31 protein-coding genes (2 of these 31 running past the window's edge) are annotated in these 57,671 nt (G+C 76.4%); 23 read left to right on the forward strand and 8 right to left on the reverse strand.

Annotated features, from left to right (window positions below; all coding sequences use genetic code 11):
- A protein-coding gene (locus tag ACF1AK_RS17310) for an alpha/beta hydrolase family protein (protein WP_391499602.1) crosses the window boundary here: on the reverse strand, positions 1 to 345 show its beginning. Its footprint begins 873 nt before the window's first position; only the first 345 of its 1,218 coding nucleotides appear in the window; its start codon is at positions 343 to 345; its stop codon lies beyond the left edge, outside the window.
- A gap of 131 nt (positions 346 to 476) precedes the next feature.
- Here ACF1AK_RS17310 and ACF1AK_RS17315 point away from each other — a divergent pair, with 131 nt between their 5' ends.
- The 6 genes from ACF1AK_RS17315 (at position 477) to ACF1AK_RS17340 (ending at position 7,859) form a co-directional block, all read left to right on the forward strand.
- Positions 477 to 1,727: a sensor histidine kinase gene (locus ACF1AK_RS17315; protein WP_391499603.1), complete on the forward strand. Its 1,251-nt coding sequence runs from the start codon at positions 477 to 479 to the stop codon at positions 1,725 to 1,727.
- The gene (locus ACF1AK_RS17320; protein WP_391499604.1) at positions 1,724 to 2,395 is read left to right on the forward strand and encodes a response regulator; all 672 of its coding nucleotides are present in this window, start codon (positions 1,724 to 1,726) and stop codon (positions 2,393 to 2,395) included. The genes ACF1AK_RS17315 and ACF1AK_RS17320 overlap by 4 nt, the downstream gene beginning before the upstream one ends.
- Before the next feature lie 97 nt (positions 2,396 to 2,492).
- A complete protein-coding gene (locus ACF1AK_RS17325) occupies positions 2,493 to 2,795 on the forward strand; it encodes a cupin domain-containing protein (RefSeq protein WP_391499605.1) in 303 nt (100 codons plus the stop codon).
- 187 nt (positions 2,796 to 2,982) lie between these two features.
- Complete coding sequence (locus ACF1AK_RS17330; protein ID WP_391499606.1) at positions 2,983 to 5,730, forward strand: AAA family ATPase; 2,748 nt, start codon at positions 2,983 to 2,985, stop codon at positions 5,728 to 5,730.
- A gap of 108 nt (positions 5,731 to 5,838) precedes the next feature.
- On the forward strand, positions 5,839 to 6,816 hold the full coding sequence (locus tag ACF1AK_RS17335; protein WP_391499607.1) for a helix-turn-helix domain-containing protein: 978 nt from the start codon (positions 5,839 to 5,841) through the stop codon (positions 6,814 to 6,816).
- A gap of 38 nt (positions 6,817 to 6,854) precedes the next feature.
- A complete protein-coding gene (locus ACF1AK_RS17340; RefSeq protein WP_391499608.1) occupies positions 6,855 to 7,859 on the forward strand; it encodes an alpha/beta hydrolase in 1,005 nt (334 codons plus the stop codon).
- A gap of 63 nt (positions 7,860 to 7,922) precedes the next feature.
- Here ACF1AK_RS17340 and ACF1AK_RS17345 read toward each other — a convergent pair whose 3' ends face one another.
- The 7 genes from ACF1AK_RS17345 to ACF1AK_RS17375 form a co-directional block, all read right to left on the reverse strand.
- Entirely contained in the window at positions 7,923 to 8,651 is a 729-nt protein-coding gene (locus tag ACF1AK_RS17345) for a YoaK family protein (protein ID WP_391499609.1), read from the reverse strand.
- Positions 8,632 to 9,156, reverse strand: a complete 525-nt coding sequence (locus ACF1AK_RS17350) for a DoxX family protein (RefSeq protein WP_391499610.1) — start codon at positions 9,154 to 9,156, stop codon at positions 8,632 to 8,634. Before ACF1AK_RS17350 ends, ACF1AK_RS17345 begins: the two co-directional genes overlap by 20 nt.
- Before the next feature lie 99 nt (positions 9,157 to 9,255).
- Complete coding sequence (locus ACF1AK_RS17355; protein WP_391499611.1) at positions 9,256 to 11,133, reverse strand: amidohydrolase; 1,878 nt, start codon at positions 11,131 to 11,133, stop codon at positions 9,256 to 9,258.
- 313 nt (positions 11,134 to 11,446) lie between these two features.
- The gene (locus ACF1AK_RS17360; protein ID WP_391499612.1) at positions 11,447 to 13,459 is read right to left on the reverse strand and encodes an FAD/NAD(P)-binding protein; all 2,013 of its coding nucleotides are present in this window, start codon (positions 13,457 to 13,459) and stop codon (positions 11,447 to 11,449) included.
- Between the two features lie 165 nt (positions 13,460 to 13,624).
- On the reverse strand, positions 13,625 to 14,596 hold the full coding sequence (locus ACF1AK_RS17365; RefSeq protein WP_380287535.1) for a quinone oxidoreductase family protein: 972 nt from the start codon (positions 14,594 to 14,596) through the stop codon (positions 13,625 to 13,627).
- Positions 14,593 to 15,615, reverse strand: a complete 1,023-nt coding sequence (locus ACF1AK_RS17370) for a DMT family transporter (RefSeq protein ID WP_391499613.1) — start codon at positions 15,613 to 15,615, stop codon at positions 14,593 to 14,595. Before ACF1AK_RS17370 ends, ACF1AK_RS17365 begins: the two co-directional genes overlap by 4 nt.
- A 7-nt stretch (positions 15,616 to 15,622) precedes the next feature.
- A complete protein-coding gene (locus ACF1AK_RS17375) occupies positions 15,623 to 16,486 on the reverse strand; it encodes an S-adenosyl-l-methionine hydroxide adenosyltransferase family protein (RefSeq protein WP_391499614.1) in 864 nt (287 codons plus the stop codon).
- An 809-nt stretch (positions 16,487 to 17,295) separates the two neighbouring features.
- Between ACF1AK_RS17375 and ACF1AK_RS17380 the strand changes: the two genes are divergently transcribed.
- From ACF1AK_RS17380 to ACF1AK_RS17460, 17 genes are all read left to right on the forward strand, one after another.
- Entirely contained in the window at positions 17,296 to 23,391 is a 6,096-nt protein-coding gene (locus ACF1AK_RS17380; RefSeq protein ID WP_391499615.1) for a tetratricopeptide repeat protein, read from the forward strand.
- 4 nt (positions 23,392 to 23,395) lie between these two features.
- On the forward strand, positions 23,396 to 24,673 hold the full coding sequence (locus ACF1AK_RS17385; protein ID WP_391499616.1) for a hypothetical protein: 1,278 nt from the start codon (positions 23,396 to 23,398) through the stop codon (positions 24,671 to 24,673).
- Positions 24,670 to 25,713, forward strand: a complete 1,044-nt coding sequence (locus ACF1AK_RS17390) for a hypothetical protein (RefSeq protein ID WP_391499617.1) — start codon at positions 24,670 to 24,672, stop codon at positions 25,711 to 25,713. The genes ACF1AK_RS17385 and ACF1AK_RS17390 overlap by 4 nt, the downstream gene beginning before the upstream one ends.
- 190 nt (positions 25,714 to 25,903) lie before the next feature.
- A complete protein-coding gene (locus ACF1AK_RS17395) occupies positions 25,904 to 27,547 on the forward strand; it encodes an alkaline phosphatase D family protein (protein ID WP_391499618.1) in 1,644 nt (547 codons plus the stop codon).
- Positions 27,548 to 27,877: 330 nt separating this feature from the next.
- A complete protein-coding gene (locus ACF1AK_RS17400) occupies positions 27,878 to 29,137 on the forward strand; it encodes a helix-turn-helix domain-containing protein (protein ID WP_391499619.1) in 1,260 nt (419 codons plus the stop codon).
- A gap of 222 nt (positions 29,138 to 29,359) precedes the next feature.
- Positions 29,360 to 29,779: a cobalamin B12-binding domain-containing protein gene (locus ACF1AK_RS17405; protein WP_391499776.1), complete on the forward strand. Its 420-nt coding sequence runs from the start codon at positions 29,360 to 29,362 to the stop codon at positions 29,777 to 29,779.
- The gene (locus ACF1AK_RS17410; protein ID WP_391499620.1) at positions 29,776 to 31,263 is read left to right on the forward strand and encodes a methylaspartate mutase; all 1,488 of its coding nucleotides are present in this window, start codon (positions 29,776 to 29,778) and stop codon (positions 31,261 to 31,263) included. Before ACF1AK_RS17405 ends, ACF1AK_RS17410 begins: the two co-directional genes overlap by 4 nt.
- Complete coding sequence (locus ACF1AK_RS17415; RefSeq protein WP_391499621.1) at positions 31,260 to 32,270, forward strand: asparagine synthetase A; 1,011 nt, start codon at positions 31,260 to 31,262, stop codon at positions 32,268 to 32,270. The genes ACF1AK_RS17410 and ACF1AK_RS17415 overlap by 4 nt, the downstream gene beginning before the upstream one ends.
- On the forward strand, positions 32,267 to 33,538 hold the full coding sequence (locus ACF1AK_RS17420) for a glutamate synthase-related protein (protein ID WP_391499622.1): 1,272 nt from the start codon (positions 32,267 to 32,269) through the stop codon (positions 33,536 to 33,538). The genes ACF1AK_RS17415 and ACF1AK_RS17420 overlap by 4 nt, the downstream gene beginning before the upstream one ends.
- Positions 33,539 to 33,754: 216 nt before the next feature.
- Entirely contained in the window at positions 33,755 to 38,455 is a 4,701-nt protein-coding gene (locus ACF1AK_RS17425; RefSeq protein ID WP_391499623.1) for an amino acid adenylation domain-containing protein, read from the forward strand.
- Between the two features lie 44 nt (positions 38,456 to 38,499).
- Entirely contained in the window at positions 38,500 to 42,966 is a 4,467-nt protein-coding gene (locus tag ACF1AK_RS17430) for an amino acid adenylation domain-containing protein (RefSeq protein ID WP_391499624.1), read from the forward strand.
- Between the two features lie 66 nt (positions 42,967 to 43,032).
- The gene (locus ACF1AK_RS17435) at positions 43,033 to 44,841 is read left to right on the forward strand and encodes a non-ribosomal peptide synthetase (protein ID WP_391499625.1); all 1,809 of its coding nucleotides are present in this window, start codon (positions 43,033 to 43,035) and stop codon (positions 44,839 to 44,841) included.
- A gap of 695 nt (positions 44,842 to 45,536) precedes the next feature.
- Positions 45,537 to 46,526: a thioesterase II family protein gene (locus ACF1AK_RS17440; RefSeq protein WP_391499626.1), complete on the forward strand. Its 990-nt coding sequence runs from the start codon at positions 45,537 to 45,539 to the stop codon at positions 46,524 to 46,526.
- Complete coding sequence (locus ACF1AK_RS17445) at positions 46,520 to 47,704, forward strand: cytochrome P450 (protein WP_391499627.1); 1,185 nt, start codon at positions 46,520 to 46,522, stop codon at positions 47,702 to 47,704. The genes ACF1AK_RS17440 and ACF1AK_RS17445 overlap by 7 nt, the downstream gene beginning before the upstream one ends.
- 214 nt (positions 47,705 to 47,918) lie before the next feature.
- Positions 47,919 to 48,131, forward strand: a complete 213-nt coding sequence (locus ACF1AK_RS17450; protein ID WP_030311462.1) for an MbtH family protein — start codon at positions 47,919 to 47,921, stop codon at positions 48,129 to 48,131.
- Positions 48,132 to 48,139: 8 nt separating this feature from the next.
- Positions 48,140 to 49,138 (forward strand): TauD/TfdA family dioxygenase, encoded by a 999-nt coding sequence (locus ACF1AK_RS17455; protein WP_391499628.1) that lies wholly within the window; start codon positions 48,140 to 48,142, stop codon positions 49,136 to 49,138.
- A gap of 42 nt (positions 49,139 to 49,180) precedes the next feature.
- On the forward strand, positions 49,181 to 57,671 hold the 5' portion of the coding sequence (locus ACF1AK_RS17460; protein ID WP_391499629.1) for an amino acid adenylation domain-containing protein. It continues 4,922 nt past the right edge of the window; only the first 8,491 of its 13,413 coding nucleotides appear in the window; the start codon lies at positions 49,181 to 49,183; the stop codon falls past the right edge of the window.

Below are 57,671 nucleotides of genomic sequence, written 5' to 3' on the forward strand. Positions count from 1 at the left end.
ACCGAGGTAGTCGGCCTCCAGATGGGCCTGTTCGGCCGGCCCCGTCCACGGCGCGAGCCGGTGGGCCGGACCGCCGCAGGCGGCGGCCGGGTACCAGAGCTGCGCCATCAGTTCGCGCGGACGCGGGGTGGGCGCCCAGCGGTCGGGGCGCTGCGGGTCGACGAGGTGGAGGGTGGTGGTGCCGACCGGCAACGGGCCGGTCGGCGCGGGGAGGGTGAGCGGGACCGGGGCGGTGCTGGGCGCGGTGGCGGCCGCCGCGGTCGCGGGGGTGCCCGCGGCGAGGGCGCCGGTGGCGAGCAGCACGGCGAGCGCGGCCGCGGCCGGTCGGTAACGGTGGTGCGGCATAGGGGAGTTCCTTCGAGCCGAGTGGTCGTCTTCCGCCCACCGTGGCGCCCGGCCCGGGCCCGGCGCGTCCCGCCGCGGGCGTACGACCGTGGTCGGATGCCGGCCCGCCCGCCCGTGGCTAGCCTGGCCGGGTGCAGAACGATCAGTGCCTCGCGCCCGCCCCGTGGACCTCGCGGCTGGCGCCGGTGCACCGGGCGTGGACGGACCCGCTCACCGCGCTGGCCGGCACGGCCGTGACCGCCGCCCGGGTGCTCGGCGCCGCCCGCGACTTCGATCCGCACGGGCGCGGCAACCCGCCGCCGGACGGCCCCGCCGCGGTGGCCGTCGCGCTGCTCGCCACCGGGCTGCTCGGCCTGGCCCTGGCCGCCCGGCGGCGGCACCCGGCCGGGGCGTGCGGGCTCGCCGCGCTCGCCTGGGCGGGCGCGGTGGCGGGCTGCCGGCAGCCGGCGATCGGGCTGGTCGTCGGGTTCTGGGCGGTGGCGGCCGGGGCGCTGGTGGCGTACACGGCGGCGGCCCGCGGCCGGCGGACCGCCCGGGTGGCGCTCGGCGCGGCCGTCCTCGGGTGGGCGCTCACCCTGGCCGCGCCCGGCGAGGTGGCCGGCAACCTGCCGCTCGCGGTGATCGGGCAGACGGCCGGCTGGGTGGCGGGGGACGCGGTGCGCCGCCATCGCGCGCACACCGCCGCGCTCGCCGCCCGGGCAGCGGCCCTGGAGCGCGCCGCCCGTTCGGAGGAACGGCTGCGCCTGGCACGGGAGTTGCACGATGTGGTGGCGCACAGCCTGGGTGTGGTGAGCGTCCAGGCGGGCTTCGGGCGGTACGCGCTGGAGTGCGCCGCGCAGCAGGACGGCCCGGCCGGCGCCGCGCTCGCGGCGATCCGGGCGGTGAGCGCGGAGGCGCTGGGCGAGACCCGGGCGCTGCTGGCCGTGCTGCGCGAGGACACCGGGCCGGGGGCGCCGCCCGCCCCCGTGCCCGGTCTGACGGCGGCGGACCTGACGCGGCTGGCGGACCGGACGGGCGCCGCGGGCGTCGCCGTGCGGCTGCGGATCCGCGGCCGGGAACGCGCACTGCCGCCCGGCGTCGGCCTGTCCGGCTACCGGGTCGTGCAGGAGGCGCTCGCCAACGTGGTCCGCCACTCGGGTGCGGCCCACGCCCGGGTGGAAGTGGAGTACCGGGACGGCGGGTTGTGGCTGGAGGTCACGGACGACGGCCCCGCCGACGGCCGCCCCCGCGCCGCCCCGACGCCCTCCGGCGGCACCGGCCTGGCCGGGATGCGCGAGCGCGTCGCCCCGTACGGCGGCTGGTGCGAGGCCGGCCCGACGCCGGCCGGCGGGTTCCGCGTCACGGCGGTCCTGCCGCTGGACGGCGCGGCGGTCCGCTCGTGACGATCCGCGTGGTGGTCGCCGACGACCAGGCCCTGGTGCGGGCCGGGTTCGCCGGGATCCTGCGCCTGGCGCCCGGCTTCGCGGTGGCGGGCGAGGCGGCCGACGGGGCCCAGGCCGTCGAACTCGCCCGGCGGGAGCGGCCGGACGTCGTCCTGATGGACATCCGGATGCCGGGCCTGGACGGCATCGAGGCCACCCGCCGGATCACCGCCGGAGCGTCCGGCAGCCGGGTGCTGATCCTCAGCACCTTCGAACTCGACGACTACGTGCGCGGAGCACTGCGCGCCGGGGCCGGCGGCTTCCTGCTCAAGGACGCGGAACCGGCCGAACTCCTCGCCGCCACCCGGGCGGTGGCCGCCGGAGAGGCGGCGCTCGCACCCAGCATCACCCGCCGGCTGATCGCCGGACTGCTCGCCGGCGCACCGGCCGCCACCCCGGCGGACCCGGCACGCACCCGGGCCCGCGAGGCCGTCGCCGCCCTCACCGCGCGGGAGCGCGAGGTCCTCGCCCTGGTCGGCGACGGCCTCACCAATCCGGAGATCGCCGCCGTCCTGCGCATCACCGAGGGGACCGCCAAGACCCACATCGGCCGCCTGCTCCACAAGCTCGCCGCCCGCGACCGCGTCCGCCTCGCCATCCTCGCCCACCACGCGGGTCTCTCCCGCTGACCGCCGCCGCGAGATTTTGCCGAACGGTCGACCAACCGGCCCGCGGGTCCGGGTAACGTCCGGCTCCGTCCCCGTCGAAACCGCCGAGAGGTGTGCCGTGAACCCGGTCGATCTGTACGAGGCGGCGTCCGCACTGCCGACGCCGTGGAACTCCCGTTCGCTGGGGCGGGTGGGGACGGCCGTCGTGAAGGTCCTGCGGATGGACGGGCGGCCGCTGCCGGCCGAGGTGCACGAGACGGCGGAGCTGCTGCTCGTCCTCGACGGGAAGCTCGAACTGCTCGTCGAGGGAGCCGAGGTGACACTCGGTCCGGGGGAGCTCCACCGGGTGGCCGCGGGGGCCCGGCACGCCGTGCGGCCGGGCAGCACGGGGACGCTGGTCGTGGTGGAGGCGGCCGGCTGAGCCGGGGCCGGTCGCGCCCGGGGGAGGGGGGAGATCCGGCCCCGCCGACCGGTGCGGGAGACCGCCGGCGGACGGTCCGCCGGCCCGCCCCGGCGCCCGGAGCAGCGGCAACGGGCGGAGGGGGCCGCGGCAGGGGATAACCTTGGGTGCCCCGGAGGCGGGCCGACCGACCCAAGAGGAAAGCAGCGTGGCGCACGACAGGCAGGACCCGGCCCTGATCGGACGGCAGCGCGAGACCGGCCTGCTGGCCACCGCCCTGGACCGGGCCGGGAGCCGCGCGGGCGGTGCCACGGTGCTGCTGCGCGGCGACGCGGGCGTCGGCAAGAGCACCCTGCTCGCCTGGACCGGACGCGCCGCGCGCGAACGCGGCTTCACCGTGCTGCGCGCCACCGGCACGGAGGCCGAGACCGACCTCGCCTTCGGCGCCCTGCACCAGGCCTTCTGGTCGCTGCTCCAGCGCTCCGACGCGCTCTCCGCCCACCAGCGGGACGCCCTGGAGAGCGCGTTCGGCGCCCGCTCCGGCACCCCGAGCGGTTTCGCCGTCGGCGCCGCCGCCCTCGCCCTGCTCGACGACGCGGTCCGCACCGCCCCGGTCCTGCTGGTCCTGGACGACCTGCACTGGATCGACTCCTCCAGCGCCACCGTCTTCGGCTTCCTGCACCGGCGCTGCGCCGAACTGCCGCTGGTGATCCTCGGCGCCACCCGCCCGGACGGCCAGGCCGCCCAGGCCTGGGCCGCCGAGCCCGTCGACGTCCGGGCGCTGCCCCGGGCGGACGCCGCCGCGCTGCTCGGCAGCCGCTACCCCGAACTGGCCGGCGGCACCCGCGACCGGGTGCTCGCCGAGGCGGACGGCAACCCGCTGGCCCTGGTGGAGCTGCCCCGCCAGCTCGCCGCCGCCCAGCAGCGCGGGGTCGCCCCGCTGCCCGAGCGCCTGCCGCTGGGGCGCCGGCTGGAGCGGTTGTTCGCCGAGCGGCTGGACGCGATGACCCCGGAGGTCGGCCGGCTGCTGCTGCTCGGCGCCCTGGCCAGCGGCCCGGACCTCAGCAGCGGCAGCTGGCTGCGCGCCCTCCCCGACGGCACCGTGGGGCAGGCCCTGGAACGGATCGAGGCGGACGGCCTGGCCCGGCTCGACGCCACCGGGCAGCTGGTGTTCCGCCACCCCCTGGCCCGCACCGCCGTGGTCGCCGCGGCCTCCGACGCCGCCCGCCGCGAGGCCCACCGGGTGCTGGCCGGCGCCCTCGCGCCGGGCGACCCCCGGCGGCTGGCCCACGAGGCCGCCGCCGCGGTGCTGCCCGACGGCGGTCTCGCGCACCGCCTGGAGGCGGCCGGCCTCGACCTCGCCCGGCGCGGCGGCCACGCCGAGGGCGCGCTGCTGGTCGAACGCGCCGCCGTGCTCAGCCCCGACTCCTGCGACCGCGTCCGCCGGCTCACCCGGGCCGCCGTGATGGCCGCCCACGGCGGGCAGCTGCGCCACACCGCCGCCCTGGTGGAGGAGCTCAAGACCGCGACCGTCCCGCCGGACGTCGCTCCGCTGTTCGCCTATGCGGTGGTCTACGCCGACCAGAGCCACCACGTCGACTTCGCGTCCTCGGCCGCCCTGCTGCCGGGCGCCCTCGACACCCTGACCGCCCCGGACGCCGACACCTCCGGCGGGCTGACCGAACAGGTCTTCTTCAAACTGCTGCTGGCCGCCACCTACACCGACGACCCCTGGGCCTGGCAGGCCCTGCACCGGCACCGCGACGCCGTCTCCGAAGTGGGCCGGCTCTGCCTGCGGGCCTGGACCGAGCCGGGCCCGGGCATCGCCGACGAGCTGCGCGCGGTGGCCGCCGACCTGACCGAGGAGCAGGAGGCCGGCGCGGCCTGGCTGCTGCTCTGGACCAGCTCCGCCCTCGACTGCCCCGAGATCGACCTGTGGCGGCGCTTCACCGGGCTGCACGGCTACGCCAGCGAGGGATCGGTCGCGAAGGCCAAGTGCCACCAGGACTTCCTGCTCGGCGACTGGGACCGCGCCGAGGACTGCCTGCGCGAGGCGGAGATCGCCGACGAGCTCGGCTACCGCACCAACGCCCTGCTGTTCCGCCAGTACCACGCCGCCTTCCTGGCCGGCCGCGGCGACGAGGCCGGGCTGGAGGCGGTCGACCGGGCCGTGCGGCCCACCGCCACCCGCGCCGGGATGCGCTCCGTGCTCGACCGGCTGACCCATCTGCGCGGGCTGGCCGCCCTGGCCCACCAGCGCCACGAGGAGGCGTACACGCACTTCTGCGAGCTCCTCCCGCCGGGCCGCCTGCCCGGCGGCCGGCCCTGGCACCACGCGCTGGTCTTCGACCTGGTCACCGCCGCCGTGCACACCGGCCGCCGCGACGAGGCGGCGGCCCACCTCGCGGCCGCCCGGGCGGCCCGCTCCGCCGGCCTCTCCGGCCGGCACGCCTTCCTGGTCGCGGCCGCCGCCGCGGTGGCCGCCGAGGACGACGACGCCGAGGACGCCTACCGCGCCGCGTACGAGCTGCCCGGCGCCGAGCGGTGGGCCTTCGACCTCGCCCGGCTGCGGCTCGCCCACGGCTCCTGGCTGCGCCGCCGCCACCGCCCGGGCGCCCGCGAGGCGCTGCGGGTGGCCCACCACGTCTTCCGCCGGCTGCAGGCCGGACCCTGGGCGGCCCGGTGCGAGGCGGAGCTGCGCGCCGCGGGCGACCAGGTGGTCCCGCCGCAGCGCGGCCCGTCCGCCGCGCCGCCCGCCCCGGCCCTGCTGACCGGCCAGGAGCTGCGGATCGCCCGGCTCGCCGCGACCGGCCTCACCAACAAGGAGATCGGCCGGCGGCTGCAGCTGTCGCCGCGCACGGTGGCCGCGCACCTCTACAAGATCTTCCCCAAGCTCGGCATCACCTCCCGGGCCGCCCTCGCCCACGCCCTCGCCCAGAGCGCCGGACCGCGCTGACCCGACCGCCGCCCGGGCCGCCGTCCAGGACGGCAGTCAGATGACCTAACCCGCCGCCTGCCCCTTCGGTCAGGCTGATCGGGCAGGGATTCGAGGAAGGGCGGTCAGATGGGCGTACGGGTGACGACCGCGGTGGTTCCGGACGGCGAGAAGGCGGCGTACCTGGGCGGAGCGGTGTCGCGGACACTGGTGCCGGTGGAGCTGCGCCCGCTCACCGGCCGGCCGTTCGACGGGCAGCTGGTCTCGCACCGGCTCGGCTACGTGCGGGTCTCCACGCTGGAGGCCGACGCCGCCCGGTTCTCCCGCACGGCGGCGCTGATCGCCCGGGCCCCGCGCGGTGAACCGCAGGTCGGGGTCGGTCTGCAGGTGGCGGGCCGGGCCGTGCTGGAGCAGGACGGGCGCCGGGCGGAGGTGGCGGCCGGCGGGCTCGTGCTGTACGACACCGCGCGCCCGTACGCCGTCGACTACCCCGAGCGCTTCCGCACCCACCTGTTCCACCTGCCGCGCCGGCTGCTGGGCGTGCCGGAGCGCGACCTGCGGCGGGCCTCGGCGACGGCCGTCGGCCCCGCGGACGGGTGCGGGCCGGTGCTGCTGTCCTTCCTCGGCGGCCTCGCCGCCTCGGCGGACTCCTACCCCGCGCAGGTCGGCGACCGGCTGGCCGGCAGCGTCGCCGACCTGCTCAGCGCGCTGGTCGCCCAGCTCACCCTGGCCCGGACGGCGGACGGGCCGGACACCCCGAACGCGCACCTGGTCCGCCGGATCCGGGAGCACATCGAACGGCACCTGGGCGATCCGGCGCTCGCGCCCGAGCCGATCGCGAAGGCCCACCACATCTCGGTGCGCTACCTTCACCGGTTGTTCGAGGGCGAGGGGGTGACGGTGAGCAGGCTGATCCAGCAGCGCCGTCTGGAGGCGTGCGCCCGGGAGCTGACCCGGCGCGGCCCCACGGCGCCGACGGTCTCGGCCGTCGCCCAGCGCTGGGGGTTCGTCAACCCGGCACACTTCAGCCGGGCCTTCCGCGCCGCCTACGGCGTGCCGCCGCGCGAATGGCGGGCGCGGGGGTTAGGAGGAGGGACCGGCCGATGAGCCGGCGCGCACCACCGAACGGAAGCCAGGAGCGAAGAGTGTCCGACCCCACCCCCCTTCCCGACCGCGGACCGGTGCTCGACCGGGCGCTCCGGGAGTTCCTGGCCGCCCGGGCGGCCGACCGGTCGGCGGGGGAGCCGACGGACCTGCTCGCGCTGCTGGCCGCCGACGAGGGGCCCGACGGCGACGGCGGGGGCCACCCGGAGGCGGACGACCCCTTCGCCACCACCACCGAGTGGCTCGCCCTGCCCTGCGGCCCCACCGGCCGGGTGTCCGTCCAGGTGACCAGACCGGCCGGCGCCGTCGAGCCGTGCCCCGTGGTGCTGTTCCTGCCCGGCCTCGGCTGGTCGCCCGGCGAGGCCGCCGGCCACCGCCGGCTGGTCCGGGAGTTCGCCCTGGGCGCCGACGCCGCCGTGGTGTTCGTCGACTACGCGCGGGCGCCCGCCGCGCGCTACCCGGTGGCGGTCGAGCAGTGCCACGCCGTGGCGCGGTGGATCCAGGCGCACGGCCACGAGGTCGGGCTGGCGGGGGACCGGATGGCCGCCGTCGGCGACTCCGCGGGGGCCAATCTCGTGGCGGCCCTGACCCTGCTGGCGCGCGAGCGCGGGGACGTCCGGCTGGTCCAGCAGGTGCTGGTCTGCCCGGTGACCGACGCCGACTTCGACACGCCGTCCTACCACCGCTTCGCCACCGGGTACTTCCTGCACCGCGAGCACATGCGCCGGTACTGGGACGCCTACCTGCCGGACGAGCGGCGGCGCCGGGAGGCCACCGCGGCACCGCTGCGCGCCACCCCGGAGCAGCTCGCCGGGCTGCCTCCGGCGCTGGTGGTCACCGCCGAGGCCGATGTGCTGCGCGACGAGGGCGAGGCCTACGCGGGGCGGCTGCGGGCGGCCGGGGTGCCGGTGGTGGCGACGCGCTACCAGGGCACCGTGCACGGCTTCCTGCTGCTCGACGCGTGCTGTCCGACCGGGACGGCGCGCGCGGCGCTGATCCAGGTCGTCGACACCGTGCACGTCGCCCTGCACCGCCGGGCCTGGTGACGCCGGGTCCGGCGGTGCAGGGCGTGCGCGGCCGCGCCGGGCCGGGCGGGCCCGGGCGGCCGCTCAGCCCGTCGGCGGGGCCCAGTGCGCGTCCGGGACGGAGAGCCGGCGGGCCGTCAGGGCGGTGACCAGCAGGAGCAGCGCGGCCAGGGCCAGCGCGAGGGCCGGCCGGCCGTGGAGGACCAGGACCGCCCCCGCCAGGCCGCCGAGCAGCATCGCGAGTGCCGACAGGATCCGGCGGCCCGGGCGGGGCCCGGTGCCCCCGGCCGCCGGGGAGTCGGCGGCCAGGCCGGTCAGGGTGAGGGTGAGCACGGTGGTGGTGAGGTCGGGCACGCCGAGGCGGCGGGCCACGGCGTTCTGCAGGCCCATGCCCAGGCCCAGCAGCACGATCAGCGCGTACCGGGCGGCGCCGTCGTCGACGGCCGCGGCGGTGACGGCCGCCGCGGCCGTGAGGACGCTCTGGACACCGGTGGCCAGGGCCAGCAGCCGCCCGCGGTGGGCCGCCGGCCGGGCCGCCAGCCGTCCGCCGGTGAGCGCGCCGGCCAGGAAGGCCGCCAGCGACACCAGCGAGGCGGTGGCGGACAGGCCCGGGGTGCCCGCGAGGGCGAACCCCAGGAAGACCACGTTGCCGGTCATGTTCGCCACGAACACGTGCCCGAGCGCGAGGTAGCTGACCGCGTCGACCACTCCGGTGGTGACCGTCAGCAGCAGCATCAGCGGCGGCAGCGGTCCGTGCCGGTCGGTGCGCGGCGGGGCCAGCGTCCGCAGGGCGTCAGTCAGCAGCGCGCGCACCGGCCGCCGCTCCCGCCGTGGGGTCCGCGCGGTGCAGGACGGCCCGCGTGAGCAGGCCGCTGACCGGCCCGGCCGCCGCGGCGGCGAGCACCAGCCAGAGCGGCCAGGAGGTCAGTCCGACGGCGTGGTCGACGGACCAGCGGCCCGCGCCGGTGAGCGCGAGCGAGCCGGTGACCACGACCAGCACCAGCGGGTACTCGTAGCCGTCGTTCTGCACCCAGAGCCCGTGCGGCACCTTGACGGTGACCGCCACCGTCATCACGCCCATGGCGACCATGGCCGCCAGCGGGGTGAGCGCGCCCAGCGCCAGGAACAGGCCCGAGCCGATCTGCCCGGCGCCCGCGGCGAGCGCGGTGAGCGTCCCGCCCCGGAACCCGTCGTGCCGGAACTCCGCGGTCCCGCCGGCGAGGCCGTTGCCGCCGAGGCGGTGGCTCACCTTCTGCACGCCGTGCCCGGCGATGAGCAGGCCCACCACCACCCGGATGATCAGCAGTCCGGTATCCATCGTGTTCTGTTCCTGTCCCTGGTCGTGGTCATGGTGTCCGTGGTCGGTCGGGAGGGGGCGGCCCCGGCCCGGCGCACCGCGGGCCGGGGCCGGCGGGTGTCAGAGGACGAAGCAGGGGTCGAACGGCAGCTCCCGCTCGACGTTCCGGCCGCGCGAGACGCGCCAGGCGCGGTGCAGCTCGGACTCGGCGACGACCTCGCCGAGCAGCTCCGCCTGGCGGGCGCCGGCGGACTGGTAGCCGCCGAAGCGGGCGACCGGGCTCCACGCGGGGCTGACCGGCGGGAGCTCCTCGTCCAGGCCCTCGTACTCGGCGGCGGCGTGCACGATCCGGCCGCCGACGACGGTCAGCACGGACTCGATGTCCGGGATCTCCTGCTCGGGCACGGTGAAGAAGTCGGCGGACAGCACCGCGAGGTCGCCGTAGCAGCCGGGCCGGAGCACGCCCTTGACGTCCTGCTCGCCGGTGAGGGCGGCGCCCGCCGCGGTGTACATCGCGAGCGCGGTCGCCCGGTCCACCCGGTTCTGCGGCGGGCGCATCGCGAGGCCGCCGACCGTGCGGCCGGAGACCAGCCAGTGCAGGGCGACCCACGGGTTGTAGGAGGAGACCCGGGTGGCGTCGGTGCCGGCGGCGACGTTCAGGCCGCGGTCCAGCATCGCGCGGACCGGCGGCGCCTCGGCGGCGGCGCCGGCGCCGTAGCGGCGGGTGAAGGTCTCGCCCTGGAAGGAGAGGCGGTTCTGCACGGAGAGCGCGCCGCCGAGCCGGGCGATCCGGTCCAGGCTCTCCCCGGAGACGGTCTCGGCGTGGTCGAACAGCCAGCGGTTGCCCTGCGGAAAGAGGCCCTCGGCGGCGAGCTTCTCGAAGACGGCGAGGTCGCGGCGGATCGTCTCGTCGTAGGTGGCGTGCAGCCGGAAGCCCCAGCCGTTCTCCATGAGCAGCCGGACGGCCTTCTCGAACTCGCCTTCGTAGGAGCCGAGTTCGGGGCGCGGCTCGGCGAAGTTCTCGAAGTCCGCGGCGGCCCAGGTGAGGTTCTCGCCGGCGCCGTTGAGCCGCAGCCACGCGTCGCCGTCCTCGGGGCGGACCGTCTCGATCCAGCGCTTGAGGTCGTCCAGCTCCTGCCCGCCGGTCTGCGGGAACAGGTGGTAGGCGATGCGCAGCGAGAGCAGGCCCTCCCGGGCGAGTTCGGTGACCGTCGCGTAGTTCTCCGGGAAGTTCTGGAACCCGCCGGCGGCGTCGATCGCGGAGGTCAGGCCGAAGCGGTTCAGCTCGCGCAGGAAGTGCCGGGTGGAGGACTTGCGGTCCTCGGGCGGCAGGGCGGGGGCCTTGGCGAGGGTGGAGTAGAGGACCAGGGCGCTGGGGGCGGCCAGCAGCATGCCGTTGGGCTCGCCGGTGCGGCCCCGGACGATCTGGCCGCCCTTCGGGTCGGGGGTGGTGGCGTCGTAGCCGACGGCCTGCAGTGCGGCGCGGTTGAGGATCGCCGACTGGTAGAGGTGGAGGACGAACACGGGGGTGTCCGGCGCGGCCTCGTTCAGCTCGGCGGGCGTCGGCAGCCGGCGCTCGGCGAACTGCTCGGCCGACCAGCCGCCGACCACCCGCACCCACTGGCCCCTGGGCGTACGGGCGGCCTGCTCGCGCAGCATCGCCAGGGCCTGGCGCAGCGAGCGCACGCCGTCCCAGCGCAGTTCCAGCACGTAGCTGAGGCCGCCCCGGATGACGTGCAGGTGCGCGTCGTTGAGGCCGGGCACCACACGGCGGCCGAGCGCGTCGACGACGGTGGTCGCCGGTCCGACGAACGGGGCGACGTCGGCGTCGTCCCCGACGGCGGTGATCACCCCGTCCCGGATCGCGAGGGCGCCGGCCTGCGGGCGGCGGGCGTCCCCGGTGTGGATCTTCGCGTTGCGGACGACGACGTCGGCGGCGTTCGCGGCCGCGTCCTCCCCCGTGCGGGGGACGATCCCGCCGACCGGCATGACAGACACCTCGAAAGCCTCCTGTGCTGGGGTGCGGCCGCCGTCCGGGGCGGGCGGCGGCGGGGGTGGGCGGCCGGACGGGCCCGGGGGCCGGGCCCGCTCCTCCCACCGACTCCCCGACGGTAGGCCGGGCGGCCGGGGCCGGATTGGCCCACAGCGCACCGCCACCGTCCCGCCAGCGCACCTCCTGCGGCGCTCCTGGCCCGCCGACGCCCGTGCGGGCACGGCGAAGGCCCCGCCCTCCTCCGCTCTGGGGGAGACGGAGGCGGACGGGGCCCGCGATCGCCGTGCCGCCGGCCGGGGCCGGACGGGCACGGCCCGGTCAGCCGGGGCGGACCGGGGTACGGGGGGCGGGGCGGCGCTGCGCGGGGACGACGGTGACGGCCGGGCGCAGCGGATGCAGCGCGAGGACGGCCCGGGCGATGGCGTCGGAGTCGCCCAGGGTGACCGAGTTGACGCCCGGGCGGATGCCGGCCGCCGTCACCCAGTGCACCGCCTCGGTGGGGACGCCGTAGGCGAAGCGGCGCGGGTGCGCCCGCCCGGCGGCGTCCAGCAGGCGGTACGGGCGCTCGGTGACCGCCAGCCCGCCCGTCTCGTACCCGGGCCCGGTGGCGTCCGGGATCCGGTAGGTGCGGGCCTGCCCGTCGTCCAGCAGCCCGCGCAGCAGGCGGTCGCCGGTGCGCCGCACGTCGGGCTCGGGCAGCCGGGCCTCGACCAGGACGGCGGCGCGCAGCGGCGGTGCGTCGATCGCCGGGGAGTGGGCGGTGAAGGCGGGGCGGCCGCCGCGCGGGTCGATGGTGATCCGTACGTCCGGGCCGAGCAGGTCGACCACCCCGGCCTCGATCAGGGCGCGCAGTTCGTCGATCCGGGAGGCCGGCGGGCCGATGGACAGGAAGGCGTTCAGCGGGGTGTACCAGGACTCCAGGTCGTCGCGGTAGGACGAGCCCTCGATGCCGCCGTGGTCGACGGCGAGCCGGATCTCGTTGCGCAGGTCGCGCAGCACGTCCAGGGCGGCCTTGAGCGGGCCGTTGACGTTCCCGGCCCGGGCGTCGCGGACATCGCGCTCCAGGCGCTCGACGATCCACGCCCGGTGCTCGGCGCGGGAGGCGAAGCGCCGGCCCGCGTAGGGGTGGGCGAGCGCGTTCCAGTCCCAGCGCTGTGCGGCGCGGACCCCGTAGCGGTCGAGGATGCCGGTGGTGCGGCCGGAGCCGGGGGCGGCCAGGTACTCCTCGGCGAGCCGTTCGCCGTCCTCCGGGCGGCCGGCGGCGGCGAGCAGGGCGGCGTAGTAGACGGCCTCGACCTCGCGGGCGATCAGCGGCCACAGGTCGCGGGCGAAGCGCACCGGCTCGCCGGCGGCGGCCCGTTCGCGCAGCCGGGCCGCGTACGCCTCGGTGAGCAGCCGGGGGTGGTGGCGGCCGTGCGCGCCCTTCTCGTTCTCGCCGCGCGCGTGGTACGGCACGCCGCGCCGGGAGCCGGCCAGGATCAGCGGCTCCTGCCCGGACGGGTGGTAGACGAGCCGGCCGCCGCGCTCGGTGAACCGGCCGCCGCGGCCGCGGGTGAGCAGGGCGAGGTGGTCGAAGAAGTTGAGGCCGAGGCCGCGGACCAGGACCGGGCGGCCGGGCAGCAGGGCGGTGAGGTCGAGGTCGGCCGGGTTGGCGGGCGGCAGGTGGACCAGGCCGTGGGCGGCGGCGCTGCGGGCCAGGGTGCGTTCGGCGCCGGTGGGGCCGGTCGCCAGGTGGCCGAGGGCCAGCACCACCGCGTCCAGGTCGGCGATCCGGCGGCCGTTGGCGAGGACCAGCACCTGGGCGGCGTCGGGCAGCGGGTCGCTGTCGGTCAGCCGCACGGCGCGGGTGCGGTGCTCGACGATCCGGCAGTGTGCCGGGGCGGTGGCGCTCACCCGGCGGTAGACGTCGCGCAGGTAGCGGCCGTAGAAGGCGCGGGTCGGGTAGGTGTCGGGGGTGAGGGCGCGGGCCTCGGCCCGCACCTGGTCGTCGTACTCGCCCGGAGCGCCCTGCGGGACGGCCGACTTGGCCCATTCGTAGAGGCTGGGGCCCTCCTCGACCGGGCCGTCGACGGTGACGCTCGGGTCGGTGTAGACGGTGACCTGGGAGGCCACCGTGTTCATCAGCAGCAGCCGGGACTGGTTGGTGCGCCAGACCCGGCCGGCGCCGGGCGGGTAGGGGTCGACGAGGTGGACGGTGAGGGCGGCGGCCGACGGGCGGGCGCGCTCGTTGGCCAGCAGGCGTTCGAGGACGGACAGGCCGCGCGGGCCGGCGCCGACCACGGCGATCCGGCGGTGGCGGGCGGTGGTCGGGCCGGGGGAGTGGGGAGCCATGGATGATGTCCTCCCGTGCTTCGGGCCCCGCGGGCCGTTCGGGCCGTCGGGGCCGTTCGTCGGAGTGACGCCCCGCCGGACGAAGGCGGAGTCCGGCGGGGCGTCGGCCGGGGGGCGTTGCGGGTCGCGGGTGTTGCGGGTCGCGGACGCGACCAGGGGCGGGTGCTACGGGTGGCGCAGCAGGATCTTGCCGAGGCTCTGCCGGCCCTCCAGCCGGGCGTGCGCGGCGGGGGCGTCGGCGAAGTCGTAGGTGCGGTCGATCCTGGCCCGCAGGGTGCCGTCGAGCAGTCCGGCGAAGAGCGCGCCGGTGCGGGCGGTGAACTCCTCGCGGGTGAGCACGTGGTGGGTGAGGCTGGGCCAGGTGAGCTTCAGCGAGCCCTTCTGGACCAGCGTGAACGGGTCGATCGGGTCGGGCTTGCCGCTGGCGCGGCCGTAGACGACCAGGGTGCCGCGCGGGCGCAGCGAGTCGAGGCTGTCGGCGAAGGTGTCCTTGCCGACCGAGTCGTAGACGGCGTCGGCGCCCGCGCCGTCGGTGATCCGGCGGACCGCCTCGCGGAAGTTCTCCCGGTCGTAGCGGACGACGGCGTCGGCGCCCAACTCGTGGACCAGTGCGGCCTTCTCGTCGGTGGAGACGGTGCCGATGACGTACGCCCCGGCCCGCTTGGCGAACTGGACCAGGAACTGTCCGACCCCGCCGGCGGCGGCGTGCACCACGACCACCTGGCCCTTGGCGACCGGGTGCGAGTCGTGCGCCAGGTAGTGCGCGGTGAGGCCCTGGAGCATCGCGGCGGCGGCCGTGCCGGAGTCCAGGCCGTCCGGCACGGTGGTCGCCAGCCGTACCGGGACGGTGACGAACTCGGCGTAGGCGCCGGGGAGTTCACCGTAGGCGACGCGGTCGCCGACGGCGAGTTCGGTGACGCCGGGGCCGACCGCGTCGACCGTGCCGACGGCGTCCATGCCCGGGACGAAGGGCAGGGCGACGGGGAAGACACCCTGGCGGTGGTAGACGTCGACGTAGTTGACGCCGATGACCTCGGTGCGGATGCGGATCTCGCCGGCCGCGGGTTCGGTCACCGGCACGTCGTCGACCTGGAGCTGCTCGGGGCCGCCGGGGGCGTGGACGCGGATCGCCTTCATGGGGTGGTACCTCGGCTGTTCTGGTAGGCGGGTCGGGTGGGAACGGGCGGCGGCGGGCTGCCGCCGCCCGGGTCTTGGGCCGGCGCGGGCGCCGGGGCCGGGGCCGGTTCCGTCGGTGGTGCGGCCGCCGCCGTCGCCGCCGCCGGCGCGGGCCGGTTGGCGAGCAGGCCGCCGCCGATCATCAGCGCCCCGCCCAGCAGTTGCAGCGCCGTCGGTGCGAGGCCGAGCGCCAGCAGGGCGACGAGCACCGTGAAGGCCGGCTCCAGTTGGAGCACGCTCGCCGTCTCCCACGGCCGCAGCCGCTCCAGCGCCAGGTGCAGGGTGACGTAGGCGAGGCAGAAGTTGGTGACGGCGAGCAGGAGTTGGAGGCCGAGGGTGCCGGCCGTCGGGTGCCAGCGCAGCGGCCCCGGCGCCAGCAGCAGGACCGGCAGCAGCACGACCGCCGCCGGGACCAGCCGCCACAGCGCCAGGAGCGGCGCCGGCACCGTGGCCATCAGGGCCTTGGCGGGCAGGAAGGCGAGACCGGCCAGCACCGCGCCCGCCAGCACCAGCGCGTCGCCGCTGCCGACGCCGGTGAAGCCCGCGCCGGGGTCGCGCAGCACCACCAGCACCCCGCCGGCCAGGGTCACCGCGAGCCCGGCCGACTGCCGTGCCCGCAGCCGGTCGCCGAGCAGCAGCACGGAGGCCAGCACGGCCGTCGGGCCCTGGAGCTGGATGAGGAAGCCGCCGTTGACCGGGCTGGTCCGGCTCAGCCCGCTGATCACCAGGGCGAGCGAGAGACCGGTGCCGACCACCGAGACGAAGCCCAGCCGCAGCCAGTCCCGCCCGCCGAGTCCGGCCGGGACCAGCGGCCGGCGCCGCACCACCAGCCGTCCGGCCAGCAGCACGGCGCCGATCGACAGGTTGAGCTCGGTGGTCAGCAGCGGGTCGATCTCGCGGGTGACCCGGTTGGCCAGCACGGCGCCGGCGCCGAAGAAGGCGGCGGTCAGCAGCGCGAACGCGTACCCCTGCGTGCGCACGATGGGCTCAGCGCGCCTTCACGCGGACCGTGTGCCCGCGCTCGACCCCGTACCGGGCGGCGAAGTCGCCCTGGTTGAGGGCGAGTCCGAGCTGGTCGCGGCTGGCGATGTAGGCGAGCGGCTCGCCCTCGCCGGTCTCGCCGAAGGTGCGGCGCAGCGGGGTGGTGAGCCGGGTGCCGCCGATCTCGATCTCCAGCTCGGCGTCGAACGCGATGCCCCGGGCGTCCAGGAATTCCCGGGTGATGCTCGTCCAGACGTTCCCGTAGTTCTTGTCGAGAATCGCCACCTCGCCGATTATCCAGTCGCCCTCGACGACCGGCTCGGCGACGTCGAGAAGGGTGATGTCGGCCGCCTCGATTTCCTCGCCGATTTCGCTGAAAGGTACTCCGTTGGCGATGTGCGCGGCCGCCGAAATAACGATGTCGCGCCCGTAGAACGTCGGGTCGATGACGGGCCGGCGGACCTTGTCGGCGGTGATCCGGCGGACCTCGGCCACGCCCGCCTCCTTGACGATCCGGGTCAGCAGGCCGTTGTTGGGGGCGAAGTAGGTGTGCCCCTGGGGGGTGCGCAGCCCGATCGCGTTGTCCTGGACGCCGGTGTGCGGGAAGGTGACGCAGGCGAAGACCGCGTCCGCCGGGAAGTAGCGGAACGAGTCACGGATGTACAGCCCGGCCTCGTAGATGTCGAACGGGGTGACGTCGTGCGTGACGTCGACGATGTTGGCGTGGGGGGCGATGCTGAGCACCATGCCCTTGCAGATGCCGACGGCGTCGTCGACGAGCCCGAAGTCGGTGAGCAGCCCGACGATCGGCCGGGCGGCGAGCAGGCCGGGGCCGGTGGACGGGGCGGGGGTGCTGGCGGAAGCGGACATGCTGAAACCCTTTCAGGATTACCGAAACGGGGTGGCGTGCATGACGGTCCGGGATTTTTGCGGCGGTGAATCGCCCGGGTAAAGGACGGTTCAAACGGCCGAGATTGAAGCGAGGCTAGCATCCGGTCGGCCGCGAAGAAAGCGTGTGCTGTTGCGGCTGTATGAAGTCAATTTGAAGAAGTGGAACGATACCGCCCGTTTGCCGGATTGTGCCCGGCGGGCGTGCCGGGCGGGCCGCGGGCGGAAATGATACGGGCATGAACCGTCGCGGGCCGGGGCGGCCGGGGGAAGCCGGCCCCCGCCCGGCCCGGGAGGTCCCGGATGCCGCCACGGGCGCCCCCGGCCGGCCTGACCGCCCGCAGCGGGACGGGAGCCGGCCGGGCCGCGAACGCCGCGGCAAGGAACCGCATATGACGGTGCGTCCGGCGCCACGGCCGGCAAGTTGCGGGTGAGCGGCGCGGCGTGATTGGCTGCCGCCCGATGGTCGGCTTCCGCGCAGGCCGGGAGGCCGGGTTCGCGGACGGCCACCCGCTCGCGGTGGAGGGACGGGCGGCGCCCGCCCGCCTGCGAGCGGGCATGACCAGCGAGCCGGGTGGGGCGGGCGGGTCCGCGCCGGCCGCCCCATTCGGTGGACGCCCCCCGGCGGCACGGCCGTTCGCCCGCCGCACGCGCGTGCGGCGGGTCCGCGCCCCCCGGAAGGTCACGATGGCGACACCGGTCACCGCAATCGGCCGAAGACGGGGACAACGCGCCGCCGGGCGGCTACGGTCGGTCGGGCAGTCGGACGACCCGGGGGGTGGCACATGGCCATGAGTATGTCCATGACGGTCAACGCCCGCCCGGACGCGGGAATGCCGGAGCAGGAGCTCTTCGCCCAGCGCCCCCAGAAGGCCTCGCCGGTGGTCGGCGGAGGCAATCCGCACACCGAGCAGCGGACGGTCGTGCTCACCGCCGAGGAGGAAACGGCCGCCCGGCGCACCGCGGCCCCGGCCGGATCGCGCCGCCTCCCGCCGGCCCCGACCGCCGAACTGGTCGGCCGCACCGAGGCGTTGGCGGCGGTCGGCGCCGCACTGGACGGCGGCGGAGGGCTGGTCACCCAGGCGACGACCCTGCACGGGCTCGGCGGCGTGGGGAAGACGGCCCTGGCCCTGCACTACGCCTACGCGCACCTGGACGACTACGACCTGGTGTGGTGGATCACCGCCGAGTCGCCCGAGCAGCTCGCCGAGGCCTTCGCCGACCTCGCCGTCCACCTGCACCGGGACTGGGCGCTCGCCGAGTCGCCCAGCCGGCAGGTCGCCTGGGCGCTGGCCTGGCTGAGGGCGCACCAGCGGTGGCTGCTGGTCTTCGACAACGTCGAGGACCCGGTCCACCTGACGCCCTACCTGGGACGGCTGCTCGGGCGCGGCCACCACCTGGTCACCAGCCGCCGCGCCGACGGCTGGCACGAGGGCATTCGGCCGATCCGCATCGACGTGCTCGACGCGCCGCTCGCCGTCCGGCTGCTGCACCGGGCCGCCGGGCGCGGCGAGGAGGGCGACGAGATCGACGAGTCCGAGTGCGGCGAGGCCCGGGCCCTCGCCGACGAACTCGGCCACCTGCCGATCGCGCTCGCCCAGGCCGGGGCCCACATCCGGCAGACCGGAACCACCTTCCGTGCCTTCCGGGAGCTGCTGCGCACCGTGGCGCCGTCGACGTCCGGCGCCATGCCGAGCGCCCTCGACACGGTGTCCCGGCTCTGGCGCACCACGCTGCGCACCGTCCAGGAGAGCGCCCCGTTCGCCGTCGAGCTGCTGCGCACGCTGGCCTGGTACGCACCCGAGGCGCTGCCGCGCGAGGCGCTGCTGCCGTTCGGCTCCCGGCGCCCGGACGAGGTGGACACCGCCCTGAGGGTGCTGGCCGACTACAGCCTCGTCACCCTCGGCCCGCGCACCGTGGCCGTCCACCGCCTGCTGCGCAGCACCCTGCGGGCCGGCGACGAGGACCGCAGGGTGTGGGCGCGGGCGGAACGCAACCTCGCCGGCGCGGTGGCACGCCTCTGGCCGCAGGCGGACCAGGCCGTCCGCCGGGCCCTGCTGCCGCACGTCCGGGAGCTGACGACGGCCGGCCGCACCTCGCCGGACCCCACCCCGGAGACCGTGGAGCTCTACCGGCTGGCCGCGGCCGAACTCGCCGCGCCGGAGCAGCGGGTCTTCGTGATCCCGCTGGTGACGGCGGTGGTGGAGGGACAGCGCCGGCTGCTCGGCCCGGACCACCTCGACACGCTCGCCTCCCGGGGCCGGCTCGCCGAACTCCACGCCCGGGTGGGCGACCCGGTCAGGGCCGTGGAGCTGTGCGAGGCGGTGGTGGCCGACCGCTCCCGGGTGCAGGGGCCCGACCACCCCGCCGTCCTCGCCGACCGCTTCTCGCTGGCCCACGCCCGTCGCAAGGCCGGCGACCACCGGCGTGCGGTCGAGGAGTTCCGGACGGTGGTGGCGGAGCGGACCAGGGTGCTCGGCGCCGCGCACCGGGAGACCCTGGCCGCGCGCGGCGGCCTGGCGTACGCGCTCCAGCTCGCCGGCCACCACCGCGAGGCGGTGGGCGAGTTCGAGCAACTGCACGAGTGCCTGGTGCGGGAGCTGGGCGCGGACCACGAGGACACCCTGGCCAACCGCAACAGCCTCGCGTACGCCCAGCTCAGCGCGGGCGAGCACCGGCTCGCCCTGGAGCTCTACGCGCAGGCCGTCGCGGACCGGGCCCGGGTGCTGGGCCCCGACCACCCGGACACGCTCACCAGCCGCGGCTGGCTCGCCGACGCCCACGACGAGGCGGGCGACCACCCGGCGGCGGTCGCCGAGTACGCGGCGGTCGTCCGCGACCGCACCCGGGCCCAGGGCGCGGACCACGTGCAGACCCTGGAGGCCCGGGCCGGCCTGGTGACGGCGCGGAGCGGGGCGGGGGACCTCACGGGCCTGGTGGCCGACGTGGCGGCCCTGCTGGCCGACTACACCCGGGTGCTCGGCCCGGACCACCCGGAGACCCTCGACGCCCGTTCCGGGCTCGCCTGGGCCCATGAGACGGTCGGCGAGTACCGCCGGGCGGTGGTCCTCTACGAGGCCGTGGTCCAGGACCGCGTGCGGATCCAGGGGCCGGACCACCTGGACACCCTGGAGGCGCGTTCGGAGCTGGCGCAGGCCCGGCAGCTCGCCGGCGCGCCCGGGGCGGAGCTGTCCGACCGCGAGCGGCTCGTCGCGGACCGGCTGCGCATCCAGGGGCCGCACCACCCGGACACCCTGGCGGAGCGGGAGCGCCTGGTGCGCGCCTGCCAGCGGGCGGGCGCGGACGACCGGGCGGTCCGGCTCGCCGACGTCCTGGTCGCGGACCGGACGCGGGAACAGGGGGCGGACCACTCCGACACCCTGAACGCGCGGTGGACACTGGCCTGGCTCTGCTCCAACGCCGGCCGGCACGACCGGGCGACTGCCGCCTTCGAGCTCCTGGCGGCCGATCACCTCCGGCTCCACGGGGCCGACCACCCCATGACGCTCAACGCGCGGTGGTGGCTGGCCTGGGCGTGCCGGCGTGCCGGGCAGCACCGCCGGGCGGTCGTCCTCTACGAGGCCCTCTGCGCCGACCGGCTGCGGGTCTCGGGCGCGGACCACCCCGAGACCCTGGCCGCGCGCGCCGGGCTGGCCTGGGCGTGCGGCGACGCGGCCGAGCACGGGCGGGCCCTCGACGTCCGGGAGTCCCTGCTCGCCGACCGGGAACGCCTGCACGGCCCGGACCACCCCCGGACCCTGGAGGCCCGTGCCTACGTGGCCCAGGCGCTCGCCGGCATCGGCGACCACGAGGCCGCCGTGGAGGCCCACCGGACACTCGTCGGGCACCGCACGCGCACCCAGGGGCCGGCCCACCCGGACGTCCTCGGCGCGCGCTGGAACCTGGCCCTCGCCCTGGAGGACGCCGGCCGGCACCGCGAAGCGATCGAGCAGTTCGAGGCGCTGACCGCCGATCAGACCCGGCTGCGCGGCGCCGACCACCCGGACACGCTGCACGCCCGGTTCGGCCTGGCGTCCGCGTGCGCGACGGCGGACGACAGCCGCATGGTGGACCTCTTCGAGAGCCTCGTGGCCGACCGGACCAGGATCCAGGGGGCGGACCATCCGGCGACGCTGGGTGCCAGGGGATGGCTCGCGTGGGCCTGCCACCTGACCGACCGGCCCGGCCGGGCGGCCGAGCTCTACGAGCTGCTGGTGGCGGACCACGTGCGGGTGCAGGGCGCGGACCACCCCGCGACGCTGAGCACCCGTTCGGAGCAGGCCGACGTGGCCCGGGCGTGGGGCGATCACCGGCGGGCCCGGGACCTCTACGAGCGACTGCTCGCCGACTGCACCCGGGTGTGGCGGGCGGACCACCCCAGGACGCTCCAGACGCGCCGTTCCCTGGCGCGGGCCTGCGCGGACACGGGCGACCACCGTCGTGCGGCGGTCCTGCTGGAGGAGGTGGCGGCGGGCTGGGAACGGGTGCGGGGAGCCGATCACGAGGAGACGCTGGCCGCCCGGTGGAGTCTCGCCCTGGCGTACCGGAAGGCCGGCGACTACGGCCGGGCGCTGGAGCTCCACCGGGCCGTGGTCGCCGACCGGATCCGGGTGACCGGCGCCGACCGGCCCGCGACCCTCCTCGCGAGGTTCGGACTGGCCTGGGCCCACCAGGACGCCGGAGAGCCGGCCCTCGCCGCGGAGCTCCACGAGGAACTGCTGCGGGACCGGCTCCGGATCCACGGGCCCGACGACCCGCTGTCCCTGGAGGACCGCTCCTCGCTGTTCCGCGCGCTCGTGCTCGCCGGCCGCTTCCGCGAGGCGCTCGCGGGGTACGCGGCCCTGCTGGAGGACCGGATCCGGCTCCAGGGCGCCGACCATGACGACACGCTCGACGAGCGCGCGCACCAGTCCTGGGCCCTCGGCCAGGCGGGGAGCCACCGGGAGGCGTGGGGAGCCCACGAGGCGCTGCTGCGTGACCGGATCCGCCTCCAGGGGCCCGACCACCTCGACACCCTCGGGGCCCGGTCCGGCGCGGCGTACAACCTCGGACGCCTCGGCAGGCTCCGCGAGGCGCTCGCCGCGAGGGAGGCCCTGGCCGCGGACCGGGCCCGGATCCAGGGGGCCGAGCACCCCGACACGCTGGACGCGCGTTCCTGGGTGGTGGCCCTCCGCCGGGACGGCGGTGAGCACCGCGCGGCCGCCGGGCTCTACGAGGCCCTGATCGCGGACCGGGTCCGGATCCAGGGCCCGGACCACCCGGACACGCTCTCCGAACGCCGCAACCGGAGCGTCGGCCACCGCCGGGCGGGCCGGTACCGCAGCGCGGTGCGCGAGCGCGAGCTCCTGGTGGAGGACACCACCCGGCTGTGCGGGCCGGAACACCCGGACACCCTCACCGACCGGGCCAACCTGGGCCACGCCCTGCGGTGGGGCTGGGACCACGCCGCGGCCGCCGAGGTCTACGAATCCGTCAGGGCCGACCTCGCCCGGCTGCGCGGGCCGGGCCATCCGGCCACGCTGGACGCGCTGGACAACGTCGCGCTCAACCTGCGCCGGGCCGGGCGGTACCCGGAGGCGCAGGCCCGCTACCGGGAGCTGGTCACCGTCGCGGCGGGCGCCCTCGGCCCGGAGCACCCGGTCGTGCTGCAGGCCCGCTCGGACCTCGCCGTCACCCTGCGGGACGTGGGGCAGCACGGCGCGGCGAGGGACGCGCTGACCGCGCTGACGGCCGACTGGGAACGGGTGCTGGGCCCCGGCCACCCCGGGCTCTTCGAGGTCGGGCGCCGCCTCGCTCACGCCTCCCGGCTGGCCGGCGACCCCGGGGCCGCCGTGGCCGTGCTGGCCCCGCTGGCCGACCGGGCGACGCGGACGCTGGGCGCGGCGCACCCGGAGGCGGTCGAGACCCGGGCGGCCCACGCCCTGCTGCTGGCCCTCGGCGAGCGGCCGTTCCGCGCGGTGGTGCTGCTGGGGGTGCTGGCCGAGGAGTGCGTGGAGAGCCGCGGCCCGGGCCACCCGCTCACCCTCCGGGTACGCCAGGACCTCGCGTTCGCGCGGCACCTGGCCGGTGACCACACCGGGGCGGTGCGGACCTACGACACCGTGGTCGCGGACTCCGGGCTCTGGCCCGATCCGCCCCTCGCGGGCGCCGCCGCGCTGCTCGCGGCGGGACACCGGACCGGCGACCAGCCGACGGTGGCCGTCGGCGGCCGCCGGACGGGCGACGCCCCGCCGCTGCCCACCCTGATGGTCGGCCTCGCCCGGGCGCTGGCGGCGAGCGGTCGCACCGGAGCGGCGCGGGACCTGCTGCTCGCCACCTGCGCGGGGCGCGACGCGCTGATGGGGCCGGAGCATCCGCTCGCGGTCGAGAGCCGGGAGGCGCGGGCGGCCCTGACGACGGGCGAACCGCCCGCCGGACCGCTCGCCGGCCTGCCGCCGGGCCCCGCCGCCCCGGAGCCTCCCCCCGGTACCGCCCCCGCCCCGCGCCCCGCGCCGGAACGGCCCGCCGTGCCCGCCGCAGCCGCCGCCCCGGTGGCGTGGCGGCCCCGGATCACCCTGCTCGACGAGCCCGAGGTGGGCGTCCCGGCCCGGCTGAGCCTGCGGCTGGAGGCGGCCGGCGACCAGGCCGGGGCCGACCCGGCCCGGCTGCCGGAGCTGCACCTGGTGGCCGCGCCGCTCTCCGACGCGGTGATCGACCCGCCCGTCGCCGACTACCTGCCCTCGGGCGGGCCGGCCGCGTTCGCCCTGACCCCGGCCGTGCCGGGGCCGCACCGGGTCCGGTTCACCCTCTTCGACCGGGGGTTCGGAGTCGCGCTGCAGGACTTGGTGGCCGTCGTCGACGTCGCTGCGGCGGCCGACGGCGAGGAACACGGACAGGAGCAGGAGTAGCCACGTGCCCCGGGACCTCGTCGTCGAGATCCGGCAGAACCCCTCCGCCGACTACACGCTGCTGCCGCGCCAGGGCGGGCCCGTCGACCGGCCGGGCCCGCGGCGGGCGGAGCCCCTGGACCTGAAGGTCTCCCTGCGCCGCCACGGCACCGCCGACCTGCTGCACATGGCGGTCAACCGGGCGGGCGTCCGGGAGCCGTTGACCCGCGGCCACCACGCCTTCCTGGACGTCTCCGCCGGCCGGCTGCTCCAGCTGGGCGCCCGGATGCGGCGGGCCTGGAAGGAACAACTCGTCGAGTACCCGGTGACGGACGAGGACGGGATGCCGCTGGGCTACCCGTTCGCGTCGGCCGTCGACCTCTCCGAGTGGAGCCCGCTGGCCCGGAGCCGGACGGAGGAACTCCTGGAGGAGGGGCGGTTCGCCTTCGACGAGATGCTCGCCGGGCCGGGCCGCGACCTCGCCGAGCTGCGGGCGTTCCTCGTCGGGACGCTCACCGAGGAGGGGCCGTTGCGGGTCAGCTTCGACTCCGACCTCCACCTGCCCTGGCCGATGATGGCCGTGACGGTCGGCCAGGGGGAGCCGTGGCAGGACTTCCTCGGCTACCGGCACCAGATCGAGCAGACCGGAGCCGCCTACCCCAGGGCCCAGGCGTCCTACCCGCCCCGGACCCGGGCGGTGACCAGCCTCAACACCGACAGCGCCCTGGAGTCGGTCGGCCGGGCGCCGGAGGTGCGCAAGCTGCTGGAGGAGCGGACGGAGCTGACCGTCCGCACCGAGTCGACGCGCTTCCTGGAGGCCTTCTCCGGGGCGGTGCTCGACGAGGACCTCATGTACTTCTGGTGCCACGGCCAGTTCGTCGCCAACGGCTCCCTCTACGCCCAGCTGAGCGTCCGCCTCTCGGATCCGCGGGACATCGACGCGGACCTGGTGCGCCGGCTGCGCCGCAACCACCAGGACGTGCCCGAAGCCCTGTTCCGCCCCTTCGTGCTGCTGAACGCCTGCTTCGCCGGGCAGTCGGCCGAGGCCGAGCTGGAACACCTCGGCCGGGCCCTCGTGGAACTCGGGGCCAGCGGCGTCCTCGGGCCGCAGATCGAGATCCCGCAGGTGTTCGGGGCGGAGTACGCCTTCGCCTTCCTCGACCTGTACCTGTCGGGACAGGCCACGGCGGGCGAGATCACCTGGTGGCTGGCCCGCCGCTTCGCCGACGTCCACCGCAATCCGCTCGCCCTCACCTATTCCCTGCACTGCGGGATTGACAGCATGCTGGAGCTGACGCCGTGACCCATGCCGTGGTGGACCTCGACGAGGACGGACGGCTGCTCGTGCCGGGCACCCGGACGCCGGTGCCGGAGGCCCGGGTGGCCGAGCACCTGGCCCGCCACCTGCGGGTGCCGGAGCGGGCGACCGACCTGTACGTGTACGTGCACGGCTGGCAGACCGGCGCACAGGCGGCCGGGCGGGCGGCGGACGCCCTGATCGCGCGGGCCGTCGACCTGGCGCGGACGGCGCCGGCGGCGTACCCGGGGCTGACGGGGCGCGGGTACCGGCCGTGGTGCGTGGTGGTGCGCTGGCCGTCGTCGAGCCTGCCCTCACCGGCCGGGTACCGGCGGATCCGGGACCGGGCGCACGCGATGAGCGGGCCCGGGCGCGGGCACGCGGGCTTCGTGATCGGGCACCTGCTCGGCTACCTGGACGCGACGCGCGGGCGCCCGGACGCCCCGGAGGTGCTGGCGAACCGTTCGGGGCAGTACCTGCACCTGGTGGGGCACTCCTTCGGCGGCCGGTTCCTGTGCGAGGCGGTGCAGTGGGCGGCCGAGCGCCCGGCGGCCGGGCCGCGGGTCCTGGGGTGGGGCGGGCGCACGGATCCGTCGCGGCCGTTCACGGTGGACAGCGCGCTGGTGTTCCAGATGGCCGCGCCGCGCGACGCCTTCGACCGGCTGTTCCCGCAGCTGTTCCGGTCACCGGAGCAGCCGGGGCGGCGGGCCCGGCCGGGGGCGCCGTTGCGCGGGCCGCTGGTGCTGACGCACTCCCGCTGGGACCGGGCGACCGGCTACTGGCACCTGCGGGCCGAGGGGCAGCCGGGGATCGGGCACTCGGGGGTGGGGACGGCGCCGGTCCGGCAGTTCTCGACGACGCTGCTGGCCACGCACACGCCGTACCCGAAGCGGGTGCTGGACCACCCGATCGTCAACGTCGACGCGGGCCGGGTGTTCCGGGGGAGCGCGGCGGGGCGCAGGCTGGCGCCGGCGGGCGCGCACTCGGACTTCCAGCACCCGGAGTCGGCCCACCTCCTGCTGAGCCTGGCGGCCTTCTCCCGGTGAGCCGGCGCGAGGCGGGGCGGCCGTCGGCGCTATCGTCCGATTGCCCGATTCGGCCGCGGTCCTCACCTGATGATCACCCGCCCGCCGGCCCCGTGACGCCCCCCGTACGGCGCCGTCCCGTCCAATACCGTCCGTACACAGCCGGTGCCCGCACCGGTCCAGCCCAGCGTACGGAAGGCAGTCCAGACCCATGGCCCGCACAGACGACCAGGCCTCGCACGACCAGCAGTTCCGGGAGGCGGCGACCCGGCTGGGGATCGGCCGCCGCCGCTTCCTGACCGTCACCTCGGCCGCCGCCGCGCTGGCGTTCACCACCAACCTGCCGAGCGCCCACGCCGCGGACGCCGAGATCGCGCCCCGCACGCTGACCGAGAACCCGTTCACCCTCGGCGTCGCCTCCGGCGACCCGCTCAGCGACGCCGTCGTGCTCTGGACCCGCCTCGCGCCCCGCCCGCTGGAGCCCGGCAACGGCCTGCCGCCCACCGGCGTGGTCAAGGTCGACTGGGAGATCGCCCGGGACGAGCACTTCCGCAAGGTCGCCCGGCGCGGCACCGCCAAGGCCCACGCCGAGTTCAACTACACGGTGCACGTGGACGTCGACGGCCTCGACGCGGACCGCGTCCACTGGTACCGCTTCAAGGTCGGCAGCTGGATCAGCCCGGTCGGCCGGACCCGCACCTCCCCGGGGCGCGGCCGCCGGATCCACGAGGTCCGCTTCGGCCTGGTCTCCTGCCAGGCCTACGAGGACGGCTACTTCACCGCCTACAAGCACCTCGCGAACGAGGACCTCGACGCCGTCTTCCACGTCGGCGACTACATCTACGAGTACGGCATCGACGCCGTCGGCGGCGACCGCAAGTACACCGACCGCACCCTGCCGTCGCTGTTCAACCACGAGACCACTACCCTGGAGGACTACCGGCTGCGGTACGCCCTCTACAAGACCGACCCCGACCTCCAGGCCGCGCACGCCGCGCACCCCTGGTTCGTCACCTGGGACGACCACGAGGTGGAGAACAACTACGCGGCCGGCATCCCGGAGAAGAACCAGTCGGTGGAGGCCTTCGTCGCCCGCCGTGCCGCCGCCACCCGCGCCTACTGGGAGAACATGCCGCTGCGCATGCCCCGGCCGGACGCCACCGACCTCAAGCTCTACCGCCGTCACCACTACGGCAGGCTGGCCCAGTTCGACATCCTCGACACCCGCCAGTACCGCTCCGACCAGGCCAACGGCGACGGCTGGCAGTTCCCCACCCCGGAGTCGGAGGACCCGGCCCGCACGCTGATGGGCGCCACCCAGGAGCGCTGGCTGCTGGACGGCTTCCGCTCGTCCAAGGCGGTGTGGAACGTCGTCCCCCAGCAGGTGGTCTTCTCCCGCCGGAAGAACACCACCGAGGCGAAGTCCCGGCTCTCCATGGACGCCTGGGACGGCTACCCGGCCGCGCGCGAGCGGCTGCTGGCCGGCGTCGAGGACATCGGCGTGGAGAACCTGGTCGTCCTCACCGGTGACGTGCACGTCGCCTACGCGATGGACGTCAAGCGCGACTTCGACGACCCGGACTCGCGGACCGTCGGCGTGGAGATCGTCGGCACCTCGATCGCCAGCGACGGCGACGGCGCGGAGCGCCCGGGCAACTGGGCCACCCTGACGGCCGCCAACCCGCACATGAAGTTCTACGACGGGCGGCGCGGCTACACCGCGATCACCCTGAACGAGGAGCACGCGCGGGCCGACTACCGGGTGATCTCGCACATCACCCGCCCGGGCGGCACGGTCAGCACGGCCGCCTCCTTCGTCAGCGAGGCCTACAACCCGGGCATGCAGCGCGTCTGACGCCCCGCCCTCCCCGGCCACCGGCCCGGTCGTACCGTCTTCCGACGCGGTACGCCCGGGCCGGTCCCGTGTCCGCCCCCGGGCAACCCCGTCCGCCCCTCCGGGGGCACCCCGCCCCGCCGCGAGGCAGGGTTCGTGGACGATGCGGAGGTGTCGTGAACCTGCGGTGATCGGCCGTTGATCGGCCGTAGAGCAGGGCCGTGGAGCATCTGCGGGCAGGGGAACCCGGCTCGGCGGTCACCACCGCCCGGCGCCGCCCTCGGTGCACCGCCCCGGCGGCCCGACCCCTGGTCCCCGGTAGTTGGCCAACCCACGGAAGGCGGACGGAGCATGGACGGCGTTCACACCCTGCAGTCGGCGGCGGGCTTCGGAGAGCTGCTCAGGATCCGGCGCGAGCGCATCGGCCTGACCCAGCAGGTCCTCGCCGATCACGCGACCCTGAGCGTCCGGGCGATCCGCGACATGGAGAGCGGACGGGTGCAGCGCCCCCGGCAGGAGACGGTCCGGCTGCTGGCCGACGCGCTGCGGCTGGAGGGCCGCAGCCGCTCGGTGTTCGAGGCGGCCGCGCGCCGCCAGGCGCTCGCCGAGGAGCCGCGCGACGAGCCGGCCGCCCCGCCGGTGGCCCGCGGCGCGATCGTCGGCCGCGAGCCGGAGACGGACGTGCTGACCGAGGCCCTGGCCGTGCACGGCGACCGGCTGGTCACGGTGACCGGCCTCGGCGGGGTCGGCAAGACCCGGCTGGTGCTGGAGGCGGCCGGCCGGCTGCACCTGTCGGCCCACTGGTCGGTGCGCTGGACGGACTGGGCCCGCCAGCCCGGGATGGGCCCCGAGCGCCGGGACGAGCTGGTCCGGGCCATCGGCAGCCGCCCCACCCTGCTGGTCCTGGACGGCGCCGACCGCGGCGTGGAGCCCGCGCTGCTGGACGAGCTGTTCCAGCGCTGCCCCGGCCTGCGGGTGCTGATCACCGCCCGGGTCGCGCAGCCGCTGCCCGGCGGCCAGGTGATCCCGCTCGCCCCGCTGCCCACCCCCGGTCCGGAGCTCGACCACGATCCGGTGGCGCTCGCCGAGGTGGGCGCCGTCCGGCTGCTGCTGTCGCACCTGCGCCGGCTGCGCCCCGGCTACCGGCTGGAGCCGGAGGAGGCGCCGGCGGTGGCCGCGCTCTGCCGGCTGCTCGACGGCCTGCCGGGCGCGCTGGAGCTGGCCGCGGCCTGGTCGACCGTGCTCTCGCCGCGCCAGCTGGTGGCCCGGCTGGCCGAGGGGCCGTTCCAACTGGCGCCGCCCCCGGCCGGGTTCGGCGGGAGCGGCGGGGTCGGCGAGGCGCTGGACGCGGCGCTCGACCGGCTGACGCTGGGCCAGCGCGACCTGCTGGCCCGGCTGGCCGCCGAACCGGGCGACTGGTCGGGCGAGGACGCCGTCGAGCTGAGCGGCCGGCCGCCGCAGGAGTCGCTGGCCGCCGTGCACGAGCTGCTGGCGAGCGGGCTGATCCGCAGCGTTCCCGCCCGCGACGGCGTGCGCTTCACCGTGCTGAACCTCTGCCGCCGGCTGTTCGGCGCCGCCGGGGCGTACCCGGTGCTGGCGACCGCGAGCTGACCGCGCCCCGCCGCGGATACTGCCCGTCACTTGCCGGGCGAGCTGCCGGTCCGCCCGCCGGATCCTCCCTAGCGTTCTGTCCATCACCGACCGACCCGTCACCCACCGACCCATCACCGACCGACCCATCACTCACCGACACAGAGGGTTTGCGCCGTGGACCAGTTGGAGCAGCAGCGCGCCGAGGCCGAACCGCCCGGGCTGGAGGTCGTCGTGACGACGATGGCGTCGGATTCGCACACCTGGAACCTGGTCTTCCTGCAACTGCTGCTGGAGGAGCTGGGGCACCGGGTGACCAACCTGGGCGCCTGCGTGCCGGACGAACTGCTGGTCTCCGAGTGCCGCCGGACCGCGCCCGACCTCATCGTGCTGAGCAGTGTCAACGGCCACGGCTACCACGACGGCCTGCGGGTGATCCGCGCCCTGCGCGGCTGCCCCGAGCTGTCCGGCACGCCCACGGTGATCGGCGGAAAGCTCACCATCGCCGGGCCCGGGGACCCGGACCGGCAGCGGTCGCTGCTCGCCGCCGGGTTCGACGGCGTCTTCGAGGAGGGCCGCTCGGTCGCCGACTTCCGCGCCTTCGTGGGCTCGCTGCCCACCGCGGCCCTGCCCGTGGCGAGCGTCTCGCGGGGCCCGCGATGAGCGCCCTCACCGCCGCGCCGGGCGGCTCCCTCCCCGCCGGAGCGGGCTTCGGCGCCTTCGTCGCCCGGGCCCGTGCCGCCGGCGCCCTGGTCGTCCAGCCCCGGATGGGCATGGCCGATCCGCTGCGGATGCGCGAGGGCCTGCTCGCCACCCGGGACGCCGACGCCGTCACGGTCGGCACCATCACCCTGGACAGCTACACCCGCACCGGCGACCTCGCCGCCGCCCGCCGCGCGCTGGCCGACGGCGTGGGCCTGAACGGCTACCCGATCGCCGGCCACCCGGTGGACGTCACCCGGGCGGTGCTGCGCGGCCTCGCCGGTGAGGGATTCCCGGTGCAGGTCCGGCACGGCTCGGCGCTGCCCGAGCACATCGTCCGCGCGCTGCTCGCGGTCGGCCTGGACGCCACCGAGGGCGGCCCGGTCTCGTACTGCCTGCCGTACAGCCGCACCCCGCTGCGCGAGGCGGTGGAGAGCTGGCGGCGGAGCTGCGAACTCCTCGCCTCGATCCGGGAGTTCGGCGCCGAACCGCATCTGGAGACGTTCGGCGGCTGTCTGATGGGCCAGCTCTGCCCGCCGAGCCTGCTGATCGCGGTGAGCGTGCTGGAGGCGCTGTTCTTCCGCCAGCACGGGCTGCGCAGCATCTCGCTCAGCTACGCCCAGCAGCCCGACCCCCGGCAGGACGAGGAGGCGCTGACCGTGCTCGGCCGGCTCGCCGGGGAGCTGCTGCCCGACGTCGACCACCACCTCGTGCTCTACGCCTACATGGGCGTCTTCCCGCGCACGCCCGGCGGCGCCCGGCTGCTGCTGGAGGACGCCGCCCGGCTGGCGGTGCGCACCGGGGCGGCCCGGCTGATCGTGAAGACGACGGCCGAGGCGCACCGGATCCCGACCGTCGCCGAGAACGTCAGGGCCCTGGAGACGGCCGCCGCGGCCGCGGGCGCCGAGCACCTGCGCCCGCCGCGCGCTCCGGCCGACACCGGCATCGAGGCGGAGGCGCGGGCGCTGATCGGCGCCGTGCTGGAGCTGGACGCCGACATCGGCCGGGCGCTGGTCCGCGCCTTCGCGGCCGGCTACCTCGACGTGCCCTACTGCCTGCACCCCGACAACGCCGGGCGGGCCCGCAGCTCGCTCGGGCCGGACGGGCGGCTGCACTGGTCCGACGTCGGCGCGATGCCGATCGCCGGTCTGTCCGGCGGCCCGCGCCCGCCGATCCTCGGCTCCGCCGACCTGCTCGGCGCGCTCTCCCACGTCCAGTGGAGCTACGACAGCCGCGCCGCCGGCGCCCCGCACCTCGCCGGCCAGGGCCTCGCCGCCCCGCACCTCGACACCCCGCACCTCGCCGCCCCGCACCTCGACACCCCGCACCTCGCCGCCCCGCACCTCGACACCCCGCACCTCGCCGCCCCGCACCTCGACACCTCGGACCTCGCCTACGACCGCACACCCGCCGCACCACGAGAGTTGGGACTCACCACGCCATGACCACCGACGGGCCCATCCCCGCGACCGCCGCCGCGACGCTTCCGGACCCCGGCCGCCACCTGACCTCCCCCTCCACCCGCGCCGCGCTGCGGATCCAGCACCACCTGCTCTCCGCCGCCCGCGAGTACCTGCGCGGCCGGGGCTTCACCGAACTGCTCCCACCGATCATCGGTCCGGTCACCGACCCCGGTTCGCGCGGCTCCAAGCAGGTCGACGTCGACTTCTACGGCCACCGCTACAAGCTGATGACCAGCGCGATCCTCTACAAGCAGGCCTCGCTGCTGGCCTTCGACAAGATCTTCTGCATCGCGCCGAACGTCCGGCTGGAGCCGCTGGAGACCGCCGGGACCAGCCGCCACCTCGCCGAGTTCCACCAGCTCGACGTCGAGGTGGCCGGGGCGAGCCGGGACGACGCCGTGCAGCTCGTCGAGGAGCTGGTGGTCCACATGGTCGGCAGCACGGTGCGCGAGCTGCCCAAGGAGTTCGCCGAACTCGGCCGCGACACCGCGGCCTTCGCCGAGCTGCTGAAGGGCTCCTTCGGCCGGATGCGGCACTCCGAGGCGGTCGCCGAACTCCGGGGCCTGGGCCACCCGCAGAGCCCGGACGCCGAACTCGACTGGGCCGGTGAGGCGTTGCTCTCCGGCCGGCGGGACCGGCCGTTCTTCGTCACCGACTACCCCAAGGGCTCGCGCGGCTTCTACGACCGGGAGAACCCCGAGGACCCGGGCCTGCTGCGGAACTTCGACCTGATCGCGGCCGAGGGGTACGGCGAGCTCTGCAGCGGCAGCCAGCGCACCAACGACTACGCCGAGATCGTCACCCGGATGCGCGAGACGGGGGAGAACCCGCAGAAGTACCGCTGGTACCTGGACCTGGTCCGCGAGGGCGTGCCCGGCAGCGCCGGCTTCGGCATCGGCGTCGAGCGGCTGACCCGCTACGTCGCCGGGCTGGACGCGGTCTGGCAGGCCAGCGCGTTCCCGAAGGTGGCGGGGGTGGTCTCGCCGTGAGCGACCTCAGCGCCCCCGGGTTCCCGGAGGAGGAGGTCCGGCAGCGGGCCAGGGCCGGGACGGCGGCGGCCTTCCCGCCGCCCGGCAGCTACGGACAGGTGCTGTTCGGCGCCGAGCGCCCGGCCGGCGGATCCGGTCCGGCGCAGGCCCCGGACGCGCTGGACGCGCTGCGGATCGTGCCGCCGGTCTTCGTGCCGCAGCGGTTGGCCAAGCTGATCGACCTGGGCCGCGAGCCGGACTACCGGGACGTCGAACTCACCACCACCATCGGCGGGTTCGCGTCCGCCCTGCCGGTGTACGTGTCCGCGACCGGCTCCACCCGGGCGGCCGGCGGGGATCTCGGCCTGGCGCTGAGCCGGCAGGCGGGCGCGCTCGGCCTGCCGATGGTGATCGGCGAGAACATCGTCCCGGTGAACGGCTACGGGCGGCTCGGCGAGGCCGCCGACCGCGCCCTGCTCGGCCGGCTGCGGGCCTACGCCGAGCACCTGCCGGACGGGCTGGGCGGGGTGGCCGTCCAGCAGTCCACCGAGGACGCCGACGCCGAGGTGTGGAACCTGCTCCACAGCGACCCGGCGGCCCTTCCGCTGCTCGAATCCGGGCGCCTGGCCTTCGAGTTGAAGGTCGGGCAGGGGGCGAAGCCGGGGCTCGGCGGGATGACCGTCCTGGAGCCGGACGCCGCCGCCCGGCTCGGCGACCGTTACGGCCTGGACCCGGTCTTCGGCGAGGACGGCCGGGTGCTGCGCGCCGGCACCCCGGGCACCTTCACCCCGGAGATCCTGCGCCAGCAGATCCGGCTGATGCGCAACAACTTCCCCCGGGCCCGGGTCTGGGTGAAGCTGCATCCCGGCCGGGACGTCGCCGAGGCCGCCCGGGTGGCCGCCGAGGCGGGCGCCGACGCCGTCACCGTGGACGGTGCGGAGGGCGGCACCGGCTGGGCGCCGGGCGTCTTCCCGGCGCAGGTCGGGCTGCCGCTCGCGGAGTGCCTGCGCCGGCTGGCGGCCGCCGGGCCGCCGCCCTGCCTGCTGGTCTCGGGCCGGATGTGGGAGGGCGGCCGGGCGGTCAAGAGCCTGGCGCTGGGTGCCCGCGCGGTGGGCCTGGGCCGGGCGGCCCTGCTGGCCGCCGCCGAGGACCCGCAGGCGGGGCTGGTCCGCTTCGCCGAGTGCCTCGCACTCGAACTGCGGCTGCTGATCAGCGCGCTCGGGAAATACACCCCGGCCGCGCTGGACCGGGCCGACGTGTGGTCCCCGGATTTCTCCCGGGAATTCTGAGCCGCTTTCCGCGACAACCGAAGACCGTGTTCCCCCGAGCCCGCCGAGGCGCCCCCGTGCACCCCGGCGGGCCGGTCGCGTTTCGCCAAATCCCTCTGGCAGAGCGGCAGTTGAAACTGCCGATGGTCTTCCGGGAGTTCTGCCGATCGGGCCCGGAAGACCGCCCTAGGGTCGGGACCACTGCCCGCAGCGTCGTCAATTCATCGGGGTTGGATGATGGAATCTCGCGGTTTCCCCTTCATATCCGTCGCGCACCGGTATCCGGACCGGCCGGCCGTACGGCTCGGCGCCCGGACCCTCCGCTATCGGGAGCTGGACGAGCTGAGCGGCGCCCTCGCCGCCCGGATCGCCCCCGGGCGGACGGTGGCCGTCACCGGCCGCGACCGGCTCGACCACCTGGTCGGCCTGCTCGCCGCCCTGCGGGCCGGGGCCACCTACCTGCCGCTGGACCGGGAGGCCCCCGAGGAGCGCAACCGCTGGATCCGCGAGGACGCCGGCGCCGCTCTCGCCCTCACCGACGGCGAGCTCGTCCGCCTCACGCCCGCCGACGGGCCCGACGCCGCGCCCGCCCCCGGCTACCTGCTCTACACCTCCGGCACCACCGGCCGCCCCAAGGGCGTGCACGTGCCGCTGGACGCGCTGACCGGGCACCTGGCGGCCGCCGTCGAGCGCTTCGGCCTCACCGCCGACGACGTCGTTCTGCACCTCGCCCGCCCCACCGTGGACGTCGCCGTCGAGCAGGTGCTCACCACGCTGTCCGCCGGAGCCTGCCTGCTCGTCCCCGAGCAGCACCTGCTCGGCCCGGACGCCCTGCTGGACCTGCTGGACGCCGAGGGCGTCACCGTGGCCAACCTCCCGGCCGGTTACTTCCGGGAGGTGGTGACGGCCCTGCGCGCCCGCGCCCGCGCCCCGCGCACCCTGCGCCTGATGATCTCCGGCAGCGACCGGCTCTACCCGGACACCGCGGCCGTCTGGTGGGCCGCCACCGGAGTGCCGCTGCTCAACGCCTACGGGCCCACCGAGGCCGTGGTCACCGCCACCGTCCACGAGTTGTCCGGCGCCCCGCACACGGAGCCGGTCCCGATCGGCACCCCGCTGGGCGACCGGCGCGCCTACGTCCTGGACGACCGGCTGCGCCCGGTCACCGGGCCCGGCGAGAGCGGCGAGCTCTACCTCGGCGGACCGCTGCTCGCCTCCGGCTACCACGGCCGCCCGGGCCTGACGGCGGGCCGGTTCGTGGCGGACCCGTTCGCGCCCGAGCCGGGCGCCCGGATGTACCGCACCGGCGACGTGGTGCGCCGCGAGGGCCCGGACGCCCCGCTGGAGTTCGTCGGCCGCGCCGACCACCAGCTGAAGATCCGCGGCTTCCGGGTCGAGCCCGGGGAGATCGAGCAGCTGCTCGCCGCCCGCCCCGGCGTCGCCGGCGCCGTGGTCGTCGCCCACGAGGGCCGGCTCGCCGGCTACGTCACCGGCGACGCCCCCGACCCCGCCGCGCTCCGCGCCCATCTGGCCGAGCGGCTGCCCGAGCACATGGTCCCGGCCACCCTCACGGTGCTGGACGCCTTCCCGCTGACCGTCGGCGGCAAGACCGACCGCACCGCGCTGCCCGAGCCGCAGGCCGCGCCGCCCGCGCCGGACGCCGCCCCGGCCGGCCGCCCGCTGCGCACCCCCGCCGAGCAGCTGATCGCCGCCGTCTGGGCGGACGTGCTGGGCGTGCCCGAGGTCCGCGCCGACGACAACTTCTTCCACCTGGGCGGGGATTCGCTCACCGCCGTGCGGGTGGTCGGCCGGGTCTTCGACGTCTTCGGGATGATCTCCCCGTACACCATCTTCGACGCCCCGACCCTCGCGGAGTTCGCCGCCGCCGTCACCGCCGCCGCCGACGGCGAGCGCCCGCCGCCGACCCGCCTCGGCGCCGCCTCGGCACCGCTCTCCCCGAACCAGCGCGGACTCTGGTTCCTCGACCAGTGGAACCCGGGCGCGCCCACCTACATCGTGCCCTGGGTGTTCCGCTTCGCCGGCCCGGTCGACGCGGAGCTGCTGCGACGGGCCCTGGAGGGCGTGGTGGCGCGGCACGAGGCGCTGCGCACCACCTTCGAGCTGGCCGAGGACGGCCCCCGTCAGCTGGTCCACCCCACCGTGGACGTGCCGTTCACGGTGACCGACACCGAGGCCGGGCGGGTCGACGCCCTGGTCGCCGAGGCCGCGCTCGTCCCCTTCGACCTGGAGCACGGCCCGCTGCTGCGCGCCCACCTCTACCGCACCGGGGACACCGCCACCCTGCTGCTGCTCTGCCACCACATCGTCTGGGACGAGGGCTCGCTGCCCGTCCTGGAGAGCGAACTCGCCGCCCTGTACGAGGCGCTGGCCGCCGGCCGCCCGGCCGGGCTGCCCGAGCCCGCCGTCCAGTACGCCGACTACAGCGCCTGGCAGTACCGGGACCCGGCCCACGCCGAGCGCCAACTCGCCCACTGGCGCGAGCACCTGGCCGACGCGCCGACCGAACCCGCGCTGCCCACCGACCACCCCCGGCCCGAGGTCCAGCGCTTCCGCGGCGACTTCCACCGCTTCGCGATGCCGCGCCCGGTCGCCGAGGCGGTCCGCGCGCTGGCCCGCAGCGAGGACGCCACCCCGTTCATGGTCCTGCTGGCCGGTCTGGCGCTCACCCTGCACCGCCGCACCGGGCAGCGCGACCTGGTGCTCGGCTCCCCGGTGAGCGTCCGCGGCCGGGCCGAACTCGACGCCCTGGTCGGCTACTTCGTCAACCTGCTGCCGCTGCGGGTGCGGGTCGGCGAGACCATGGACTTCCGCGACCTCGTCCGGCACGTCCGCGAGGTGGCGATCGCCGGCTACCGCCACCAGGAGGCGCCGTTCGACGACATCGCGGCGAGCGTCCTGGAGGACCGCCCGGACGACCGCGCCGAGAACCGCAACCCGCTCTGCCAGGTGCTGCTGGAACTGCACCCGCTGGACACCCGCCCGCTGACCGTCGGCGGCATCGAGGTGACCCGGGAGCTGTACTCCAACCCGGTCTCCCGCTTCGACCTGTCGGTCTCCGTCGACGACCGGGGCACCGACTTCACCGGCCGCTTCGAGTACGACTCCGACCTGTTCGACGCCGCCACCATGGCCGAGCTCTGCGAGGCCTGGCTCGGCACCCTCGCCGCCGCCGTCGGGACGCCGGTGCACGCCCTGGTCGGGGCCCGGGCCGCCGGCGCCCCCGCCGCGACCGCCCTGGTCTGCGGCGAGCAGCGCCTCTCCTACGGCGAGCTGGACACCCGGGCGAACCGGCTGGCGCACCACCTGGCCGCCGGCGGGACCGGCCGCGGCGACACCGTCGCCGTGCTCGTCGAACGCGGACCGGACCTGGTGGTCGCCCTGCTCGCCGTGCTCAGGACCGGCGCCGCCTACACCCTGCTCGACCCGGACTTCCCGGCCGGCCGGCTGGCCGGCGCGTTCGCCGACTGCGCGGCCTCGCTGCTGGTCACCCACCGGCACGCGAGCCCGCCGTTCCCGGTCGGGCGCCACCTCGACCTGGACGCGCAGGCCGCCGCGATCGCCGCCCGCCCCGCCCACGACCCGGGCGTGCCGGTCACCGGCGACGACCTCGCCTGCGTGATGTTCACCTCCGGCTCCACCGGCCGCCCCAAGGGCGCCGCGGTGCCGCACCGCGCGCTCACCACCACCTACCTCGGCCAGGACTACGCCCGCTTCGGGCCCGGCGAGGTCTGGCTGCAGTGCTCCCCGGTCTCCTGGGACGCCTTCGCCCTGGAGCTGTACGGCGCGCTGGCCTTCGGCGGCGTCTGCGTGCTGCAGCCCGGCCAGCGGCCCGACCCGCAGGCCATCGCCGAGCTGACCCGGCGCCACGGCGTCACCCAGCTCCAGCTCTCCGCCAGCCTGTTCAACTTCCTGCTGGAGGAGTTCCCGGAGACCTACGACGACCTCAAGGTGGCCTTCACGGCCGGCGAGCGGGCCTCCGTCACCCATGTCGGCAAGGCGCTCGGCCAGTACCCGGACCTGGTCGTCGCCAACGGCTACGGCCCGGTGGAGAGCCTCGGCCTGACCACCTGCCACCGCGCCACCGCCGAGGACGCCGCCGGCGCCGCCGTCCCGATCGGGCGCCCGCTGCACGGCAAGGCGGTCCACGTCCTGGACGAACGGCTGGAGCCCGTCCCCGACGGCATCACCGGCGAGCTCTACGCGGCCGGCGGCGGCCTCGCCCACGGCTACGTCGGCCGGCCCGCGCTGACCGCCGAGCGCTTCGTCGCCTCGCCGTTCGGCGCCCCCGGCGAGCGGCTGTACCGCACCGGCGACCTCGGCCACCGGCGCCCGGACGGGCTGCTGGAGATCACCGGCCGGATCGACGACCAGGTGAAGGTCCGCGGCTTCCGGGTCGAACCCGGTGAGATCGAGGACGCGCTGACCCGCCACCCCGCCGTCCGGGAGGCCGCCGTCACCGTCCACGAGCCCGCCCCCGGCGACCACCGGCTCGCCGCCTACGTCACCCTCGACGCGGCCGCGGACGCCACCGCCCCCGAGGCGCTGCTGGACCACCTGGCCGGGCTGCTGCCCGAGCACATGGTGCCCGCGACCGTCGACGTGCTGGACGCCCTGCCGCTCAACCCCAACGGCAAGGTCGACCGCAAGGCGCTGCCGGCCCCCGCCGCGCGCCGCGCCGCCGCCCCGGCGGACCCGCTCACCCCGCACCAGCGGCTGGTCGCCGACGCCGTGCGCGCCGTCCTGGACCTGCCGGACGACCTCGGACCGGACACCAACTTCTTCCGCATCGGCGGCAATTCGCTGGCGGCCGTCCGGGTCGCCATGAAGCTCTCCCAGCAGACCGGCACCAAGGTCGCGCCGCACGTGGTGTTCCGCGGCCGCACCGTGGGCGCCATCGCCGAACGGCTGGCCTCGTGATGACCGGCCACCCCGACCCCCGTCGCACCGAAGGGAACGAGGCCGTGCGCCCGTCCGACGACGCCCGGGCCGCCCGGGCCCGCACCGCACCCGTGTCCGGCCTCCAGCGCGGCCTCTGGTTCCTCGGCCACCTGGACCCGAGGAGCATCACCTACACCACCCCCTGGACCTACGAGGTCACCGGCCCGCTCGACCTCGGCCTGCTGGCCCGCGCCCTGGACGCCGTCACCGCCCGCCAGGAGGCCCTGCGCACGACCTTCGCCCTGCACCCCGACGGCCCCCGCCAGCACGTCCACGACACCCTCGCCGTGCCGTTGGCCGTCACCGACCTGCGGGCCCTGCCCGAAGCCGAACGCGCCGGCCGGTCCGAGGAGTTGATCGCCGAACGGGCCGCCGAGCCGTTCGACCTCGCCACCGGCCCGCTGCTGCGCGCCGAGGCGTTCCGGCTCGCCGACGAGCGCACCATCCTGCTGTTCGTCGTCCACCACATCATCTGGGACGGCTGGTCGGCCGAACTCTTCGAGCGCGAACTCGCCGAACACTACCGGGCGTTCGCCGAACAGCGGACCCCGGACCTGCCGGCCCTCGCCACCGGGTACGCCGACTGGGCCGAGGAGGAGCGGCTCACCTCCTACGAGGAGCACCTCGCCTACTGGAAGGACCGCCTCGACGGCGCACCCGCCCTGCTCGACCTGCCCGCCGACCGCCCGCGCCCCGCCGAACGGAGCGAACGCGGCGCCACCGAGCACTTCGGCCTCGCCCCCGGCACCGCCGCCCGGGTCCGGGCCCTCGCCGAACAGGAGGGCGCCACCCCGTTCACCGTGCAGCTCGCCGCCTTCGCCCTGCTGCTGAACCGCTGGACCGGCGCCGACGACCTGCTCGTCGGCACCCCGGTCACCACCCGCAACCGTCCCGAACTCGCCGACCTGCTCGGCTACTTCGTCAATCTGCTGCCACTGCGCATCAGGCTCTCCCCGGGCGCGACCTTCCGCGAGCTGGTCACCGACCTCCAGGACGGCGCCTTCGACGCCTTCGGCTACCTCGACGTGCCCTTCGACCAACTGGTCGACCACCTCGGCACCGCCCGCACCCCGCAACACCCGCCGCTGGTCCAGGTGGTGTTCGGCGCCCACGGCGAGGACGACACCCCGCTCGCCCTCGGCGCGGCCACCGGCCGGCGCACCGTCCGCTCCAACGGCACCAGCAAGTTCGACCTCACCTGGTCCGTCTTCGAGCCCGCCGGCGACCGGCCGGACGCCCTGCGCGGCGAGGCCGAGTACCGCACCGACCTCTTCGACGCCGCCACCGTCCGCCGTCTCGCCGCCGACTACGCGGCCCTGCTGGACGCCGCCCTCGCCGACCCGGACGCCACCGTGCTCCGGCTCACCGCCGCCCCCGCGGCCGGGCAGCGGCCCCGCCCCGCCCGGCTCGACGACGGCCACTGCCTGCACCACCTCTTCGAGCGGGCCGCCGACGCGCACGGCGCCCGGCCGGCCGTCGACGACGGGCGGGAGCGCCTCGACTACGCCGAACTCGACCGCCGCGCCAACCGGCTGGCCCACACCCTGCGCGCCCACGGGGTGCGCCCCGGCGACCGGGTCGGCCTGCTGCTGGAACGCACCGTCGCCGTCCCGGTGGCCGTCCTCGCCGTCCTCAAGACCGGCGCCGCCTACGTGCCGGTCGACCTCGCCGCCCCCGCCGACCGGGCCGCCCTGGTCTTCGGCGACACCGCCGTCACCGCCGTGCTCACCGACCGCCCCGACCGCGCCCCCGACGGCCCCTGGCGGACCCTCGACCTCACCGCCCGGGCCGCCGAGATCGCCGCCCGCCCCGACACCCGCCCGCCCGCCGCCGGCCGCCCCGGCGACCTCGCCTACCTGATCTTCACCTCGGGCTCCACCGGCCGCCCCAAGGGCGTCGCCGTCGCCCACGAGCACGTGACCCGGCTGCTCGACTCCGGCCGCGAGCACTTCGGCTTCGGCCCCGGCACCACCTGGACGCTCTTCCACAGCTACGCCTTCGACTGGACCGTCTGGGAACTGTGGGGCGCGCTGCTGCACGGCGCCCGCCTGCTCGTCGTGCCCTACCTGACCAGCCGCTCGCCCGAGGAGTTCGCCGCGCTCCTCGACGAGCAGGACGTCACCCACCTGTGCCTCACCCCCTCCGCGCTGCGCCAGCTCGAACCGGCGCTGCGCCGCCGCCCCCGGGCGCTGCCCGCGCTGCGCTGGATCATGCTCGGCGGCGAGGCCCTGGACCCGGGCGTCGTCCAGCGCTGGCACGAGCTCGACCCGCCGCCGCCCGCCCGGCTCTGCAACCTCTACGGCATCACCGAGACCACCGTCCACGTCACCGTCCACGACGTCGCCGAGGGCGGCGCCGGCTTCGGGCGCAGCCTCATCGGCGAACCGATGGCCCACCTCACCGCGGCCGTCCTGGACGACTGGCTGCGCCCCTGCCCGCCCGGCGTGCCCGGCGAGCTCTACATCGGCGGCGGCAGCCTCGCCCACGGCTACTGGGGCCGCCCCGGCCTCACCGCCGGCCGCTTCGTCGCCGACCCCGCCGGACCGCCCGGCGCCCGCCTCTACCGCACCGGCGACGTCGCCAAGCGGCTGCCGGACGGCGGCCTGGAGTACGTCGGGCGCGCCGACTTCCAGGTCAAGCTGCGCGGCTTCCGGATCGAGCTCGGCGAGATCGAGAACGCCCTCGCCGCCCACCCGGACGTCGAGGCCTGCGTGGTCACCGTGCACGAGGACCGGCTCGCCGCCTACGTCACCGGCCGTGCCCCCGAGGACCTGCGCGGCTTCCTCGGCCGCTCGCTGCCCGCCTACATGGTCCCGGCGAGCGTCACCGTGCTGGACGCCCTGCCGCTCACCGTCAACGGCAAGGTCGACCGCGCCGCCCTGCCCGCCCCCGGGCGCGCCGCTCCCGGACGGACCGGGCGGCACGTCGAGCCGCGCACCCCCGAGGAGGAACTGTTCGCCGCCGTGTGGACCGAGGTGCTCGGGGTGCCCGGGATCGGCGTCCACGACGACTTCTTCCACCTCGGCGGCGACTCCATCCGCGCCGTCCAGCTGGCCGGCGCCCTGCACGACCGGGGCTGGCAGCTCTCCCTGCGGGACGTCTTCAACGCGCCCACCGTCGCCGCCCTGCTGCCGCTGGCCCGGCCCGTGGAGGCCGGCCCCGACGCCGGCCGGCCGTTCGCGCTGATCGACGAGGACGACCGGGCCGGGCTGCCGCCCGGGATCGTCGACGCCTACCCGATGGTCTCCATGCAGCTCTCGATGGTCTTCCACATGGAGGTCGCCGGCGGCACCGACAGCTACCACAACGTCAACTCCTACCGCTTCGGCGGCGAGCTCGACGAGACCGCGCTGCGCCGCTCCGTCAACGAGGCGATGGCCCGGCACGCCGTGCTGCGCACCGGCCTCGACCTCTCCGGCTACGGCGAACCGCTCCAGCTGGTGCACGGCACGCTGCCCGCCCCGGTCGAGTTCGCCGACCTGCGCGGGCGCACCGAGCAGGAGCAGGACGCCGCGATCCGGGCCGTCTTCGAGCACCACCGCGACCGGCCGTTCGACCTCACCGCGCCCCCGCTGTTCCGGCTGACCGTCCAGCGCCTGGCCGCCGACGCCTTCCAGCTCACCGTCTCCGAACACCACGCGATCCTCGACGGCTGGAGCTTCACCTCCCTGCTCACCGAGATCCTCGAACGGCACGCCGCGCTCGCCGCCGACCCGGTCTCCGCGCCCGCCCCGCCGCCGCGCACCGCCTTCCGCGACTTCGTGGCCGTCGAACGGGCCGCCGCCGCGGACGAGGACTCGCTCGCCTACTGGCACCGGCGGCTCGACGGCGCCACCGGCCAGCTCTGGCCGGGCAGCGAGGACGTCCACGAGCTGCCGCGCACCGTCGAACGGGTGCTGCCGGACGCCCCCGGGCAGCTGCGGGCCGTCGCCGACGCGCTCGGCGTCCCGGTCAAGTCCGTCGCCCTCGCCGCCCACCTGCACGCCCTCGCCCGCATCACCGGGCGGCGCCGGGTCACCACCGGACTGGCGATGAACGGCCGGCTGGAACGCCTCGGCGGCACCGAGGTCTACGGGCTCTTCCTCAACACCGTCCCGCTGGTCGCCGAACCCGGGGAGGACCTGGCGGCGCTGGTGCGGCACGTGCACCGCGAGGAGCTGGACATGATGCCGCACCGCCGGGTGCCGTTCGCCCGGCTGGCCCGGATGATGGCCGACACCGCGCTCGACAGCCAGTTCGGCTACCTGCGCTTCCACGCGCTCGGCCGGCTCAGCTCGGCCCGCATCGAGGACGGCCGGATCGGCACCGAGCCCACCTACCGGCACGAGCCGAACAGCTTCACCTTCGGCGCCTCGCTGATCCAGGACCCGGTCACCCGGCGGGTGCTGCTCGCCGTGGACCACCAGCGGGCGCTGGTCGACGACGCCACGGCGGAGGAGTTCATGGACGCCTACGCGGCGGCCCTGGCCCGCCTGGCCGCCGACGTCTGACCCCGGCTCCGGACACCACCGCCCCACCCCACCCGTCAGCCCAGCCCAGTGAGGAGCACCCCCGCCATGACCACCTTCGCGGAGCCGGTCACCGCCGCCCCGTCCACCCCCGCCGCCGCCGCCGGCCTGCTGTCCCGGCTGCGCGCCGCCGTCGCCGCCCACCCCGGCCGGCCCGCCGTGCACGCCGCCGACGGCAGCCTCGACTTCGCCGCCCTGGAGCGCCGCACCGCCACCCTGGCCGCCGCCCTGCGCGCCGCCGGCGTGCGGCGCGGCGACCGGGTCGGCGTCCACCTCGCCCGCACCCTCGACCTGCCGGTCGCGCTGCTCGCCGTCTGGCGGGCCGGCGCCGCCTACGTCCCGCTGGACCCCGCCTACCCGGCCGAGCGGATCGCCTTCATGGCCGCCGACGCCCGGCTGACCGCCGTGGTCAGCGCCGAGACGGCGCCGCCCGTCCCGGCCGGTGTCGCGGTCCTGCGCCCGGACGCCGCCGCGCCCGGCCCGGCCGCCCCGGACGCCCCGCACCCGCTGGACCCCGCCTACGTCATCTACACCTCCGGCTCCACCGGCCGCCCCAAGGGCGTGGAGGTGCCGCACGGCGCGGTCGCCGACCTCGTCGCGGGCCTGGAGGGGATCGGCGCCTACCGCCCCGAACCGGCCGTCGTCGCCTGGAACGCCAGCGTCTCCTTCGACGCCTCCGTCCAGCAGTGGGCCCGGATCTGCCGCGGCGACACCCTCGTGGTCGTCGACGACGCCCGGCGCTCCGACCCGGCCGCCCTGGCCGCCCTGCTCGACGAGCACGCCGTCACCGACCTCGACCTGACCCCGTCCCACTGGCAGCTGCTGCGCGAGCCGCTGCTCGGCGGCGGCGCCCGCGTCCCGCGCCTGTTCATGGGCGGCGAGCCCGTCCCCGGGCGCACCTGGCGGGAGCTGGCCGACGGCGGCATCGAGGCGTACAACCTCTACGGGCCCACCGAGTGCACCGTCGACGCGATCGCCGCCCGGATCACCGGCCCCGGCCCGCACCTCGGCGCGCCGCTGCCCGGCGTCCGCGCCCACCTGCTGGACGAGCGGCTGGTGCCGGTCACCGAGCCCGGCGCGGTCGGCGAGCTGTACCTCGGCGGGCCCGGCCTCGCCCACGGCTACGCCGGGCAGCCGGGCCTGACCGCCGGCCGGTTCGTCGCCGACCCGTTCGCCCCCGGGCCGGGCGCCCGGATGTACCGCACCGGCGACCGGGCCCGCCGCTCCGCGGACGGCCTGCTGGAGTACGTCGGCCGGGTGGACCGCCAGGTCAAGCTGCGCGGCTTCCGCGTCGAACTCGGCGAGGTCGAGCACGCGGTCGCGGCCCTGGACGGCGTCGGCGCCGCCGCCGTCACCGTGCACGAGCCCGCACCCGGGGACACCCGGCTCGCCGCCTACGTCACCGGCCCCTCGGCCGACCCCGCCGCCCTGACCGCCGCCCTGCGCCGTACCCTGCCCGCCCACCTGGTGCCGGCCACCGTGACCGTCCTGGACGCACTGCCGCTCACCCCGAACGGCAAGGTCGACCACCGCGCCCTGCCCGCCCCGGCCGCCCCGGCGGCGCCGGAGGCCGCCGGCGGGGGCGTGGCGGAGCAGGTCGCCGAGGTGTGGCGCACCGTGCTCGGCGTTCCCGAGGTGCTGCCCACCGACGACTTCCTCACCCTCGGCGGCCACTCCCTCGCCGCCCTGCGGGTGGTCCACCTGCTGCGCCGCAAGCTCAACGTCGAGCTCCAGCTGCGCCACCTGCTGGACGCCGCCGACCTCGCCGCCTTCACCGAGGCCGTCCAGCGCGCCACCACCACCGCCCCGGCCGCCGCCCGCCCCACCCTCGCCCCCCGCCGCCCGGCCGTCCGATGAACACCACCCCCGACCCGCTGTCCGGAGCCCGGCAGCCGGTGACGCCTGAGGCGTACCCCGCTGCGGTGGCGGTCGGCCCTGTCATCGCTGGTGGCCCGCCGTCCGGCGTCCGGCAGCCGGTGACGCTCTCTGCGGCCAAGTGCGGTTCTTCCGCGCGGCCGCCGGTGGGTTCGGCCGGGGGAGTGGCCGCTTCTGTGGCGGTTGGTGGTCCGGCGATGGTCGCCGACCCTTCACCGAGCGGGGTCCCGGTTCCGGCCGATGCAGCTGAGTCCCGGGCGCCTGCCTCCGCTCGCCAGGCAGCCACTCCCCGCTCGCGGCCGGTCATCGGTGCCACAGCACCGGGCGACGCGGCGGCCGGTCGCCCGACGGCCGTGGCCGTGGCGGCCGGTGGCCCGCGACTCGGGGCTCGGCAGCCGGCGACACCGGCGCCGGGAGGAGTCGATGGGGGCGCACACGGCTCCGGTGCACCGCCCGAACGCCTGTCGGCCGCCGGCACGGTTCCGCGACCGTTCGTCCCCGTGACGGCCGCCGACGTGCAGCCCGGCGCTCGTCAGCCGGTCGCTGCGGAGGTCGTCCCGGCCGGTGGAGCCGCCGCCCGGCCGCCGATCACTCCTCGGCCGCGCCCGGCGGTCGCCGGTGTGCAGCCCGGTGCTGCCCGTCGGCCGGTTCCTCCGGCCGACGGTGCTGCGGCCCGGTTGCTCGCCTCCGCCGCCGCCCGGCCGCCGATCACTCCTCGGCCGCGCCCGGCGGTCGCCGGTGTGCAGCCCGGTGCTGGCCGTCGGCCGGTCGCTCCGCCCGCCGCCCCGGCCGAGGGGTCTGCGGCCCGGGTCCTCGCCTCCGCCGCCTCCACCCGGCCGCGCCCGGCACCGGCCGTCCCGGCCACCCGGCCCCGCACCGAGGGGGACTGGTTCCTCCTCCCCGCGCCACGGCCCGCCGCCCCCGTCAGGCTGTTCTGCTTCCCGCACGCCGGCGGGGACGCCACCGCCTTCACCCCGCTGGCGCGCCATCTCGCCCCCGCCGCCGAAGTGTGGGCGCTGCGCCCGCCGGCGCGCGGCGGCCGCAGCCGCGACCCGATGCCCGCCGGCTTCGCCGCCCTGGTCGAGGCGGTCACCGCGGCCCTCCTCCCGCACCTCGGCCCCGGCCACCGGGCCGCCTTCTACGGGCAGAGCTTCGGCGCGCTGCTCGCCTACGAGGTGGCCCGGGCGCTGCCCGCCGACCGAAGGCCCGAGCTGGTCGTGGTGGCGGGGGCGCCCTGCCCGGCCGAGTGGACCGAGCGCGAGTCCAAGGACCTCGACGCCGCCGAACTCCTGCGCCTGACCGGCCTGGAGGAACTGGTCCGGGCCGATCCGGAGCTGGTCGAGCTGGCCCTCGGCGGCATCCGCACCGACCTCGCGGTCAGCGCCACCTACCGGTACCGGCCGCATGCCCCGATCGGCTCCGCACTGTACGCGCTGGCCGGCGCCGACGACCCGATGCTCGCCACCACCGACCTCACCGGCTGGGCCGCCCACACCCGGGGCGCCTTCGGCCACCGCGTCCTGCCCGGCGGGCACCTGCTCGCCACCGTCGACCGGCCCGGCCCGGTCGACCTCCTGAGCACCCTCCTGAGCACCCGCCCCATCCTCCCCACCACCACCACCATCACCGCCACCGCCACCGCCACCAAGGAGCAGCCGTCATGGTGACCACCACCTCCGTCGACCTCACCGACCCCGCGCTGTGGGCCCGCCCCGACACCCCGGAGCTGGTCGCCGAACTGCGCGCCGAGGCCCCCGTCCACCGCACCGACACCGTCGACGACGGGCCGATCTGGTCGGTGATGACCTACCGGGAGTCGGCCGACGTCCTGCGCAACGCGGCCGTGTTCAGCTCGGAGTCCGGCTCGCTGCTGGGCGCCGGTGTCGGCAACGTCCCGGTCGGCTCGGGCCGGATGATGGCCCTCACCGACCCGCCCCGGCACCGTGAACTGCGGGCCCCCGCCAACCCGTTCTTCTCCAAGGGCGGGGTGCGCGGCGCCTCCCGCTCGATCGCCGACCGGGCCGCCGAGCTCTTCGACCGGGCCGTCGAGCAGGGCGAGGCGGACCTCGTCGACGTCGTCTCCGCGCTGCCGCTGGCCGTCATGTGCGACCTGCTGGACGTTCCCGAGAAGGACCGCGACCTGGTGGTCCGGGTCTGCGACGTGGCGTTCCTCGGCGCCACTCCGGAGGAACGCCGGGCCGGACACCAGCAGTTGATCCCCTACCTGCTGCACCAGGTGATGCTGCGGCGCAGCGACCCGCGTGACGACCTCATCTCGATGATGGCCACCTACAAGGTGAACGGCCGGCTGCTGCCGGTCGAGGACGTCGTGCTCAACCTGGACAACATCGTGGTCGGCGGCGTCCAGACGGTCCGCCACACCGCCGCGATGGGGCTGCACACCCTGGTCAACCGGCCCGACCTGTGGCGGCAGCTGCAGCGCGGCGAGGTGTCGATGGACTCGGCGGTGGACGAACTGCTGCGCTGGACCTCGGTCGGGCTGCACACGCTGCGCACCGCCACCCGGGACATCGAACTGGCGGGCCGGCAGATCCGCCGGGGCGACCGGGTCGCGGTCTGGGTGTGGTCGGCGAACCGGGATCCGGAGGCCTTCGAGGCGCCCGAGGAGATCCGCCTCGACCGCTCGCCCAACAAGCACCTGGCGCTCGGCCTGGGCGCCCACTACTGCATCGGCGCGCCGCTGGCGAAGACCGAGCTGAGCGCGCTGTTCACGGCGGCGCTGGAGAAGGCTTCGTCGATCGAGCCTGCCGGCCCGGCGGAGTTCAACCGCTCGATCATCAACTTCGGCCTGGACCGCCTCCCGGTCCGGCTCACCCCGCGCTGAGGACCGCCCCGGCCAACCCGGCCGCCCGGCCACCCCGGCGGACCGACCCCCGCCCGCCCGACCCCCGGTTCGACCCCTGCGACGAGGCCCGCGCAGGAGGACGGCAGTCCCGGAACTGCCGCTCTCCTGCCGGGCCTCGTGCCGCTTCCGGGCCCGGCGCGCCCCTACCTTCGAATCACCGCACCATGACCACCACCTCACCGAGGAGACCACCGTGAGCAACCCGTTCGAGGACGACAACGCCGGCTACCTCGTCCTGGTCAACGACGAGAACCAGCACTCGCTGTGGCCGGTCTGGATCGACGTGCCGGCCGGCTGGACCACCGTCCACGGCGAGGCCCCCCGCCAGGAGTGCCTGGAGTGGATCGAGGCCAACTGGACCGACATCCGCCCGGCCTCGCTGGTCGCCGGCCTCGACCGCCGGTGAGCGCCGCCATGGTCACCTGGGAGCTGAACCCCGGGCGCCCGGCCCTCGCCCACGTGCCGGCCGGCGCCGACCTCGCCGAGGGCTGCGCCTGGCTGCGCGCGCACGAGGCCGAGCTCACCGCCGCGCTGCACGAACACGGCACGGTCTTCCTGCGCGGCCTGCCGGTCGCCGCCACCGAGGACGTCGCCGCCGTGCGCGACGTGCTGATCCCCGAGCCCACCCCGTACCGGGAGAAGGCCACCCCGCGCAGCGACTTCGGCAACGGCGTCTTCTCGTCGACCGACCTGCCGCCCGCGCAGCCGATCCGGATGCACAACGAGAACAGCTACACGCTGACCTTCCCCGGCCGGCTGCTGTTCGCCTGCCTGACCGCCCCGGAGGCGGGCGGCGCCACCCCGACGGCGGACGTCCGCAAGGTCCTCGCCGCCCTGCCGGCGCACCTGGCCGAGCGCGGCCGGACCTCCGGCTGGACGCTGGACCGCAGCTACTCCGACTACGTCTCGCTGGGCTGGCGGACCGCCTTCGCCACCGAGGACCGCGCCGAGGTCGAGCGCTACTGCCGGGAGAACGGCATCTCCTGGGAGTGGACGGCGGACGGCAACCTGCGCACCAGCCAGCTGCGCCCGGCCACCATCCACCACCCGCACACCGGCGAGGAGGCCTGGTTCAACCACCTGGCGTTCTGGAGCGAGTGGTCGCTGGACCCGGACATCCGGGAGGCCATGGTCGAGGAGTTCGGCCCGGACGGGCTGCCGTTCAACACCGGCTTCGGCGACGGCGAGCCGCTCACCCGCGAGGACGTCGAGGCGCTGAACGCCGCCTACGAGGCCGCCACCGTCCGGGAGACCTGGCAGGCGGGCGACGTGATGCTGGTCGACAACGTGCTCTGCGCGCACGGCCGCGACCCGTACCGCGGCGACCGGAAGATCGCCGTCGCGATGGGCCGCCCGGTCGACGTCCTCGACTGCCGCCCCTCGGTCCTGCCGACCACCGCCGTCGCCGCGTGACGGCGCCCCCCACCCGCCCGTGACGTGAGCAGAGGAAGCACCGTGATCCCGGTTTCGTACGCACAACAGCGTCTGTGGCTGATCGACCAGATCGAAGGGCCGACCGCGCTCTACAACCTGCCGTTCGCGGTCCGCCTGCGCGGCCCGCTCGACACCGCCGCACTGCGTGCCGCGACGGCGGACGTGGTCGCCCGGCACGAGGCCCTGCGCACGGTGTTCCCGGTGGACGGGGAGGGCGTGCCGGTGCAGCACATCCTGCCGTCGGCGGAGGCGTCGGTCGCCTTCGCGACGGTGGAGTGCGCACCGGCCGGCTACCCGGCCCTGCGGGACGCGGAAGCCGCCCACGCCTTCGACCTGAGCACCGAACTCCCCATCCGGGTCACGGTCTTCTCGCTCACCCCGACCGAAGGAGGCGCCCCCGAGCACGTGCTGCTGGTGGTGCTCCACCACATCGCCGGTGACGGCTGGTCGCTCGGCCCGCTGCTGCGCGACCTCGCCGCCGCCTACACCGCCCGGCTCTCGGGCGGCGAGCCGCAGTGGGAGCCGCTGCCGGTGCAGTACGCCGACTACGCGCTGTGGCAGCGCGAGCTGCTCGGCGAGGAGTCCGACCCGTACAGCCTGATGAGCCGTCAGCTCACCTACTGGCGCGCCAACCTGGCCGGCCTTCCGGAGGAGCTTGAGCTGTCGGCGGACCGCCCCCGCCCGCCCGCGCCGACCGGCGCCGCCGACGCCGTCCCGTTCAGTCTGGCGCCCGGACTGCACGCCGCGCTGGCCGACCTGGCCCGCGGCCACCGCGCCACTCTGTTCGCCGTGCTCCAGGCGGGCCTGGCCGCGCTGTTCACCCGGCTCGGCGCCGGGACCGACATCCCGCTCGGCACCGGGGTGGCCGGCCGCTCCGACGAGGCGCTGAGCGACCTGGTCGGCTTCTTCGTCAACACCCTGGTGCTGCGCACCGACACCTCCGGCGACCCGTCCTTCGCCGAACTCCTGGACCGCGTCCGGGAGACGCAGCTGGACGCCTTCGCGCACCAGGACGTGCCGTTCGAGCGGCTGGTCGAGGAGGTCAACCCGGCCCGTGCGCTCGGCCGTCACCCGCTGTTCCAGACCCTGCTGGTGCTCCAGAACCACGAGGAGGGCGAACTCGGCCTGCCCGGGCTGGAGTCGGCGCCCGAGCCGCTCGGCCTGCGGGTCGCCAAGTTCGACCTCAACATCGGCATCACCGAGCGGCACGGCCCGGACGGCGCCCCGGCCGGCCTGGAGGGCTCGGCCGAGTACGCCGCCGACCTGTGGGACCGCGCCACCGTCACCGCGCTGTTCGAGCGCTTCGGCCGGCTGCTCGCCGCCGCGGCCGCCGACCCGCAGGCACCGATCGGCAGCCTGGACATCCTCGCGCCCGAGGAGCGCAGCCGCCTCGCCGAGGACTGGAACGCCACCGCCGCGCCCGTGCGCACCGGCTCGCTGCCCGCGCTGTTCGAGGCCCGGGCGGCCCGCACCCCGGACGCCGTCGCCCTCGCCCACGACGGCGGCACCGTCAGCTACGCCGAGCTCAACACCCGCGCCAACCGGCTCGCCCACCACCTGCTCGCCGCGGGCGTCGGCCCGGAGTCGCCGGTCGCCCTGCTGATGGAACGCTCGGTGGACCTCGTGGTCGCCACCCTCGCCGTGCTCAAGGCGGGCGGCTGCTACGTGCCGATGCACGCGAGCCTGCCGCCCGAGCGGATGACCGCGCTGCTCGCCGACACCGCCGCGCCCGTCCTGCTCACCGACCGCGCCGAGCCCGGCTTCGCGCACACCGCCACGGTGGTGCGCCCCGGCGACGAGGCGGACCGGCCCGGCCACGACCCCGCGCTGCCCGTCCACCCGGACCGGCTGGCCTACGTGATGTTCACCTCCGGCTCCACCGGCACCCCCAAGGGCGTCGCCGTCCGCCACCGCGACGTCGTCGGCCTCGCCGACGACCGCCGCTGGCGCGACGGGCGGCACGAGCGGATTCTGCTGCACTCCCCGCACGCCTTCGACGCCGCCACCTACGAGCTGTGGGCGCCGCTGCTGCACGGCGGCACCGTCGTCGTCGCCCCGCCCGGCACCCTGGACGCCGCCGCCCTGCACGCCCTGGCCGTCCGGCACGGCGTCACCGCGGTCTTCCTCACCAAGGCCCTGTTCGACCTGGTCGCCGAGCAGGCCCCGGAGACCTTCCGCGCGCTGCGCACCGTCTGCACCGGCGGCGAGGCCGCGTCGGGCACCCTGATGCGCCGGGTCCTGGAGCACTGCCCGGACCTGCTGCTCGCCCACGTCTACGGACCCACCGAGGCCACCACCTTCGCCACCCACCACCACCTGCGGCCCGCCGACCTGGCCGGCGCCCGGGCGCCGATCGGCCTGCCGCTGGACAACATGCGCGCCCACGTCCTGGACGCCCGGCTGCGCCCGGTGCCGCCCGGGGTGCCCGGCGAGCTGTACGTCGCGGGGGCGGGCCTGGCCCGCGGCTACTGGCGCCGGGCCGCGCTGACCGCCGAACGCTTCGTCGCCGACCCCCACGACCGGGGCGGCCGGATGTACCGCACCGGCGACCTGGTGCGCCGCCGCGCCGACGGCGCCATCGAGTTCCTCGGCCGGATCGACGGCCAGGTCAAGCTGCGCGGCTTCCGGATCGAGCTCGGCGAGATCGAGGCGGCGCTCTCCCGCCACCCCGCCGTCCGCCAGGTCATCGTCGTCCCCCGCGAGGACCGCCCCGGTGACACCCGGCTGGTCGGCTACTGCGCCGCCGACGCGAGCAGCACCGCAGGGAGCGGCACCGACGCGACCGGCACCGCCGCCGGACTCGCCGCCGAGCTCAAGCGGTTCGCCGCCGAGTCGCTGCCCGGCTACATGGTGCCGTCCGCCGTGGTGGTGCTGCCCGCCCTGCCGCTGAACGCCAACGGCAAGGTCGACCGGCGCGCCCTGCCCGCCCCCGACCTCACCGCCGACACCGCCGGCCGCGCCCCGCGCGACGAGCGCGAACAGGCCCTGTGCACCCTGTTCGGCGAGATCCTCGGCCTCGACGGCATCACCGTCGACGACGACTTCTTCGCCCTCGGCGGCCACTCCCTGCTCGCCACCCGCCTGGTCGGCCGGGTACGCACCGAGCTCGGCCTCGAACTCGCCATCGGCGACCTCTTCCAGGCCCCGACCGTCGCCGCCCTCGCCGCCAGGATCGCCGGCGCCCCGGCCCGCCCCGCCCTGCGCCCGGAGCCGCGCCCCGAGCACCTGCCGCTCTCCTTCGCCCAGCGCCGCCTCTGGTTCCTCGGCCAGGCCGAGGGCCCGGCCGCCACCTACAACGTCACCCTCGCCCTGCGGCTGACCGGCCCGCTGGACACCGCCGCCCTGGAAGCCGCCCTCGGCGACGTCGCCGCCCGCCACGAGAGCCTGCGCACCGTCTTCACCGAGCTCGACGGCGAGCCCCGCCAGCGGGTGCTGGCCGCGCCGCCCGCGCCGCTGCTCACCCTCACCGACCGCCCCGCGCAGGAGCTCGTCCACCACACCTTCGACCTGGCGACGGACGTGCCGCTGCACGCCTACCTGCGCCCCGAGGGCCCCGAGGAACACGTCCTCACCCTGGTGATGCACCACATCGCCAGCGACGGCTGGTCGCTGCGCCCGCTCTTCCGCGACCTCGCCGAGGCCTACACCGCCCGCCGCGCCGGCGCCGGACCGTCCTGGCGGCCGCTGCCCGTCCAGTACGCCGACTACACCCTCTGGCAGCACCGGCTGCTCGGCGCGGACGGCGACCCGCACGCGCTGCTCGGCAGCCAGCTCGTCCACTGGCGCGAGGCGCTGGCCGGACTGCCCGACGAGCTGCCGCTGCCGCTGGACCGCCCGCGCCCGCCCGTGCCCACCCACCGCGGCGACGTCGTCGAGCTGGACCTCGACGCCGCCCTGCACACCCGGCTCGCCGCCCTGGCCGCCGAGCACGGCGTCACCCTGTTCATGGTGGTCCAGGCCGGCTGGGCCGCCCTGCTGCACCGCTTCGGCGCCGGTGACGACCTGCCGATCGGCACCCCGCTGGCCGGGCGCCTGGACACCGCCCTGGACGACCTGGTCGGCTTCTTCGCCAACACCCTGGTGCTGCGCACCGACCTGAGCGGCACGCCCTCCTTCGCCGAGCTGCTGGCCCGCGTCCGGGAGGCCGACCTGGCGGCCTACGCCCACCAGGACGTGCCGTTCGAGCGCCTGGTCGAGGAGCTCAACCCGGCCCGCACGCTGGCCCGGCACCCGCTGTTCCAGGTGATGATCGCCTTCGACAACACCGCCGGCGGCGGCCCCGCCTTCCCCGGCACCCGGGCCGTCCACGAGCCGCTGGGCCTGCCCACCACCGCCTTCGACCTCACCCTCAACCTCTCCGAGCGCCACCACCCGGACGGCGCCCCGGCGGGCCTGTCCGGCGGCCTGGAGTTCGCCGTCGACCTCTTCGACCGCGCCACCGCCGAGCGGCTCGCCGCCGCGCTGGTCCACCTGCTCGCCCAGGCCGCCGAGCAGCCGCACCGCCCGGTCGCCGACCTGGACGTGCTCGGCGCGGCGGGGCACGCGCAGCTCGCCCGCTGGCACGACACCGCCCGCCCCGGCGGCGAGGTGCTCCTCCCGGCGGCCTTCGCCGCCCAGGCCGCCGCCACCCCGGACGCCACCGCCCTGGTCTTCGGCGGACTGCGGCTGAGCTACGCCGAGCTGAACGCCCGCGCCAACCGGCTCGCCCACGGCCTGACCGCCGCCGGCATCGGCCCCGAATCGGTGGTCGCCCTCGCCCTGCCCCGCTCGGCCGAGTCGATCGTCGCCCAGCTGGCCGTGCTCAAGGCCGGCGCCGCCTACCTGCCGCTGGACGCCGACCACCCGCGCGACCGGCTCGCCCACATGCTGGCCGACGCCCGCCCGGCCGCCGTGCTGAGCACCGACGGCTGGCCGCTGCCCGAGGTCCTGGACGGCCTGACCGTGCTGCCCGCCGGCGCCGACGCCTGGGCCGACCGGTCCGACGCCGAGCCGTCCGTGCGGATCGATCCCGAGCACGCCGCCTACGTCATCTACACCTCCGGCTCCACCGGCCGCCCCAAGGGGGTCGTGGTCCGCCACGGCGGCGTCGCCAACCTGTACGCCTTCCACCGCGACACGACCCTCCGGCTGGCCCGGCAGGCCCGCCCCGGGCGGCGGTTCACCTTCGCCTCGACCGCCTCCACCTCCTTCGACACCTTCCTCGAAGGGATGCTCTGGCTGACCGCCGGCCAGGAACTGCACCTGCTCGACGACACCCTGCGCCGCGACGCCGCCGCCATCGTCCGCCACCTCCAGCACACCGGCGCCGACGTCCTCGACGTCACCCCCGGCCAGGCCGAACGGCTGGTCGAGGAGGGCCTGCTCACCACCTGCCCGCCCGCCGTGCTGATGATCGGCGGCGAGGCCTGCGGCCAGCAGCTGTGGACCACCCTGTCCGCCGCCCCCGACACCCTCGTGCTCAACATCTACGGGCCCACCGAGTGCACCGTCGACGCCCTGCACCACCGCCTCGACGCCGGCGTCACCCGCCCGGTGATCGGCCGCCCGCTGTCCAACCTGCGCGCCCACCTGCTCGACGCGCGGCTGCGCCCGGTGCCCGTCGGCGTGCCCGGCGAGCTCTACCTGAGCGGCGCGGGACTGGCCCGCGGCTACCTCGGCCGCCCGGCACTGACCGCCGAGCGCTTCGTCGCCGACCCGTACGACGAGGGCGCCCGGATGTACCGCACCGGCGACCTCGCCCGGCGCCGCGCCGACGGCTCGGTGGAGTTCCTCGGCCGCACCGACCACCAGGTCAAGGTGCGCGGCTTCCGGATCGAACTCGGCGAGATCGAGACCGTCCTGGCCGGCCACCCGCAGGTGCGGCAGGCCGCCGTGCTGCCGCACCGGGACGGCCCGGCCGGCACCCGGCTGGTCGCCTACCTGGCCACCGGCGCCGACCCGGCGGAGCTGCGCGCCCACGCCGCCGCCGCGCTGCCCGACTACATGGTCCCGGCGGCCTTCGTCACCCTGGAGGCGCTGCCGCTCAACGTCAACGGCAAGCTCGACCGGGCCGCCCTGCCCGCCCCCGACTTCACCGCGAGCGCGGGGGGCCGGGCCGCCCGCACGGCCCGCGAGGAGATCCTCTGCGGCCTGTTCGCCGAGGTCCTCGGCCTGGAGGGCGCCGTCTCGGCCGACGACGACTTCTTCGCGCTCGGCGGCCACTCGCTGCTCGCCACCAAGCTGCTCAGCCGGGTCCGTTCGGTGCTCGGCGCCGAACTCGGCATCCGGGACGTCTTCGAGGCCCCGACCGTCGCGGGCCTGGCCGGGCGTCTGGACGGCGCCGAGGTCCGGCCCGCGCTCACCGCCGCGGCGCGCCCCGAGTGGCTGCCGCTCTCCTTCGCCCAGCAGCGGCTCTGGCTGATCGACCGGATGGAGGGCCCCGGCGCCCTCTACAACATGCCGCTCGCACTACGGCTCACCGGCGAGCTCGACCGCGCCGCGCTCACCGCGGCGCTCGGCGACCTCGCCGCCCGCCACGAGAGCCTGCGCACCGTCATCGCCGAGCACGACGGCGAGCCCTACCAGCGGATCCTCGCCGACGCCGCCATTGCGGTCGAACTCCTGGACTGCGCAGCGGAGTCCGTCGATGCCGAGGTGGACCGCGCCGCCCGCCGCCCCTTCGACCTGGCCGCCGAACCGCCCGTGCGGGCCACCCTGCTCCGGGTCGCCGAGGACGAGCACGTGCTGGTGGTCGCCCTGCACCACATCGCCGGCGACGGCTGGTCGATGGGGCCGCTGCTGCGTGACCTCGCCGAGGCCTACACCCTGCGCCTCGGCGGCGAGCGGCCGGCCTTCGAGCCGCTCGCCGTCCAGTACGCCGACTACGCGCTCTGGCAGCGCGGGCTGCTCGGCGACGAGGCCGACCCGCAGAGCCTGATCGCCCGCCAACTCGCCTATTGGCGCGAGACGCTGGCGGATCTGCCGGAGGAGATCGCGCTGCCCGCGGACCGTCCGCGCGGCGCCCGCGCCGACCACCGCGGCGGGCGCGTCGCCCTGCCGGTCGACGCCGAGCTGCACCGCGCGCTCGTCGCGCTCTCCCGCGAGCACCGGGTCACCCTTTTCATGACCCTGCAGGCCGCGCTCGCCGCCCTGCTCACCCGCCTCGGCGCGGGTACCGACGTGCCGATCGGCTCGGTGGTCGCGGGCCGCTCGGACGAGGCGCTGGACGACCTGGTCGGCTTCTTCGTCAACACCCTGGTGCTGCGCACCGACACCTCGGGGGACCCCACCTTCGCCGACCTCCTCGGCCGCGTCCGGGAGACCGGCCTCGGCGCCTACGCCCACCAGGACGTGCCGTTCGAGCGGCTGGTCGAGGAGCTCAACCCGGCCCGCTCGCTGGCCCGCCACCCGCTCTTCCAGGTGGCGCTGGTCCTCCAGTCCGCCGGCGAGGGCGTGCTGGAGCTGCCCGGCCTGGCCGTCGAGGCGCTGCCCTCGGACACCGGCGTCGCCAAGTTCGACCTCAACGTCACGCTGGAGGAGTTCTTCGGCCCCGACGGCGCGCCCGCCGGCCTGGACTGCGCACTCGACTACGCGACCGACCTGTTCGACCGGCCGACCGCGGAGTCGATCGCCGCCCGCTTCGGGCGCCTGCTCGCCGCCGTGGTGGCCGACCCCGACCGGCCGATCGGCCGGGCCGACCTGCTGGGCGAGGGCGAGCGCGCCGCACTCCTCGCCCCCGCCGTCCCCCTGCCCGCCGACGTGCCGCTGCTGCCGGCCGCCTTCGCCGCGCAGGCGGCCCGCACCCCGGACGCGACCGCCCTGGTCTTCGGCGCCACGCGGTTGAGCTACGCCGAACTCGACGCCCGCGCCAACCGCCTGGCGAACGGCCTGGTGGCGGCCGGGATCGGCCCGGAGTGCGTGGTCGCGCTCGCCCTGCCGCGCTCGGCGCAGACCCTGGTCGCCCAGCTGGCCGTGCTCAAGGCCGGGGCCGCCTTCCTGCCACTGGACGCCGAGTACCCGCGCGAGCGCACCGCCCACATGCTCGCCGACTCCGCGCCCGCGCTGGTCCTCACCGCCGACGGCTGGCCGCTGCCCGAGGTGCTGGACGGCCTGACCGTGCTGCCCGCCGACGCCGGGGCCTGGGCCGACCGGCCCGCCGAGGCCCCGCCCCTGCGCCTCGACCCGGCGCACGCCGCCTACGTCATCTACACCTCCGGCTCCACCGGCCGCCCCAAGGGCGTGGTGGTCACCCACGGCTCGATCGCCGCGCTGCTGGCCCACCACCGCGCCGAGACCTTCGCCGGGCCCGGGCGCGCCCACGGGCGGCTGAGCGTCGCCCTGACCGCCTCGCTCTGCTTCGACGCCTCCTGGGACAGCCTGCTCTGGATGATCGCCGGCCATGAGCTGCACCTCGTCGGCGACGACCTGCGCCGCGACGCCGCCGCCCTCGTCCGGTACGTCCACGGCGAGTCCGTCGGCGTCGTCAACGTCACCCCGAGCTACGCCGAACAGCTCCTCGCCGAGGGCTTGTTGG

The sequence above is a fragment of the Kitasatospora sp. NPDC015120 genome, from assembly GCF_043080305.1.
Lineage (GTDB): Bacteria > Actinomycetota > Actinomycetes > Streptomycetales > Streptomycetaceae > Kitasatospora.

Coding starts and splice junctions, on each gene's coding strand:
- ACF1AK_RS17455 (WP_391499628.1), top strand. CDS start 48,140: ATGGTCACCTGGGAGCTGAACCCCGGGCGCCCGGCCCTCGCCCACGTG.
- ACF1AK_RS17360 (WP_391499612.1), bottom strand. CDS start 13,459: ATGGCTCCCCACTCCCCCGGCCCGACCACCGCCCGCCACCGCCGGATC.
- ACF1AK_RS17380 (WP_391499615.1), top strand. CDS start 17,296: ATGAGTATGTCCATGACGGTCAACGCCCGCCCGGACGCGGGAATGCCG.
- ACF1AK_RS17435 (WP_391499625.1), top strand. CDS start 43,033: ATGACCACCTTCGCGGAGCCGGTCACCGCCGCCCCGTCCACCCCCGCC.
- ACF1AK_RS17405 (WP_391499776.1), top strand. CDS start 29,360: ATGGCGTCGGATTCGCACACCTGGAACCTGGTCTTCCTGCAACTGCTG.
- ACF1AK_RS17365 (WP_380287535.1), bottom strand. CDS start 14,596: ATGAAGGCGATCCGCGTCCACGCCCCCGGCGGCCCCGAGCAGCTCCAG.
- ACF1AK_RS17335 (WP_391499607.1), top strand. CDS start 5,839: ATGGGCGTACGGGTGACGACCGCGGTGGTTCCGGACGGCGAGAAGGCG.
- ACF1AK_RS17400 (WP_391499619.1), top strand. CDS start 27,878: ATGGACGGCGTTCACACCCTGCAGTCGGCGGCGGGCTTCGGAGAGCTG.
- ACF1AK_RS17350 (WP_391499610.1), bottom strand. CDS start 9,156: ATGGATACCGGACTGCTGATCATCCGGGTGGTGGTGGGCCTGCTCATC.
- ACF1AK_RS17425 (WP_391499623.1), top strand. CDS start 33,755: ATGGAATCTCGCGGTTTCCCCTTCATATCCGTCGCGCACCGGTATCCG.
- ACF1AK_RS17375 (WP_391499614.1), bottom strand. CDS start 16,486: ATGTCCGCTTCCGCCAGCACCCCCGCCCCGTCCACCGGCCCCGGCCTG.
- ACF1AK_RS17415 (WP_391499621.1), top strand. CDS start 31,260: ATGACCACCGACGGGCCCATCCCCGCGACCGCCGCCGCGACGCTTCCG.
- ACF1AK_RS17395 (WP_391499618.1), top strand. CDS start 25,904: ATGGCCCGCACAGACGACCAGGCCTCGCACGACCAGCAGTTCCGGGAG.
- ACF1AK_RS17410 (WP_391499620.1), top strand. CDS start 29,776: ATGAGCGCCCTCACCGCCGCGCCGGGCGGCTCCCTCCCCGCCGGAGCG.
- ACF1AK_RS17445 (WP_391499627.1), top strand. CDS start 46,520: ATGGTGACCACCACCTCCGTCGACCTCACCGACCCCGCGCTGTGGGCC.